At 56.3% G+C, this 57,125-nt stretch carries 52 protein-coding genes (2 of these 52 cut by a window edge); 24 read left to right on the top strand and 28 right to left on the bottom strand.

Annotation, left to right across the window (positions count from 1 at the left end; genetic code table 11):
- Both betB and betI read right to left on the bottom strand, forming a co-directional pair.
- Positions 1–1,316 carry the 5' portion of a betaine-aldehyde dehydrogenase gene (gene betB, locus BJ887_RS16265; RefSeq protein WP_121340114.1) on the bottom strand. 157 nt of this gene lie to the left of the window's left edge, so the window shows 1,316 of its 1,473 coding nt (coding positions 1–1,316); it begins with the start codon at positions 1,314–1,316; its stop codon lies off the left edge, out of view.
- A 13-nt stretch (positions 1,317–1,329) separates the two neighbouring features.
- Positions 1,330–1,917: a transcriptional regulator BetI gene (gene betI, locus BJ887_RS16260; protein WP_020885037.1), complete on the bottom strand. Its 588-nt coding sequence runs from the start codon at positions 1,915–1,917 to the stop codon at positions 1,330–1,332.
- 128 nt (positions 1,918–2,045) lie between these two features.
- On the opposite strand from betI, the gene betT reads away from it, so the two are divergent.
- A complete protein-coding gene (betT, locus tag BJ887_RS16255; RefSeq protein WP_014169058.1) occupies positions 2,046–4,079 on the top strand; it encodes a choline BCCT transporter BetT in 2,034 nt (677 codons plus the stop codon).
- A gap of 84 nt (positions 4,080–4,163) precedes the next feature.
- On the opposite strand, the gene BJ887_RS16250 is transcribed toward betT, so the two are convergent.
- The 7 genes from BJ887_RS16250 to BJ887_RS16220 form a co-directional block, all read right to left on the bottom strand.
- Positions 4,164–6,269, bottom strand: a complete 2,106-nt coding sequence (locus BJ887_RS16250) for a prolyl oligopeptidase family serine peptidase (protein ID WP_063925329.1) — start codon at positions 6,267–6,269, stop codon at positions 4,164–4,166.
- Positions 6,266–8,398: a peptidase domain-containing ABC transporter gene (locus BJ887_RS16245; RefSeq protein ID WP_063925327.1), complete on the bottom strand. Its 2,133-nt coding sequence runs from the start codon at positions 8,396–8,398 to the stop codon at positions 6,266–6,268. The genes BJ887_RS16250 and BJ887_RS16245 overlap by 4 nt, the downstream gene beginning before the upstream one ends.
- On the bottom strand, positions 8,391–9,665 hold the full coding sequence (locus BJ887_RS16240; RefSeq protein ID WP_044866907.1) for an HlyD family secretion protein: 1,275 nt from the start codon (positions 9,663–9,665) through the stop codon (positions 8,391–8,393). Before BJ887_RS16240 ends, BJ887_RS16245 begins: the two co-directional genes overlap by 8 nt.
- A gap of 149 nt (positions 9,666–9,814) precedes the next feature.
- The gene (locus tag BJ887_RS16235) at positions 9,815–10,075 is read right to left on the bottom strand and encodes a hypothetical protein (RefSeq protein ID WP_049023500.1); all 261 of its coding nucleotides are present in this window, start codon (positions 10,073–10,075) and stop codon (positions 9,815–9,817) included.
- A gap of 102 nt (positions 10,076–10,177) precedes the next feature.
- A complete protein-coding gene (locus BJ887_RS16230; RefSeq protein WP_154815901.1) occupies positions 10,178–10,348 on the bottom strand; it encodes a hypothetical protein in 171 nt (56 codons plus the stop codon).
- Positions 10,349–10,852: 504 nt separating this feature from the next.
- On the bottom strand, positions 10,853–11,515 hold the full coding sequence (gene entD / locus BJ887_RS16225; protein WP_121340113.1) for an enterobactin synthase subunit EntD: 663 nt from the start codon (positions 11,513–11,515) through the stop codon (positions 10,853–10,855).
- A gap of 121 nt (positions 11,516–11,636) precedes the next feature.
- A complete protein-coding gene (locus BJ887_RS16220) occupies positions 11,637–13,886 on the bottom strand; it encodes a TonB-dependent siderophore receptor (RefSeq protein WP_020885035.1) in 2,250 nt (749 codons plus the stop codon).
- Positions 13,887–14,137: 251 nt separating this feature from the next.
- Between BJ887_RS16220 and fes the strand changes: the two genes are divergently transcribed.
- The 3 genes from fes to entF are packed head-to-tail and all read left to right on the top strand — an operon-like array spanning position 14,138 to position 19,414.
- Positions 14,138–15,337, top strand: coding sequence for an enterochelin esterase (gene fes, locus BJ887_RS16215; protein ID WP_121340128.1), 1,200 nt, complete (start codon positions 14,138–14,140; stop codon positions 15,335–15,337).
- A gap of 10 nt (positions 15,338–15,347) precedes the next feature.
- Positions 15,348–15,560 carry an MbtH family NRPS accessory protein gene (locus BJ887_RS16210; protein ID WP_014169063.1) on the top strand — a complete coding sequence of 71 codons (213 nt, stop codon included), beginning with the start codon at positions 15,348–15,350 and terminating at the stop codon, positions 15,558–15,560.
- On the top strand, positions 15,557–19,414 hold the full coding sequence (gene entF / locus BJ887_RS16205; protein ID WP_121340112.1) for an enterobactin non-ribosomal peptide synthetase EntF: 3,858 nt from the start codon (positions 15,557–15,559) through the stop codon (positions 19,412–19,414). The genes BJ887_RS16210 and entF overlap by 4 nt, the downstream gene beginning before the upstream one ends.
- Positions 19,415–19,461: 47 nt before the next feature.
- Here entF and fepC read toward each other — a convergent pair whose 3' ends face one another.
- Genes fepC through fepD form a run of 3 tightly spaced genes read right to left on the bottom strand, consistent with a single transcriptional unit; the run spans position 19,462 to position 22,252 of the window.
- Positions 19,462–20,262, bottom strand: a complete 801-nt coding sequence (gene fepC / locus BJ887_RS16200) for an iron-enterobactin ABC transporter ATP-binding protein (RefSeq protein ID WP_121340111.1) — start codon at positions 20,260–20,262, stop codon at positions 19,462–19,464.
- Positions 20,259–21,248 carry an iron-enterobactin ABC transporter permease gene (gene fepG / locus BJ887_RS16195; protein WP_025204701.1) on the bottom strand — a complete coding sequence of 330 codons (990 nt, stop codon included), beginning with the start codon at positions 21,246–21,248 and terminating at the stop codon, positions 20,259–20,261. The genes fepC and fepG overlap by 4 nt, the downstream gene beginning before the upstream one ends.
- Entirely contained in the window at positions 21,248–22,252 is a 1,005-nt protein-coding gene (gene fepD / locus BJ887_RS16190; RefSeq protein ID WP_121340110.1) for a Fe(3+)-siderophore ABC transporter permease, read from the bottom strand. The genes fepG and fepD overlap by 1 nt, the downstream gene beginning before the upstream one ends.
- Before the next feature lie 108 nt (positions 22,253–22,360).
- Here fepD and entS point away from each other — a divergent pair, with 108 nt between their 5' ends.
- A complete protein-coding gene (gene entS / locus BJ887_RS16185) occupies positions 22,361–23,608 on the top strand; it encodes an enterobactin transporter EntS (RefSeq protein WP_014169068.1) in 1,248 nt (415 codons plus the stop codon).
- A 44-nt stretch (positions 23,609–23,652) separates the two neighbouring features.
- Here entS and fepB read toward each other — a convergent pair whose 3' ends face one another.
- The gene (gene fepB, locus BJ887_RS16180) at positions 23,653–24,612 is read right to left on the bottom strand and encodes a Fe2+-enterobactin ABC transporter substrate-binding protein (protein WP_025204698.1); all 960 of its coding nucleotides are present in this window, start codon (positions 24,610–24,612) and stop codon (positions 23,653–23,655) included.
- Positions 24,613–24,799: 187 nt separating this feature from the next.
- Here fepB and entC point away from each other — a divergent pair, with 187 nt between their 5' ends.
- The 5 genes from entC to entH are packed head-to-tail and all read left to right on the top strand — an operon-like array spanning position 24,800 to position 29,629.
- Complete coding sequence (gene entC, locus BJ887_RS16175; RefSeq protein WP_121340109.1) at positions 24,800–25,975, top strand: isochorismate synthase EntC; 1,176 nt, start codon at positions 24,800–24,802, stop codon at positions 25,973–25,975.
- Positions 25,976–25,984: 9 nt separating this feature from the next.
- Positions 25,985–27,595, top strand: coding sequence for a (2,3-dihydroxybenzoyl)adenylate synthase EntE (gene entE / locus BJ887_RS16170; RefSeq protein ID WP_121340108.1), 1,611 nt, complete (start codon positions 25,985–25,987; stop codon positions 27,593–27,595).
- A gap of 10 nt (positions 27,596–27,605) precedes the next feature.
- Positions 27,606–28,460: an isochorismatase gene (locus BJ887_RS16165; RefSeq protein WP_014169072.1), complete on the top strand. Its 855-nt coding sequence runs from the start codon at positions 27,606–27,608 to the stop codon at positions 28,458–28,460.
- Positions 28,460–29,215: a 2,3-dihydro-2,3-dihydroxybenzoate dehydrogenase EntA gene (entA, locus tag BJ887_RS16160; protein ID WP_032681442.1), complete on the top strand. Its 756-nt coding sequence runs from the start codon at positions 28,460–28,462 to the stop codon at positions 29,213–29,215. The genes BJ887_RS16165 and entA overlap by 1 nt, the downstream gene beginning before the upstream one ends.
- Positions 29,216–29,629, top strand: coding sequence for a proofreading thioesterase EntH (entH, locus tag BJ887_RS16155; RefSeq protein ID WP_014169074.1), 414 nt, complete (start codon positions 29,216–29,218; stop codon positions 29,627–29,629).
- Positions 29,630–29,676: 47 nt separating this feature from the next.
- Here the strand turns inward: entH and BJ887_RS16150 are convergent, their stop codons facing one another.
- The 3 genes from BJ887_RS16150 to BJ887_RS16140 are packed head-to-tail and all read right to left on the bottom strand — an operon-like array spanning position 29,677 to position 31,986.
- Positions 29,677–30,789 (bottom strand): M20 family metallopeptidase, encoded by a 1,113-nt coding sequence (locus BJ887_RS16150; RefSeq protein ID WP_113656466.1) that lies wholly within the window; start codon positions 30,787–30,789, stop codon positions 29,677–29,679.
- 13 nt (positions 30,790–30,802) lie between these two features.
- Positions 30,803–31,267, bottom strand: coding sequence for a YjiG family protein (locus BJ887_RS16145; RefSeq protein ID WP_014169076.1), 465 nt, complete (start codon positions 31,265–31,267; stop codon positions 30,803–30,805).
- The gene (locus BJ887_RS16140) at positions 31,264–31,986 is read right to left on the bottom strand and encodes a nucleoside recognition domain-containing protein (protein WP_020885022.1); all 723 of its coding nucleotides are present in this window, start codon (positions 31,984–31,986) and stop codon (positions 31,264–31,266) included. Before BJ887_RS16140 ends, BJ887_RS16145 begins: the two co-directional genes overlap by 4 nt.
- 281 nt (positions 31,987–32,267) lie before the next feature.
- Here BJ887_RS16140 and cstA point away from each other — a divergent pair, with 281 nt between their 5' ends.
- Together cstA and BJ887_RS16130 are read left to right on the top strand one after the other, a co-directional pair.
- Positions 32,268–34,373, top strand: coding sequence for a pyruvate/proton symporter CstA (cstA, locus tag BJ887_RS16135; RefSeq protein ID WP_014169078.1), 2,106 nt, complete (start codon positions 32,268–32,270; stop codon positions 34,371–34,373).
- Positions 34,374–34,431: 58 nt separating this feature from the next.
- The gene (locus BJ887_RS16130; protein WP_014169079.1) at positions 34,432–34,629 is read left to right on the top strand and encodes a YbdD/YjiX family protein; all 198 of its coding nucleotides are present in this window, start codon (positions 34,432–34,434) and stop codon (positions 34,627–34,629) included.
- A 53-nt stretch (positions 34,630–34,682) separates the two neighbouring features.
- Here the strand turns inward: BJ887_RS16130 and BJ887_RS16125 are convergent, their stop codons facing one another.
- Both BJ887_RS16125 and BJ887_RS16120 read right to left on the bottom strand, forming a co-directional pair.
- Positions 34,683–35,426, bottom strand: coding sequence for an SDR family NAD(P)-dependent oxidoreductase (locus tag BJ887_RS16125; RefSeq protein ID WP_014169080.1), 744 nt, complete (start codon positions 35,424–35,426; stop codon positions 34,683–34,685).
- A 57-nt stretch (positions 35,427–35,483) separates the two neighbouring features.
- Positions 35,484–36,572: an oxidoreductase gene (locus BJ887_RS16120; RefSeq protein WP_121340107.1), complete on the bottom strand. Its 1,089-nt coding sequence runs from the start codon at positions 36,570–36,572 to the stop codon at positions 35,484–35,486.
- A gap of 160 nt (positions 36,573–36,732) precedes the next feature.
- Here BJ887_RS16120 and BJ887_RS16115 point away from each other — a divergent pair, with 160 nt between their 5' ends.
- The 4 genes from BJ887_RS16115 to BJ887_RS16100 are packed head-to-tail and all read left to right on the top strand — an operon-like array spanning position 36,733 to position 41,560.
- Entirely contained in the window at positions 36,733–38,235 is a 1,503-nt protein-coding gene (locus BJ887_RS16115; protein WP_121340106.1) for a sugar ABC transporter ATP-binding protein, read from the top strand.
- Positions 38,232–39,227, top strand: coding sequence for an ABC transporter permease (locus tag BJ887_RS16110; protein WP_121340105.1), 996 nt, complete (start codon positions 38,232–38,234; stop codon positions 39,225–39,227). Before BJ887_RS16115 ends, BJ887_RS16110 begins: the two co-directional genes overlap by 4 nt.
- 30 nt (positions 39,228–39,257) lie before the next feature.
- Positions 39,258–40,322 carry a sugar ABC transporter substrate-binding protein gene (locus BJ887_RS16105; RefSeq protein WP_020885017.1) on the top strand — a complete coding sequence of 355 codons (1,065 nt, stop codon included), beginning with the start codon at positions 39,258–39,260 and terminating at the stop codon, positions 40,320–40,322.
- The gene (locus BJ887_RS16100; RefSeq protein ID WP_025204688.1) at positions 40,319–41,560 is read left to right on the top strand and encodes an LVIVD repeat-containing protein; all 1,242 of its coding nucleotides are present in this window, start codon (positions 40,319–40,321) and stop codon (positions 41,558–41,560) included. Before BJ887_RS16105 ends, BJ887_RS16100 begins: the two co-directional genes overlap by 4 nt.
- Before the next feature lie 54 nt (positions 41,561–41,614).
- Here BJ887_RS16100 and mtnK read toward each other — a convergent pair whose 3' ends face one another.
- Complete coding sequence (gene mtnK / locus BJ887_RS16095; RefSeq protein ID WP_121340104.1) at positions 41,615–42,814, bottom strand: S-methyl-5-thioribose kinase; 1,200 nt, start codon at positions 42,812–42,814, stop codon at positions 41,615–41,617.
- A 105-nt stretch (positions 42,815–42,919) separates the two neighbouring features.
- Here mtnK and mtnA point away from each other — a divergent pair, with 105 nt between their 5' ends.
- A complete protein-coding gene (gene mtnA / locus BJ887_RS16090; RefSeq protein WP_121340103.1) occupies positions 42,920–43,936 on the top strand; it encodes an S-methyl-5-thioribose-1-phosphate isomerase in 1,017 nt (338 codons plus the stop codon).
- A 43-nt stretch (positions 43,937–43,979) separates the two neighbouring features.
- Positions 43,980–44,450: an SRPBCC family protein gene (locus tag BJ887_RS16085; protein WP_121340102.1), complete on the top strand. Its 471-nt coding sequence runs from the start codon at positions 43,980–43,982 to the stop codon at positions 44,448–44,450.
- A gap of 40 nt (positions 44,451–44,490) precedes the next feature.
- Here BJ887_RS16085 and BJ887_RS16080 read toward each other — a convergent pair whose 3' ends face one another.
- The 3 genes from BJ887_RS16080 to BJ887_RS16070 are packed head-to-tail and all read right to left on the bottom strand — an operon-like array spanning position 44,491 to position 46,330.
- A complete protein-coding gene (locus BJ887_RS16080; RefSeq protein WP_014169089.1) occupies positions 44,491–45,033 on the bottom strand; it encodes an acireductone dioxygenase in 543 nt (180 codons plus the stop codon).
- On the bottom strand, positions 45,030–45,719 hold the full coding sequence (gene mtnC, locus BJ887_RS16075; protein WP_121340101.1) for an acireductone synthase: 690 nt from the start codon (positions 45,717–45,719) through the stop codon (positions 45,030–45,032). The genes BJ887_RS16080 and mtnC overlap by 4 nt, the downstream gene beginning before the upstream one ends.
- On the bottom strand, positions 45,716–46,330 hold the full coding sequence (locus tag BJ887_RS16070; RefSeq protein WP_020885012.1) for a methylthioribulose 1-phosphate dehydratase: 615 nt from the start codon (positions 46,328–46,330) through the stop codon (positions 45,716–45,718). The genes mtnC and BJ887_RS16070 overlap by 4 nt, the downstream gene beginning before the upstream one ends.
- A gap of 123 nt (positions 46,331–46,453) precedes the next feature.
- Between BJ887_RS16070 and BJ887_RS16065 the strand changes: the two genes are divergently transcribed.
- Positions 46,454–47,614, top strand: coding sequence for a pyridoxal phosphate-dependent aminotransferase (locus tag BJ887_RS16065; protein WP_121340100.1), 1,161 nt, complete (start codon positions 46,454–46,456; stop codon positions 47,612–47,614).
- Between the two features lie 154 nt (positions 47,615–47,768).
- Here BJ887_RS16065 and BJ887_RS16060 read toward each other — a convergent pair whose 3' ends face one another.
- Entirely contained in the window at positions 47,769–48,668 is a 900-nt protein-coding gene (locus BJ887_RS16060; protein WP_032677673.1) for a LysR family transcriptional regulator, read from the bottom strand.
- 639 nt (positions 48,669–49,307) lie between these two features.
- On the opposite strand from BJ887_RS16060, the gene ahpC reads away from it, so the two are divergent.
- Together ahpC and ahpF are read left to right on the top strand one after the other, a co-directional pair.
- On the top strand, positions 49,308–49,871 hold the full coding sequence (gene ahpC / locus BJ887_RS16055; RefSeq protein WP_008501015.1) for an alkyl hydroperoxide reductase subunit C: 564 nt from the start codon (positions 49,308–49,310) through the stop codon (positions 49,869–49,871).
- A gap of 175 nt (positions 49,872–50,046) precedes the next feature.
- Positions 50,047–51,612, top strand: coding sequence for an alkyl hydroperoxide reductase subunit F (gene ahpF / locus BJ887_RS16050; protein ID WP_032681429.1), 1,566 nt, complete (start codon positions 50,047–50,049; stop codon positions 51,610–51,612).
- A gap of 59 nt (positions 51,613–51,671) precedes the next feature.
- Here the strand turns inward: ahpF and uspG are convergent, their stop codons facing one another.
- Positions 51,672–52,100 carry a universal stress protein UspG gene (gene uspG, locus BJ887_RS16045; RefSeq protein WP_020885008.1) on the bottom strand — a complete coding sequence of 143 codons (429 nt, stop codon included), beginning with the start codon at positions 52,098–52,100 and terminating at the stop codon, positions 51,672–51,674.
- 180 nt (positions 52,101–52,280) lie between these two features.
- Between uspG and BJ887_RS16040 the strand changes: the two genes are divergently transcribed.
- A complete protein-coding gene (locus BJ887_RS16040) occupies positions 52,281–53,519 on the top strand; it encodes a zinc-dependent alcohol dehydrogenase (protein ID WP_047357099.1) in 1,239 nt (412 codons plus the stop codon).
- A 9-nt stretch (positions 53,520–53,528) separates the two neighbouring features.
- On the opposite strand, the gene yldA is transcribed toward BJ887_RS16040, so the two are convergent.
- Positions 53,529–53,618 carry a small membrane protein YldA gene (yldA, locus tag BJ887_RS23350; protein WP_271661446.1) on the bottom strand — a complete coding sequence of 30 codons (90 nt, stop codon included), beginning with the start codon at positions 53,616–53,618 and terminating at the stop codon, positions 53,529–53,531.
- A gap of 137 nt (positions 53,619–53,755) precedes the next feature.
- Positions 53,756–54,166 carry a nucleoside diphosphate kinase regulator gene (gene rnk / locus BJ887_RS16035; protein WP_014169101.1) on the bottom strand — a complete coding sequence of 137 codons (411 nt, stop codon included), beginning with the start codon at positions 54,164–54,166 and terminating at the stop codon, positions 53,756–53,758.
- A gap of 254 nt (positions 54,167–54,420) precedes the next feature.
- On the opposite strand from rnk, the gene BJ887_RS16030 reads away from it, so the two are divergent.
- Both BJ887_RS16030 and BJ887_RS16025 read left to right on the top strand, forming a co-directional pair.
- A complete protein-coding gene (locus BJ887_RS16030; protein ID WP_020885006.1) occupies positions 54,421–55,251 on the top strand; it encodes an alpha/beta fold hydrolase in 831 nt (276 codons plus the stop codon).
- Positions 55,252–55,340: 89 nt separating this feature from the next.
- Positions 55,341–55,958: a flavin reductase family protein gene (locus BJ887_RS16025; protein ID WP_025204679.1), complete on the top strand. Its 618-nt coding sequence runs from the start codon at positions 55,341–55,343 to the stop codon at positions 55,956–55,958.
- Here BJ887_RS16025 and rna read toward each other — a convergent pair.
- Together rna and dcuC are read right to left on the bottom strand one after the other, a co-directional pair.
- A complete protein-coding gene (rna, locus tag BJ887_RS16020) occupies positions 55,952–56,761 on the bottom strand; it encodes a ribonuclease I (protein WP_020885004.1) in 810 nt (269 codons plus the stop codon). The genes BJ887_RS16025 and rna overlap by 7 nt on opposite strands.
- Before the next feature lie 94 nt (positions 56,762–56,855).
- Positions 56,856–57,125, bottom strand: partial view of an anaerobic C4-dicarboxylate transporter DcuC gene (gene dcuC, locus BJ887_RS16015; protein WP_020885003.1) — the final stretch only. The gene runs 1,098 nt beyond the window's last position; only the last 270 of its 1,368 coding nucleotides appear in the window; its start codon lies off the right edge, out of view — the gene reads right to left on this strand; its stop codon occupies positions 56,856–56,858.

Here is a 57,125-nt window from a genome sequence, read left to right as displayed (position 1 = left end):
CAGATACCCGCTTCAAGCTGGTGGATCGCGCTGTGCGCGCGGTTCAGGTCGGCAGTCACGATGCCTGCCGCGAGACCGTAATCGGTGTCGTTGGCGCGACGAATCACCTCTTCGTCGGTTTCGTACGTGAGGATGGACATCACCGGCCCGAAGATCTCTTCGCGCACGATGGTCATCTCATCGGTGCAGTCGGTGAACACGGTGGGAGCCACCCACGCGCCGTTGTCAAAGCCTTCGCCTTTCAGCACGTCGCCACCGCACAGTACACGCGCGCCTTCTTCTTTGCCTTTGGCGATATAGCGCAGCACGTTTTCGCGGTGCGGGAAGCTCACCAGTGGGCCAAAGTTGGTGCGTTCATCGAACAGATCGCCCGCGCGAATACGTGCCACGCGCTCAACAATTTTCTGCTCAAACGTGGCTTTGAATTTCGCCGGCACGAACACGCGGGTGCCGTTGGTGCACACCTGTCCGGAACTGAAGAAGTTGGCCATCATGGCGATGTCCGCCGCGAGATCCAGGTCGGCATCGTCGAAAATAACCAGCGGGGATTTCCCGCCCAGCTCCATCGTCACCTCTTTCAGGGACGAGGCCGCCGAATTGGCCATCACTTTTTTGCCGCTGGCAACGCCGCCGGTGAAGGAGACTTTGGCGATGCCCGGGTGCTCGGTCAGGAACTGACCGGTTTCTGCGCCCACGCCCGGCAGAACGTTAAACACGCCGTCCGGCAGACCCGCTTCGGTGTAGATTTCGGCAAGCTTCAGGGCGGTGAGGGGAGTCACTTCGCTCGGCTTGAAGATCATCGCGTTACCTGCGGCCAGCGCTGGCGCGGATTTCCACAGGGCGATCTGGATCGGGTAGTTCCACGCGCCAATGCCCGCGACCACGCCCAGCGGTTCACGACGGGTGTAGACAAATGAGGTATCGCGCAGGGGGATCTGGCTGCCTTCCAGCGCCGGGATCAGCCCTGCGTAGTACTCCAGCACGTCCGCGCCGGTGACGATATCAACGGTGCTGGTTTCTGAGTACGCTTTGCCGGTGTCGAGGGTTTCCAGCTTCGCCAGCTCGTCGTTACGCTCACGAAGAATGTCTACCGCACGGCGCAGAATGCGCGAGCGCTCCATGGCGGTCATTGCCGCCCAGATTTTTTGCCCGCGCTGCGCGCTTTCTACGGCGCGATCGACATCCTCGCGCCCGGCGGCCTGAACGGTCGCCAGGACTTCACCGTTGGCCGGGTTGATGGTCTCGAAGGTGCGACCGCTGGTGGCCGATGTATAACCACCATTGATATAAAGCTGCTGTTCTGCCATTCGGGACATAAATTCTCCTCGGTTAATCGGTCGGTAAATGCTGGCTAATAAAGTGGCTGGTGAGCGACTGGGCCAGGGTTTTATCCAGCGGTTTGCCACTCAGCGCGGCGCGCAGCCACAGCCCGTCAATCAGCGCCGCGAGCCCGTAACCCGCCTCCTGCGCCTGTTCGCGCGGCAGCTCGCGGCGGAACTCATACACCAGGTTCGACAGCAGACGGCGGCTGCTCACCTGTTGCAGACGGTAGAGCATTGGCTGATGCATGCTGCTCGCCCAGAAGGCCAGCCAGGCTTTCATTGCCGCGCCGCTGATCTGGGTTTCATCAAAATTGCCGCCGACAATCGCCTGCAGACGCTGCTCAGCGCTGCCGTGCGGTAAGGCATGCAAACGGTTCAATACCGCGTCGCGCAGCTGGCCGGTGATGTCGCGCATGGTCGCTTCCAGCAGGCCATTTTTGTCCTTGAAATAGTGACTGATGATCCCCGTGGAAACGCCCGCCCGACGGGCGATCTGCGCGATGGTCGCGTCATGCATTCCCACTTCATTTATTGCTTCCAGCGTGGCGTCGATCAGTTGCCTGCGCCGGATTGGCTGCATCCCCACTTTGGGCATTTTTGCCACTCCATTCATCAGCGTTGGTTAACCATTAAAGCGGTTTTTGATTGGACGTTCAATATAAAATGTGTCTTAATTGTTGCGGTTTTGGATTTCAATAGTTACAAAAACAGTGGGGATACTGGATGACAGATCTTTCGCAAGACAGAGAAAAGGACAAAATCAATCCGGTTGTTTTTTATACATCCGCAGGACTGATTTTGTTGTTTTCCCTGATGACGATCTTCTTTAGCGATTTTTCTGCCGAGTGGATTGGGCGCACCCTTAACTGGGTGTCGAAGACCTTCGGCTGGTACTACTTGCTGGCGGCGACGCTCTATATCGTCTTCGTCGTCTGCATCGCCTGCTCGCGCTTTGGCTCGGTAAAGCTCGGGCCGGAACAGTCAAAACCCGAGTTCAGCCTGCTGAGCTGGGCCGCGATGCTGTTTGCCGCGGGCATTGGTATTGACCTGATGTTCTTCTCCGTGGCGGAACCGGTCACGCAATATATGCAGCCACCGGAAGGGGCGGGGCAGACGATGGAGGCCGCGCGACAGGCGATGGTCTGGACATTGTTCCACTACGGCTTAACCGGCTGGTCGATGTATGCCCTGATGGGTATGGCGCTCGGATACTTTAGCTATCGTTATAATTTACCCCTCACGATCCGCTCCGCGCTCTATCCGATTTTCGGTAAAAAAATTAACGGACCGATTGGACACACCGTGGATATTGCGGCGGTGATTGGCACCATCTTTGGGATCGCCACCACGCTCGGTATCGGCGTGGTGCAGCTCAACTACGGTCTGAGCGTGCTGTTTGATATCCCGGATTCCATGGCGGCCAAAGCGGCGCTGATCGCGCTGTCGGTGATTATCGCCACCATTTCAGTTACCTCCGGCGTGGACAAGGGCATTCGCGTGCTTTCTGAGCTGAACGTCGCGCTGGCGCTGGGGCTGATCCTGTTCGTGCTGTTTATGGGCGATACGTCATTCCTGCTCAATGCGTTAGTACTGAACGTGGGTGATTACGTGAACCGCTTTATGGGTATGACGCTGAACAGCTTCGCCTTTGACCGCCCGGTCGAGTGGATGAACAACTGGACGCTGTTCTTCTGGGCGTGGTGGGTCGCGTGGTCGCCGTTTGTTGGCCTGTTCCTGGCGCGTATTTCGCGTGGACGTACCATTCGTCAGTTTGTGATGGGCACGCTGATTATCCCGTTCACCTTTACGCTGCTGTGGCTGTCGGTGTTCGGCAACAGCGCGCTGCACGAGATCATTCACGGCAATGCGACGTTTGCGCAGGAAGCGATGGTGCATCCGGAGCGGGGGTTCTACAGCCTGCTGGCGCAGTATCCGGCGTTTACCTTTAGCGCCTCTGTTGCGACCATTACCGGCCTGCTGTTTTACGTCACCTCGGCGGATTCCGGCGCGCTGGTGCTGGGGAACTTTACCTCGAAGCTCAAGGACATTAACAGCGATGCTCCTAACTGGCTGCGCATCTTCTGGTCTGTCGCCATTGGCCTGCTGACCCTGGGCATGCTGATGACCAACGGTATTTCTGCCCTGCAGAACACCACGGTGATCATGGGTCTGCCGTTCAGTTTCGTGATCTTCTTCGTGATGGCCGGGCTGTATAAATCTCTCAAGGTGGAAGATTACCGCCGCGTCAGCGCCAGCCGCGATACCGCGCCACGCCCGATGGGTGCGCAGGACAGACTGAGCTGGAAAAAGCGGTTGTCACGTCTGATGAACTATCCGGGCACGCGCTACACCAAACAGATGATGGAAACGGTCTGCTTCCCGGCGATGGAAGAGGTGGCGCAGGAGCTGAAGCTGCGTGGTGCGTATGTTGAACTGAAAAACCTGCCGCCGGACGACGGTGAGACTCTGGGACACCTGGACTTGCTGGTGCATATGGGCGACGAACAAAACTTTGTCTACCAGATTTGGCCACAGCAGTATTCGGTGCCCGGGTTTACCTATCGCGCACGCAGTGGGAAATCAACGTATTACCGCCTTGAGACGTTCCTGCTGGAAGGGAGCCAGGGGAATGATCTGATGGATTACAGTAAGGAACAGGTGATTACGGACATACTTGATCAGTATGAGCGGCACCTGAACTTTATTCACCTCCATCGCGAGGCGCCGGGGAATAGCGTGATGTTCCCGGATGTTTGAGCGGGATAACTAAGTTAATAAAGCGGTATCCTGGAGCAGGGTACCGCTTTTTTTAATGGCGTGGCACATTCGTGCTGCGCAATATTAATGATTCTGAAAATGAATACCGGTTTTCCATATAAAGAAACTCACAGTGTCGACTAATTTTGAATCAGCTTCTGCGTAGGTGGCCGCATTGTGTCCTCCTTGACTGTAAGCTAATACCAGCACCGGAACATTCCACGGTTTGTTTATTGTCTGCAATCGGGCTGCGAATTTTGCTGTCTGCCAGGGGGAGACACGTTGGTCATGCAGGCCGACCGTTAACAACACCGGGGGATAGCGTTTACCTGGAACCAGATGCTGATAAGCGTCTATTTTTAACAAATTGAGCATGCCTGATTGTGTAAAAGGTGAACCCAACTCTTCAAAATTCATCTCGCCTATTGGAATTTTATCCAGTCGACTGGTATTAAGTATTCCGACGTCTATCGCCACAGCTGAAAATAGTTCTGGGCGAAGCGTCATTGCCATACCCATTATAATCCCCCCCGCGCTCTCACCACTGATCACCAATTTTGACGGTGAGGTGTAATTATTATCAACGAGATATTCAGCGCAACGAATAAAATCATTAATAGAATTTTCTTTCTTATTCGCTCTACCTCCTTCATGCCATGCTGGACCCAGTTCACCTCCTCCTCGAACATGCGCGATTGCGATGGCTCCGCCTTGTTCAAGCCAGAGCAAGCGGGAAATATCAAATTCAGGAAGAGTACTTACTCCATAAGCGCCGTAAGCTGTCAACCAGATGGGGGTGGCACCATTGTGTTCAATCCCTTTATGATGAATTAAAGTTAACGGAACGCGGACGTTATCTGCTGTGAGAACCCATATTTCTTCCGTCACATAGTCTGTAAAGGATTGTTTTACCGGTGATATTAAATTCGTATCTCTGATGCGATTATTGACCGGGTTATACTGGAAAATAGCAGGTTGCGTGAGCCAACTCTGTCGGGTGAAGAGGATATCCTTGCGGTTATTGCTGGCGAATATTGCACTCACATTTTCATCTGCTGGTGCTGGAATGAACTGGTGTTTATTCGGGTCTTCAAAAGGAATACGTACGAATTTATTGGTGCCAGAGTCATGGTATGCAATATAAAGTGAATCCCGACTGGTGGTTAGCTGGGTGAGCTCACCATTTGCCCAGCTCATCACATGCTCTCGTTTTGAAGTAGGAGTACTCAGATCGACTCTTGAGATATCATAACCTGATGATGAATTCATGTTAGCAAAATAAATCCACTTTCCAGAGCAAACAAAGGCAGAAACATTCTCATCAACATCAATGATTTTGGCCCAGTGTAATATTCCGTTGAGTGCGGGAGCGTTTTTTGCTGAAAAAAGATAGCCGCCATAACCGCTGATTGATTTCGAAAAATAAACGATGAGATATGCAGAGTCGGGGGATGCAAACAAATTAACGTTTTCACATTTCTTCTGTGTCAATTCCGGGAGAGTATGCCAGTCAAAAGTCATAACATCATTTTGGCTCCCTAAATGATGGTAGTAGACTTTTCCGCATGTTTGTCGCCCGGTATCATGAGTTGTATCGTTAAGACTGTAATAAAATGACTGGTTATCCGCTGCCCAGACAACATTAGGATAGCGAACCGCGGAAATTTCATCTTTTAATACGACACCATCCGCAACTCTGATGACATTTATTGCCGTAGTTTCAGTACCATTTTTCGATAATCCAAAAGCCACATAGTGACCGTCTGGAGATGGGCTAAAAAAATTAATCCCATATCCGACGGGAGGGGTAATAACCACTCGTTCAGGTTTTCCCTTTTGTTGCACAAAAAGCCGCAGATAAGGATGTTCAGTTGTCGATCGTAGGTAGAAACGACGATCGCCCGCATCATAGATATCAGATAGAGTTGGTTCTGTGTTAACCAGTATGCTTAGTCTTTTCGCCAGTGCATTTCGCCAGGGGAGGGTGTGTAATATTTTAACCGCCTGGTCTGAGTGATGGCTTAGCCAACGAGCTGTCTGTTGTCCGTCGGTTTCCATCCAGCGATAAGGATCTACGTTGTTGTCAACATCAGCGTTTCTCCCATGGGCATGAGTGAAAAAAACGCAGCCAAGCAAAATGACTATTATGAATAATGTCGGTTTTATACTCAGTCTTACGCGATTTTTCATTCAGAGTGCAGTCCATGCTGTTCTGTCTGTGGCATTAATCGAATCACACGCTCAACAGATGCGATGGTTGATTGTCTGTGAGCAATGATTATTCGGGTGATGTTTAGCTTTTTGATAGCCTGATTAACATACGTTTCACTCTCTTCGTCCAATGCACTGGTTGCTTCATCCATAAATAATATCCCGGGTTTACGATAAAGTGCGCGGGCAATAAAGATGCGTTGTTTCTGTCCTCCAGACAACCCCTCACCAAGTTCTCCAACTAATGTATCGTATCCCATGGGCATTTTTACAATAGCACCATGGATAAAGCTTGCGCGAGCGCACTCTTCCATCCATTCGTAATCGGCATTTTCATCGAAGCCACAAATATTTTCTCTAATAGAACCAGAAAATAACTTATCATCCTGCATTACGCACCCGATTATTTTGCGGTAATTGTTTAAACCAAGTTGTTGAATGTCATTACCATCGATCATTACTGAACCTGTCTGCGGTTCAAACAATCCACAAAGAACCCTCATAAGCGTTGTTTTACCTGCACCTGACGGGCCTGTAATTGCCACACTTTCTCCAGCTAAAACCTGGAAAGAAAGACCACGAAAGACAGCGGCCGAATGGTCATCATATCGGTAGCTTAATGCATTTATTTCTAGGGCTACAGGTTTCATCGTGTTTAATATTTCTCTATCGGGCTTTTTCTTTTCTTGAGTATTAAGTGCAATATCTGCCACACGTTCATTATGAAGGTGCATCATGCGCAACTTAGTCAGGAAATTAGTTAATGACCAAATTCTGTCGGCAAATTGTTCTCTGAATACACCGAAAGCGATGAACATCCCAATTGTTATATCGTTATCTATAATGAGTCTTGAACCCAGCCATAGCATTGCTATCTGCTCGCAAGCAGTGATAAGGGAGTTTACGCCACCAAAAAGCAAATCCATTTTGGTGATTTTTATTTCAGTGTTAATTGTGTCAATTTCCAGGTTCAGCCAGTGGATGCTTCTTCTTTCACTAAAACCTTGCATTTTAATGGTCGCTATACCGTACAACGTTTCCATGAAATAAGATCGGGTTCGGGCGTCTCTAACGAGAATTTCCTCCGATAATTCGCGGTAGGTACTGTACGTCATAAGACGGATGAGGACATATAGAGCAGTAAAACACATAACAACGCCTGTGAGCCAGCCGCCATAAAGTGCCATCATAATGACGACACCGATCAACATCGTTCCATCGATGAGTGCTCCAACGATACTACTGGTAAAGGTTTCCCGAAGAGTGTTCAACGATCCAAAGCGCGACTGAATGTCACCTAACTTGCGTCGCTCAAAATAACTCAAAGGTAGCCGCAGTAAATGTGAAAATAACCCGGATTGCCACTGAACATTGATGAGCGTAGTCATTAATAATGAAGACCATGAACGCAGTGCGCTCAATGCCAGGCGTAAGAAAGTAAAGAGTAACAGACCAATACAAATCAGTGTCAGTAAGCCCACATCTGCAGCGGGAATAGCATGATCCAGTGCAAGCTGAGTACCTATCGGGATAAGAAGATTTATGGATTCAATAATGAGCGAATAGAAAAATATTTTCGCTAGCGTACCCTTAAGACCATGTACCTTTGCTGCAAGGGCTTTGAGGCTGAAGTGGTGACTTTCTTGCTCTTCGGTAAATGTACTTCCAGGCCATACTTCGAGTGCTATGCCAGTGAAGTATTGAGACATTTCCTCGAGATTTATCGTTCTACGGCCTCTGGCAGGGTCGTGCAGGATCACTCGATTTTGTTTCACACCGACCAGAACTACAAAATGGTTAAAATCCCAATGTAAGATGCAGGGGATCTTAAGCGAGTTGAGTTCATGAAGTTCCAGGGATAAACAGCGAGATGCAAGTCCTAATTGTTCAGCAATTTCTTTCATTCCTGCCAGTGTTGTCCCACGTGCAGATAGGTTGAATTGTTGTCGCAAGGAGATGAGATTGCTATTTTTTCCATAGTGATTACAAATCATCGCAAGACATGCCAAACCGCATTCTGAGGATTCCGTTTGATGAACTAGTGGAACCCGAGAACGCAGATGAAGATCGAGTTGTCCGAGAAGCGTTTTAAAAGCACGTTTACTCATTTATCGGGCCCTCTATGCTATTTTTCATATCGTAGAAGGGGGAAAGCATCCACTGATAGATCTTCCTTTTTTCCAGAAATAAGGTGCTTTGAGCTTGCATTCCATTACCCAAGCTCAGACGTTTACCCGCGTACGCAATATTTTGTCTGTCAGGTTTGATAATAACTTTGTAGTAGGGTGCAGCTGAAGATGAGGCCACTTTAAGCGCCCCTTGATAGGTTTGCATTTCCTGTGGGGAGGCTGGGGAACGTGAGATGACAGAAATTGCTCCGCCAAACATACCGAATTTTTCAGCAGGAAAGGCTTCATAGCGGATGTTCACGCGGTCTCCAGCATTAAGATAGGGGACTGCGTCATTCGGTACCCAAATGACAAGAGAGAAATGATCGATATTGTATGGGATGATTTGTAGCAGACTGTCGCCCGGCTTGATCATCTGCCCGACGGTGACGCTAAGGGAATCTACCCTCCCGTTAGCCATGGCTCGGATAATAATAGCGCCTCCAGCATCAATACTCAGACGTTCTTTTTGCAATTCATAGCGCTGAAGTTCCATTTGATGAATCTGGTTATCAAATTCAGCGGCCTGCGTCTGAATCTGACTCTCCAGTGTTGTCACCTGCAACGCGTTTTGGTCACTCTGGGCAGACAGGTTAATCATGTTATTCTGTCGTTCGTAGTATAAGGCTATCTGATTAATCAGCTGATCCTGAGTAATAAGACCACGGGCCTGATAATGCCGGTAGTTCTCCATGTTAGTTTTCATTACATGGAGGCCTTCCTGGGCTTGGGTGATAATATCTGAGGAACGTTTGAGAGCAGCGCTATATTGTTCTTTTTGTTTTTTGAGCATCTCAAGAGTGTTTTTTTTATTTTCCTGGAGAAGAGACATGATTTGAGATATACGTGTCAGCTGGTTGTCAACATCCATACGCTGATTATCGCTGACAACACCGCTACGTGTGCTTTTACTAACATCGATCATGTAAATAGCATCACCTACTTTGAGCAGTTGACCTTCTTTGACAAATTGTTTAACTACCACCCCCTGAACACTGGCGTAAACGTTAGATGAACGAGGATAGGTGGTTATTTCTCCCACTACAGTTATTCTTCTCGTATAGGTGAACGTTAGGACGAAGGTTAGAAAAGCAATAACAAAAAAAACAGATAGCCCTGCAACCAACCAAACAGGGATCCCAGACAGTAATATGGCTCTTCCTTGCCATCTCAATTTTTTGTGATCAACCGCTTTTTGGCGATACACGCACTTTTTCCTTTTTTTAAAAGATTTCGTGATTTTGTGTGGTTCACCAGGTGACAATTTTAAGTCAATTGCACCTGGTTATTCTGCATATCCAGGGGTATCGTGTTTTTTCCTGCATATGTAATTTGCTTTGCTGCGCTTCGGTAATACTATTTCTTCGACGACTCAACCATCCCTACCGTTACGGCCATCGTGTCCACCGGGACCACCTTTACCGCCTTTGCCCCCTTTCCCTCCAGGGCCACCATTTCCACCATCACCCCCGTTCCCGCCTCGTCCCCCGTTACCGCCATTACCACCATTTCCAGAACCACAGGTTCCTCCATTACCTCCGCGGCCGCCATTACCGCCTGCGCCCCCGTTACCTCCACTTCCACCATCGCATTGCGAACCCCCAGAAATACCTTCACTCTCTGATTTCAGTAGTTCTCGCATTTTTACTCCTGATAAAATAATGCATCACGCACAACGACCCGCCATGACAAACTTACAGCGGGTCGTCGTTTTGGCTTTTAATGATGGCTATCGACGACCGCCATTATTGCCACCGCCGCAGCTTCCGCCGTTACCCCCATTACCGCCATTACCGCCGCGGCCACCATTACCGCCATTGCCGCCATTACAGGTACCACCATTACCACCACTATTGCCATTGCCGTTGCCACTGTGATTACCGTTCCCATTACCGGCACCAATACCGCCGGCCACAATACTCATTTCATTTTGATTTAATTCACGCATTAGACTTTCCTTAGTTATATGAAGTTAAAGTAAAACAGCCTTAACATAATGTTCCTGAAATAAAGAAAATGGAAATGACTTATTTCATCTTTCACGGTTTTTTTATCTTTGGGTTTTTGATCTACCTCTAAGTTTCGTTGCGTAATTCTGTTATGGAAAGCATGGTGGCGAGTTGTGGATTATGTTCTAAAATTAAATTGGTTTTATCTAACTATTAAAAGTAGTAGGAAGGGATAGATTCTCTTAACATTTGCACTCAAGGGGTGTATGTTTCCCACATCGAGATAGGTTGTGAGGTGCTATATTTTTTATACATGATCGTAGGCGTGATAAAGCTGCAAGGATATTTCTTTGTGGTTGGGTTTTATATTAATAATTGTTTTGTTTTCAGTAATGATATTTTATCAAAAGAGTAGGGTGTTGAATTTTTCGGATAAAAGTCAAAACTATTCCTGAACGACGAGTAACGTGCATACGCTTTCGTCCATAATTTGCCATACCAGGTTAAAACACAATCCCTCGTAATAACACCCTATGGGTTGGGCAAGTTTTAATACCAGCGTGTTCTCATTCAATGCACTGACCCGTGCGCATTCAAATCCCATATATTCCCTCACTACAGGGAAAAGCGCTTTAAACAGGCTCTCTTTGGCGCTGAATGCGAGCGTCAATGTAAGCGCGAAAGGCTTGCCCGACTGCAAAAGGCGTGTTTCTTCCTGTGCGTCGATGACACCTTCCTTTATTTCGTGAGCTTCGTTTTCGGAAAGAATGGCTTCCAGATCAATGCCGATTAGCGTATGCGGATAGCGCGCAACCACCGCCATCGCCTGTGTACTGCTGTGGGTAATGCTGCCAGTGATGCCTTCCGGCCAGAGGGGTTCCCCGCTGGGACCGATGCCGGGAACGGCGCGTTCGTTAAACGCTCTGAGTGCGTGGGCGGCGGCGATGCGACCGGCAAGGTGTTCGGTTTTTCGTTTTCGTCCGGCGTCGGTTAGCTGGGCCTGGTGAGGAAGCCAGAGGAGGTCGGCGTCGGTAAAGGTGGTGGGATCGAAGGTAATTTGGTGGACCGTGGTTCCGGCAAGACGAAATGTGGAGTGGGTGGTGCGCATGTTTTCTCGTCCTGACGTTGAGGAATAGAGCGGCCTGATGCCTTCACCCCGATCCTCTCCTGCCGGGAGAGGAAGACATTCAGCCCCTCTCCCGGCAGGAGAGGGGGAGACACAGCCTGTCTTAGAAGTGCGTGTTCACGCTCATAAACCAGGTTCGGCCCGGCTCATTATAGGTGTATGCACCCGCGCCGTACATATACGCACCGGTTGTGGCGTTGCCGGTGGTCTGGGCATTACCTGCGCGCCACTGGCGTTTATCAAAGACGTTATCCACGCCGCCGGTCAGGCTGACGTTTTTGGTCACGTCCCAGGTCGCACTCAGGCCAACGATGCTGTACGGGCTGACTTCGTCTTTCTCAGACCCGGTCACCGGCTGGCCTTTGTAGTTGTACTTCTTCGGCTGCTGCTTGCCGTACCAGGTGAAGGTCGACTGCAGCGACACATCCTGATGTACCTGCCAGCTCAGGGTTGAGTTCAGCGTGTACTCCGGGATGATCGACAGACGGTCGCCGGTCTCCTTGTTCTTACTTTGCAGCATATAGGTGATGTTGTTGGTCCAGTTGATCGTGTCGCTGACCGGCACGTTCAGGGAGCCTTCCAGACCTTCAACCACCGCTTTAGGTACGTTTTCCCACTGGTAAATATCGGTGGTCACTTTACTGGTGGAGGTCTGGCCGACTGGCGCATACCCCGCTTCAATCTTGTTGCGGTAGTCGTTACGGAACCAGGTCACACCCGCCAGCCAGCCGTCGTGTTTCCACTCCAGACCAATCTCTTTGTTGATGCTGGTTTCGGCTTTCAGGTCGTCATTACCCATCATGTAGCAACCCACGCCGTCGGAGCTGGCGTAGCAGCCCTGGCCTTTGCTGTACAACAGATAGTTCGGGTTGGTCTGGTACAGGCTCGGCGCTTTATAGGCGCGGGCGATACCCATCTTCAGTGTAAAGTCGTCACCCAGGCCTTGCGACAGGTTCAGGGACGGGCTCCAGTTGTTACCGACGATCGTATGGTGATCGAAGCGCAGCGCCGGGGTCAGCATGGTGCTGTCCGTCAGCTCCATGTTGTTTTCGGCGAACAGGGAGAAGATCTCCGCCGAGGTATACGGGCTACGATCGTTGCTGAGCCCCGGAATGGTCCCGCCCTGCTGGGTTTGCGAGAAGGAGGTCGAGTCCTTCATGCGCTGCTGGTTCCACTCGGTGCCCAGCGTCAGGTTCTGGTTGACGAGGAAATCAATCGGCAGGTTGATTTCGCTGTGCAGCATCACATCAGCCAGGTCGGTGTCGGTGAATTTATTGCTGTTGAACAATCCTTCCGTACCGCCTGCCAGGCCTTCGCCGAGACGCGAATTGCGGGTGTGCTCGTACTGCGCCCAGTTGCTGGTGGTGATGCCATTATCCCAGCCGCCGTTCCAGGTCACCGCAAAGTTCTGGCGATAGATACGGTTAGTCTCTTTACCGTAGTTTTTCTTCACCAGACCGCTGGAGCTGTTGTCGTTGTTGGTGTTCTGGGTATCACCCGCGTAGAGGTTGTTCTGGCGGCTGTAACCCGCTTCAAACTCCAGGGACTGCATGGGCGCGAAGTCCCAGCGGACCACGCCGTTAATGTCTTTGTTCTCGACCCCTTCACGGCCTGCAGGCAGGGTGTCGGCATAGGTACCGGTACGATCGGACTGGTGACCCTGGTTGATGTCCCACGCATCGGCCTGGGTTTTGTCGAGGTTACCAAACATGCGGAAGCTGAAGTCGCCGCCCAGCGGGCCGCTCAGGCTGAAGTTGGTGCGCTTAGTGGAACCCTCATCCTTATGTTCTGGAGCATTCAGATAGGTGTTCCAGGAGCCATGCCACTGGTTGTCGAATTTTTTGGTGATGATGTTCACCACGCCGCCTGCCGCACCGTTGCCGTAGCGAGCTGCGGCCGGGCCACGAATGACTTCAATGCGTTCAATCATCTCTGGGGGTACCCAGCCGGTGTCACCGCGGGTATCTCGCTCGCCGCGCCAGCCCAGACGGATGGAGTTGCGGCTGGTGACCGGCTTGCCGTCGATCAGGATCAGGGTGTTTTCCGGACCCATACCACGAATATCAATCTGACGGTTATTGCCGCGCTGTCCGCTGGTGGAGTTCCCGGTCAGGTTAACGCCAGGCATGGTGCGGATGATTTCGGCCACGTCACGTGCGGGCGGGTTTTTACGGATTTCATCGGCGGTGATGGTCGATACCCCTGGTGCCTGCAGGTTCTGCTCTGCGGCGGTGATCACCATGGTGTCTTCGTGCTGCGCGTTGGCGGTGTTGTCGTCTGCCAGCGCTGGCATCGCAACGCCGTAAATCCCTAAGTTGACCAGCAAGGCCAGGGAGTGAATCTTCTTATTCATTGTACGTCCTGCTTTTCGCGCCGCATCCCCGGGCTCCATTCCCGAAAGGGAGAGGAGGCGGCATGGTGTCACCCGCAGTTTGCGTAAGCAGCCCCGTCCTCGAGCGCACACAACGCGTGGCATGGTTGTTTTATGAGCGCGCTTCCCACAGCGCGGCCACTACGCTATTGCAAATGCAAATAGTTATCAATAATATTATCAATAAAATTTGTCCTGAAACAAAAAAGACTGATAAACATGAGGTTATACGGGTGACGGGGTTAAAAACGGGAAGTGAAGCCTGGTGGCAGTCGAAAAACGGACCCGAATGGACCCGCGAGAAGGGGCACTATCGCGTCACTTTCTGGTGGCGTGACCCGGCAGGAACGCAAAAAACCTCGCCGCTAAAACGCGTCTGGCTCTACATTACCGGCGTGACCGATCACCATCAAAATGCCCGTCCGCAATCCCTTGAGCGCATTCCTGATACTGACGTCTGGCAGTGGCAGGGCGCGTTCACCCCGCAATGGCGCGGCAGCTACTGTTTTATCCCCTCAGTGAACGAAGATGATTTTGCCGACGCGGTCTTCCACGGCGAGCAACCCGAACGTTTGGCGCTGCGTGAAGGCTGGCGAAAGTTGCTCCCCGCGGCAATGGCCGATCCGTTAAATCCGCAAAGCTGGCGCGGCGGACGCGGGCATCCCGTCTCGGCGCTCGAAATGCCCGAGGCCCCGGTTCAGCCCGGCTGGAACACGCCCGCAACGCCCGGCAACGCGCCCGTCTGCTTTGAATGGGAAAGCGTGCGTCTGAATAACCGCCGCCGGGTGTGGGTTTTCACCACCGGTGAAGACAGCCCGGCGCGGCCGCTTGCCGTACTGCTCGACGGCCAGTTCTGGGCCGAAAGCATGCCCGTGTGGTCTCCGCTAACCGCGCTGACAAACGCGGGCAAATTGCCGCCTGCCGTCTACGTCCTAATCGATGTGATCGACATGGCGCATCGCAATCACGAGTTGCCTTGCAACCCGGATTTCTGGCAGGCGGTGCAGGAGGAACTTCTCCCGCGGGTGAACAGCCGCACTCCGTTCAGCGACCGCGCCGACCGAACGGTAGTCGCGGGTCAAAGCTTTGGCGGCCTCTCTTCACTTTATGCCGGGCTTAACTGGCCCGAGCGCTTTGGCTGCGTATTAAGCCAGTCCGGCTCCTACTGGTGGCCGCACCGTGGCGGTCAGCAGGACGGATTGCTCATCGAACAACTTAAAGCGGGCGACCTCACCGCGCGCGGGCTGCGTATCGTTCTTGAAGCCGGGCGCAATGAGCCGCTCATCTTCCGCGCGAATCAGGCGATCTACGCCGAACTGCACCCGCAGCAACCGGTTATCTGGCGTCAGGTTGACGGCGGACACGACGCGCTTTGCTGGCGCGGTGGGCTGACGCAGGGGCTGATGACCCTCTGGCAGCCGCTTATTCACTAACGGAGTCTGTATGGAATTCAGCAACCCTTTCGATAATCCGCAGGGTCAGTTTGCGATTTTGCGTAACGACCAGGGACAGTACAGTCTGTGGCCGCAGCAGTGCCAGCTGCCGGCGGGCTGGCGCGTGGTCTGTGAAGCACAATCTCAGGAAGCCTGTCAGCAGTGGCTCGCCGACCACTGGCAAACCTTGCAACCGTCGTATTTTGCGGGAGAGAAAGCATGAACCGTCTTCCCCTTGTCGCCGCCCAGCCGGGTATCTGGATGGCGGAGCAGCTTTCCTCCCTGCCAAACGCCTGGAGCGTGGCGCACTACACCGAGCTGAAGGGCAATATTGACGCACCGCTGCTGGCAAAAGCCATTGTTGAAGGGATGAGGCAGGCCGACACCCTGCGCATGCGTTTTGTGCAAGAGAATGGCGAGGTGTGGCAGTGGGTGGATGACGCTATGTCACTGCCTGAACCGTCCGTGGTTAGCGCCGAATCCCATGACGCGGCGATGGCCCTGATGGCGGCGGATTTAAACCAGAACCTGCGCGTGGACAGCGGTCAGCCGCTGGCGTTCCATCAGTTGATTCAGGTAGGCGAAGGGCACTGGTACTGGTATCAGCGATATCATCATCTGGTGGTGGATGGCTTCAGTTTTCCGGCGATTACCCGCCAGATCGCCGCCATTTATCGCGCATGGCAAAACGGCGAGCCTACGCCCGCGTCGCCGTTTACCCCTTTCGCCGAGGTGGTGGAGGAGTGCCGGCGCTATCGCGATAGCGAAGCGTATCAGCGCGACGGGGCGTTCTGGGCGGAGCAGCGTAAGCAGCTTTCTTCCCCAGTCTCGCTGTCGTCGGCACCGCTGCCGGGCCGTGCGGTGACCACCGATATTCTGCGTCTGAAGGTGACGGCTGACCGCCGTGCCTTTACCCGGCTTGCTCAGGCGGCGGGGCCGGTTCAGCGTACCGATCTGGCGCTTGCGCTGGTGGCGCTGTGGATCGGGCGTCTGACCGGACGGCTGGACTACGCCGCCGGGTTTATCTTTATGCGCCGAATGGGATCGGCGGCCTTAACGGCAACCGGTCCGGTGCTGAACGTGCTGCCGCTGGCGGTGAACATTGCCCCGCACGAAAGCCTGCCTGCGCTGGCGCATCGTCTGGCAAATCAGCTGAAAAAAATGCGTCGCCATCAGCGTTATGACGCCGAGCAGATCGTGCGCGACAGCGGACGTGCCACGGGCGATGACGCGCTGTTTGGCCCGGTACTGAACGTCAAGGTGTTTGATTATCAGCTGGATATGGATGGCGTGGACGCCATCACCCATACGCTGGCCACTGGCCCGGTCAATGACCTTGAACTGGCGCTGTTCCCGGACGAGCAGGGCGGCCTGAGTATTGAAATCCTTGCCAATAAGCAGCGCTACGATGAAGCGACGCTAACGCGCCACGTTGCACGCCTGAACGCCATGCTGATGCAGTTTGCTGCCAACCCGGATTTGCGCTGCGGCGAAGCAGAAACCGTTTCAGAGCAGGAATACCAGCAGCTGGCGCGTATCAATGATACCGGGCTGGCGCTACCGTCAACCACGCTGGCTCAGCTGGTGGCAGACCAGGCGGGCAAAACGCCGGATGCCCCCGCGCTTGCTGATGCGCACATCGAACTGAATTACCGCCAGATGCGCGAGCAGGTGGTGGCTCTTGCGACATTACTGCGGGAACGCGGCGTTAAGCCTGGCGACAGCGTGGCGGTAGCCCTGCCGCGCTCGGTGTTTCTTACCCTGGCGCTGCACGGCATCGTGGAGGTGGGCGCCGCGTGGTTGCCGCTGGATACCGGTTACCCGGACGATCGTCTGCGCATGATGCTGGAGGACGCGAAACCGTCCCTGCTGATCGCCTCTGACGATCAGCTTTCACGCTTTAGCGATCTGCCGGTACCTGTATTTAGTTACAACACACTATTACCCCCTGCGGGCAGTGAACCGCTACGGCTGGCAAAGCCGGCGCACACGGCGTACATCATCTTTACCTCAGGCTCAACAGGGCGGCCAAAAGGCGTGATGGTAGGGCATACCGCCATCGTTAACCGCCTGATGTGGATGCAGGATCACTATCCGCTGGACGCGCATGACGTGGTGGCGCAGAAGACGCCGTGCAGTTTTGACGTCTCGGTCTGGGAGTTCTGGTGGCCCTTTATCGCCGGCGCGAAGCTGGTGATGGCCGAGCCGGATGCGCACCGCGATCCGCAGGCGATGCAGAACTTCTTCGCGCATTATGGCGTGACCACGACACACTTTGTGCCGTCGATGCTGGCGGCATTCGTTGCCTCGCTGACGCCGGAAAATGCCGACTGCTGTCAGACCCTGAAGCAGGTGTTCTGCAGCGGGGAAGCGCTGCCGACAGAACTGTGTCGGGAGTGGGAGCACCTTACTCATGTCCCGTTGCATAACCTTTATGGTCCAACGGAAGCGGCGGTGGACGTGAGCTGGTATCCGGCGTCGGGTCCGGAACTGGCGGCGGTGGCGGGCAACAGCGTGCCGATTGGCTTCCCGGTGTGGAATACGGGGCTGCGCATTCTGGATGCGATGATGCGTCCGGTGCCGTTCGGCGTGGCCGGTGACCTCTACCTTACCGGGACCCAGCTTGCGCAGGGGTATCTCGGTCGTCCGGACCTGACCGCCAGCCGCTTCATTGCCGATCCCTTTGCACCTGGCGAGCGGATGTACCGCACCGGTGACGTGGCGCGCTGGCTGGATAACGGCGCGGTGGAATATCTGGGCCGCAGTGACGATCAGCTGAAAATTCGTGGTCAGCGTATCGAACTTGGCGAAATCGATCGTGCGATGCTTTCGCTGCCTGACGTGGCGCAGGCCGTAGCGCACGCGTGCGTCTTTAATCAGGCGGCGGCAACCGGGGGCGATGCCCGACAGCTGGTAGGGTATGTCGTCTCCGGGTCCGGCTTGCCGCTGGACCGCGATGCGCTGCTGCACTCGCTTAAAGCTCAATTGCCGCCCCATATGGTGCCGGTGGTGCTGCTGCAAATCAGTGCGCTGCCGCTCTCTGCCAACGGAAAGCTTGACCGCAAGGCGCTTCCGTTGCCGGAATTGACCCGCAAGACGTCCGGGCGGGCGCCAGAAACAGACGCTGAAGTGGCCGTCGCGCAGGCATTTTCTGCCCTGCTCGGCTGTGAGGTGAACGACATCGAGGCCGATTTCTTCGCCCTCGGCGGTCATTCCCTGCTGGCGATGCGCCTGGCCGCGCAGCTCAGCCGGACGTTTGCCCGCAGGGTCACGCCGGGGCAGATTATGGTGGCCTCAACGGTCAGCATGCTCAGCGCGTTGCTGGATTCATCGATGAATGACGAACAGGCACAGCGTCTGGGCTACGAGACCCTTCTGCCGCTGCGTGAAAGCAACGGTCCGACGCTGTTCTGCTTCCATCCGGCATCCGGCTTTGCCTGGCAGTTTAGCGTGCTGGCGCGCTATCTCAGCCCGCGCTGGTCAATCACCGGCATTCAGTCGCCGCGTCCGGAAGGGCCGATGCAGCAGTGCGCTACGCTGGACGAGGTGATCGAACATCATCTGCAGACGCTGCGCGCGCAACAGCCGCAGGGGCCGTATTATCTGTTCGGCTACTCGCTTGGCGGCACGCTGGCGCAGGGCATTGCGGCCCGTCTGCGCGAGCAGGGGGACGCGGTGGCGTTTCTCGGCTTGCTGGATACCTGGCCGCCGGAAACCCAGAACTGGGCAGAGAAAGAGGCCAATGGTCTCGATCCGGACGTACTGGCAGAAATTGAACGCGAGCGTCAGGCGTTTATCGCCGCGCAGCAGGGGCAAGGCTCTGGCGAGCTCTTTAACGCCATCGAAGGGAATTACGCCGATGCCGTCCGCCTGCTGACAACGGCGCACAGTTCACGGTTCGACGGTAAAGCGACGTTGTTTGTTGCCGGGCGCACGCAAACGCTGGATCCGCAGCAGGCCTGGGCGCCGTGGGTGGGGGAACTGGAGGTTTACAGCCAGGATTGCGCCCACGTGGATATCATTTCACCGCAGGCGTTTGAGACGATAGGACCGGTGCTGAAGGCGATATTGGGGTAGCGGTTTCCCCTCACTCTCACCCTCTCTTCCAGGAGAGGGTGAGGGCATCAGACTGCACGCTTGCCCAACGGCACCACCAGCGGCGTACCGGCCACGGGATCGTCGATAATCATGCAGCGCATGCCGTAGATCTGCGCGATCAGATCCGGCGTCACAATCTCTTTTGGCGTACCCTGCGCCACAATTTCGCCGTCGCGCAACGCAATCAAATGTGTGGCATAGCGGCATGCCTGATTTAAATCATGCAGCACGGCCGCCAGCGTATAGCCCTGCGTGCGGTTCAGCTCGCTCAACAACTCCAGCAGATCGATCTGATGGCTGATATCCAGCCATGTGGTTGGCTCGTCCAGCAGCATGATGGCGGTTTCCTGCGCCAGCACCATCGCAATCCACGCCCGCTGGCGCTGCCCACCGGAGAGCGTATCCACGCTTTGCCGGGCCAGATCGGTAATGCCCGTCGCCTGCATCGCCCGCTTCACCGCCTCATCATCCTCTTTACGCCAGCGAGTAAACAGCGGCTGATGCGGATAGCGCCCACGCGAGACCAGTTCCTGCACCGTGATATCCCCAGGCGTGGTGGCGTTTTGCGCCAGCAGGCCAATACGGCGCGCCACCTCTTTGCTGGCAAAGCGCTGGATCTGCTCACCGTCGAGATACACGCAGCCCTCAACCGGCGTCATCAGGCGGCTGAGGGTGCGCAGCAGGGTCGATTTACCGCAGCCGTTCGGGCCGATAATCGCCGTAAAATGGCCATCCGGGATAGCCACCGTCAGGTCACGGGCAATGATTTTTTTGCCATAGCCGAGGGTTAAGTGTTCGCCGCGCAAGCGGGTTGTACTGTTTGTCATTTCTTGCGTGACTCCTGAACTAACAAGACGATGAGATAAATCCCGCCGAGACTGACGGTCACGACGCCTACCGGAAGTTGATAAGGCATAAATAACCGCTGGGCGCAGAGGTCAGCGGCCAGCAGTAACGCTGCGCCACACAGCGCCGCCTGGGTTAATCCCCAGCGCGCCGTGCCGCTGATGCGCCGGGCAATATGCGGTGCAACCAGCGCGATAAACGAGATCGGCCCGGCGATGGCGGTGGCGGCAGCGGTCAGTAACACCGCCACCAGCATCAGCATCAGGCGCGAGCGCTCAACGCCCACGCCCAGCGCGCAGGCGCTGTCATCGCCCATCTCCAGCAGGCGCATCCGGCGTACCAGCAACACCGCGCCAATAAACATTACGAGGATTAGCGGGGCAGCGGGCCAGGTTTTGCCCCACGTCAGGCCATTGAGTGAACCGGCATACCACAGCCCGGCAGAGAGCGCGGTGTCGAGCGAAGCCTGCAGCAAAAGCCAGGTGTTGAAAGCCATTAACATGGCGCGAATGCCGATACCGATAATGATCAGGCGGAAGGTGTCGATACCGTTGCGCCAGGCCAGCGCCCAGATAATGAGCGCGGTGACAATCCCGCCGGTCATCGCGGTGAACGTGATGGCCGTCAGGTGCTGACCAAACAGCACCATCGCCACCAGCACGCCGCTCCAGGCGCCGGTGTTCAGCCCCATTACGTCCGGGCTGCCAAGCGGGTTGCGCATCAACGACTGAAAAATGGCACCGCTGACGCCGAGCGCCGCGCCCACCAGAATCGCCATCGCCACGCGCGGCAGTCGCCACTCGGTGACCACCAGGGTGACATTGCGCGGCGCACTGCCAAGCAGCGCGTTAAAAACCTGCGCGAAATCGAGCGTGACCGCGCCGCTGCGCAGGCTCCAGACCGCCAGCATCAGAATGACGACGGCCAGCAACGACACGCTGGTGACTAAACGTCGGGACGGGGCCATCATGCGCCACCTCCGCGTTTACGTCGCACGAGGAAGATCAGCACCGGTGCACCGATAAACGCGCTTACCACCGAGACGCGCAGTTCACCAGGCACCAGCAGGCGACCCACAACATCCGCGAACAGCAGCAGGGCAGGGGTAGCAAGCAGCGTGACCGGCAGCGACCAGCGGTGATCGGCACCCACCAGCCAGCGTGCCATGTGGGGCATCATCAGGCCGATAAAAGCAATGGGGCCGACTACCGCAGTTGCGCTGCCGCACAGTACGGTGATCGCGACAAGACCCGTTAGCTGCGTACGCGCCACGCGGTTGCCGAGCGCGGTTGCGGTGTCGCTCCCGAGGCTCAGGCTGTTGAGCGCACGGCTTAAACACAGCGCGACGGCGGCGGCAATGACGACCGGGATCACCACCACTTTTAAGGTTGCCAGGGTGCGGATATCCAGCGAACCGGCCTGCCAGAAGCGCAGCTGGTCGTAAACATCCGGGTTAAGCAGGGCGATGCCGTTGGATAACCCTTCCAGCACGGCGGCGAGCGCCACGCCCGCCAGCGTCAGGCGTACCGGACTCAGCTGTCCGCCACCCTGGCTACCGGTAAACGCCACCACCAGCGATGCCGCCAGCGCGCCGCAGAAGGCCATCACCAGTTGTTCAGACGGAGAGGTAAAACCGAAGAGCGCCGCGCCAAGCACAATCGCAAAGCTGGCACCGCTGTTTACCCCAAGAATACCGGGGTCGGCCAGCGGGTTACGGGTGAGCGTTTGCATTAAGGCACCGGCAAGACCCAGCGCCCCTCCTGCCAGCAGTCCGGCAAGGGTACGGGGAAGGCGGGCATCAAGCACGATGGTGCAGTCGGCGCTCTGACAGCTGCCAGTGAACGCATCGACAATAACGGACGCGGGCAGCGGCTTCGCGCCGACCAGCAAACTGAGTGCAATCGCAAGGATTAACAGTAGCAATAACACAGGCACGGCAACGGCGCGCACCGCGGAAGAGGAAAACGACATAGCAACATCCATGATTTGATAATGATAGTGATTATCGTTATCTATCTTATTTGGCTATGTTAGCATGTGCGCCAATGGAATTGGTAGAAATACACTCAAGGCCTTGTCATGAATCAAAAATCCTGGCTGCTCAACCTCAGCCTGCTGAAGACGCACCCCGCATACCGCGCTGTCTTTATCGCCCGTTTTATCTCCATCCTCTCCCTCGGCCTGCTTGGCGTTGCCGTGCCGGTGCAGATCCAGTCCATGACCCACTCCAGCTGGCTGGTGGGGCTTTCGGTCACCTTAACCGGTGGGGCGATGTTTATCGGCCTGATGGTGGGCGGCGTGCTGGCGGACCGGTATGAGCGTAAAAAACTGATCCTGCTGGCACGCGGCACGTGCGGCGTAGGCTTTATCGGGCTGTGTCTGAACGCCATGCTGCCGGAGCCGTCACTGATTGCCATTTACGCCCTCGGTCTGTGGGACGGTTTTTTTGCGTCACTCGGCGTCACGGCGCTGCTGGCAGCCACGCCCGCGCTGGTCGGGCGCGAAAACCTGATGCAGGCGGGGGCAATCACCATGCTGACCGTGCGCCTCGGGTCGGTAATTTCACCGATGGTCGGTGGCCTGCTGCTGGCGACCGGCAACGTGGCATGGAACTATGGGCTGGCGGCGGCGGGCACCTTTATCACTACGCTCACGCTCCTGCGTTTGCCGCGTCTGCCGCCTCCGCCACAGCCGCGCGAACATCCGCTGACATCACTGATGGCCGCGATCCGTTTTCTGTTCAGCAATCCGTTGATAGGTGGCATTGCGCTGCTCGGCGGTCTGCTGACGATGGCCAGCGCCGTACGCGTGCTTTACCCGGCGCTGGCGGGCGTGTGGCAGATGAGCGCGTCGGAAATCGGCGTGCTGTACGCGGCTATTCCGCTCGGCGCGGCATGCGGCGCGTTGACCAGCGGTAACCTGGCGCAGAGTGCGCGTCCCGGGCTGATCATGCTGTTGGCTACCCTGGCGTCGTTTATTGCGATTGGTTTCTTCAGCCTGATGCCGGTATGGGCACTGGGCGTAATGTGCCTGGTGATTTTTGGCTGGCTAAGCGCCATCAGTTCATTGCTGCAGTACACCCTGATTCAGACCCAGACACCGGAAGGGATGCTGGGGCGTATCAACGGTCTGTGGACCGCACAGAACGTGACGGGCGATGCCATTGGCGCGGCTATCCTCGGCGGGCTGGGGGCGATAATGACCCCGGTGGCTTCAGCGAGCAGCAGCGGCTTTGTCCTGGCTATGCTGGGAGTGATATTGCTGGTGGTCCTGGTTGAGCTGCGTCGGTTCAGGCAGGAGGTTGTGTTGAACGACAGTGCGGCCTGACGCGTTCACACCGGCCCTCTCACCGAGAGGGCCGGGTTAGCCTCTTACCTGAACTGTGCGTCTAAACGCTGCAGTACCCGCATTGCACTGTAATAATCCAGGCGGAACGTCTCTGTTCCCAGTGCCCAGACGCGCTTGTTCTGCACGGCTGGAAGGTGCGCCAGCAGCGGATTGGCGTAAATCGCATCCACATCTTTCTGATCACCGGCAAACAGGAACAGCCCTTCGCCGTTCAGCCCGGTAGCCAGATTTTCCCCGCCTAACTGAATAATATCGTGACGTTGACCCTGGCTTTTTGAGGTGTGCAATCCGGCAGGCAGTTCAGCCAGCGTAAAGCCCAGCTGCTGTAATAACTGGCCCTGAGCGGATTCCGTCGTCCACAGGTTTGCCGAGTGTGCGGCGGCGGTGTAGACGATGGCGTTCACCGGCTGCGGCGGTAATGTCATCTGCTGTTTCACCTGGGCAAGCTGCTTATCAAACGCGGCGATGCGCTCGGCGGCCTGTTTTTCCTGACCCGTGATTGTGCCGAGCTGTTTTAGCAGCGCCTGCCAGCTTTTGTCGTCGTAGTTAATAACAAGCGTCGGCGCGATAGCTGAAAGCTGATCATACAACGCCAGCGCCGAATCCCCGCCGGTGGCGCTGATCAAAATCAGGTCCGGCATCTGGGCGGCCACCGCTTCGGCGCTCGGCTCGCCAATGTACAGACGCGCAAGCTGACGCTGTTTTGCAATATCGCCCCACTGGCGCAGGAATCCCTGCGCATCCGCCACGCGATTGTTGGGCGTGGTGGCGCCGCTGGCAATAACCGGCGCGTCAATCGCCAGCAGGGAGCCGGTCAGGGTCACGCTGGTGGAGACGATGCGCGTCGGTTTGTGCTCAAGCGTATGCACGCCGCGGCTGTCTGTCACTTGACGCGGCCAGTCGGCGGCAAGCGCTGAGGTAAGTCCTAAAACAAAAAGTCCGATGAAAAGCAGGGGATTACGGCAGACGGCAAGACATTTCACAACGTGGCATCCTGTTTCTGTTGAAGTTAATGCTTCTCATTTTCATGTCTGCGACGACGGGATGCAAGCGTTACCCGAAGAAGATGTTTGCTCTGCGGTTGACACCGAGGCGATGTGAGATTAGGTTAGCGAGCGTAAATATAAATGATAATCATTATTACTGCCTTTATCATTTTAGGAGGATGAAATGGATACGTCCCTGGCTGAGGAAGTTCAGCACACCGCCAGCACGCTGCAATCAGACAGCTTTTTCTTTATGTCGCCTTACCGCAGTTTTACCACGTCCGGCTGTTTTTCCCGCTTCTCTGAATCCGCCGTCGGGGGTGACGATCCGGCAGGACAGTTTCAGCAGAAATTAGCCCAGGCTTTCCGCAACGCAAAAGCCAGCGGCATTGCCCATCCTGTGATGGTGGGTGCCATTCCGTTTGATACCCGCAAGCCGTCGTCGCTGTTTATTCCGCAACGCTGGCAGACCTTTTCTCGCCCGGCGCGTCAGCAGTCCGCCCGCTATGTTGCTGGCTCACAGGTGCTGAAGGTGGAAAAACGCGCCGAGATCCCGCCGCAGCCGGTATTTGAAGAGATGGTCGCCCGCGTGGCTGCCCTCACCGCCACGCCGCAGGTGAATAAAGTGGTGCTGTCGCGCCTGATTGATATCGTCACCGACAAACCGATTGATAGCGGTGCGCTCATGGAGCGGCTAATAGCCCAGAACCCGGCCAGCTACAACTTCCACGTACCGCTGGAAGACGGTGGCGTGCTGCTCGGCGCAAGCCCGGAACTGCTGCTGCGTAAAGAAGGGGCGCATTTTAGCTCTCTGCCGCTGGCAGGCTCCGCGCGTCGTCAGCCGGATGACGTGCTGGATCGTGAGGCGGGCAACAAGCTGCTGGCGTCCGAAAAAGATCGTCACGAGCATGACCTGGTGACCCAGGCGATGAAAGCCATTCTCAAACCGCGCAGCCATCACCTCAGCATGCCGTCCTCCCCACAGTTGATCACCACCCCCACGCTCTGGCATCTGGCCACGCCGGTGGAAGGTGAGGCGCGTGAAAACGAAAACGCGCTGACGCTGGCCTGCCTGCTGCACCCGACGCCAGCCCTGAGCGGTTTCCCGCATCAGGCTGCTAAGGCGTTGATCGCCGGGCTGGAGCCGTTCGATCGCGAGCTGTTCGGCGGCATCGTCGGCTGGTGTGACAGTGAAGGCAATGGCGAATGGGTGGTCACCATCCGCTGCGCACGTCTGCAGCAGAATACCGTTCGTCTGTTTGCCGGCGCGGGCATTGTCCCGGCCTCTTCACCCGTGGGCGAGTGGCGTGAAACCGGCGTAAAACTCTCCACCATGCTCAATGTTTTCGGTTTGCATTAAGGAACACTCATGACCCTTCCCTTTACCCGTTGGCCCGAGGATTTTGCCCGGCGCTACCGTGAAAAAGGCTACTGGCAGGATCTGCCGCTGACCCACATCCTGACGGATCAGGAGAATAACGATGCGGTGGCGATCGTCGACGGTGACCGTCGCATAACGTACCGCGAGTTTAACCAGGCCGTGAATAACCTGGCATCGCGGCTGCAGGCGTTGGGGCTTCATCGCGGTGAAACGGCGCTGGTGCAGCTTGGCAACGTGTGCGAGTTTTACATGACCTTTTTCGCCCTGCTGCAGGTGGGCGTGGCGCCGGTCAATGCGCTCTTTAGCCATCAGCGCTCGGAGCTGAACGCCTACGCCGCGCAGATCAAACCTGCGCTGCTGATAGCCGATCGCGAGCACGCCCTGTTTGCAGGGGATGACTTCCTCAATACTTTTGTCGATGAGCACCGTTCGGTACGCGTCGTGCTGCTGCGCGGCGACAAAGGTGAACATGCGCTGGACGCGGCGATTGCGCATCCGGCAGAAAATTTCATTCCGAACCCGACTCCTGCCGACGAAGTGGCGTTCTTCCAGCTCTCGGGCGGGAGCACCGGCACGCCGAAGCTGATCCCGCGTACGCATAACGACTATGACTACAGCATCCGTCGCAGCAATGCGATCTGCGGGATTACCGCGGACACGCGTTATCTGAATGCGCTGCCAGCGGCCCATAACTACGCCATGAGCTCGCCCGGCTCGTTAGGCGTCTTTACGGCGGGGGGCTGCGTGGTGCTGGCAAACGATCCGAGCGCCACAATCTGCTTCCCGCTGATAGAAAAACATCAGATCACGGTTACCTCGCTGGTGCCCCCGGCGGTCAGCCTGTGGCTGCAGGCGATTGCCGACGGTGCAGGGAATGCTCCGCTCTCATCGCTGACGCTGCTGCAGGTCGGTGGGGCGCGCCTGTCCGCGTCGCTCGCGGCGCGTATTCCGGCAGAAATTGGCTGCCAGCTGCAGCAGGTGTTTGGTATGGCGGAAGGGCTGGTGAACTACACCGCGCTCGATGATACGCCGGAACGCATTATCAATACGCAGGGGCGCCCGATGTGCCCGGATGACGAAGTGTGGGTGGCGGACGAGCACGGTAATCCGCTCCCGCGCGGTGAAGTCGGGCGTCTGATGACCCGCGGGCCGTATACCTTCCGCGGCTATTTCAACAGTCCGGAGCACAACGCCAGCGCCTTTGATGCGGACGGCTTTTACTGCTCCGGGGATCTGATCGCCATTGACGAACAGGGCTACATCATCGTTCAGGGACGGGAGAAAGATCAGATCAACCGCGGCGGCGAAAAGATTGCCGCAGAAGAGATTGAAAACCTGCTGCTGCGCCACGACGCGGTGATCCACGCGGCCCTGGTGAGCATGGAGGACAGCCTGCTGGGTGAAAAGAGCTGCGCGTATCTGGTGGTGAAAGAGCCACTGCGTGCGGTGGAGGTGCGCCGCTTCCTGCGTGAGCAGGGCGTTGCAGAATTTAAACTGCCGGACCGCGTGGAGAGCGTTGATGCGCTTCCGTTAACGCCCGTCGGCAAAGTCGATAAGAAACAGTTGCGCCTGTGGCTAGCTGAACGCGCCCGGGGCTAAGGAACAGAGTATGGCCATTCCACAATTAACCGCTTATGCGCTGCCGACGGCCGCAGACCTGCCAGACAACAAAGTGAACTGGGCGTTTGAGCCAGAACGTGCCGCGCTGTTGATCCATGATATGCAGGAGTATTTCCTGAACTTCTGGGGCGAAAACAGCCCGATGATGGCCCAGGTGGTCGCGAATATCGCCAGACTTCGCGATTACTGCAAGCAACACAATATTCCGGTTTACTACACCGCGCAGCCGAAAGCGCAAAGCGATGAAGACCGCGCCCTGCTGAACGATATGTGGGGACCGGGGCTGACCCGCTCACCAGAGCAGCAGCGCATTGTATCTCAGCTGACGCCGGATGAAGCCGATACGGTACTGGTGAAGTGGCGCTACAGCGCGTTCCACCGCTCGCCGCTGGAGTTGATGCTGAAAGAGACGGGGCGCAACCAGCTGCTGATCACCGGGGTTTACGCCCATATTGGCTGCATGACGACCGCTACAGACGCCTTTATGCGGGATATCAAACCGTTCTTTATCGCCGATGCGCTGGCCGATTTTACCCGCGATGAGCACCTGATGTCCCTGAACTACGTCGCAGGGCGCGCCGGCCGGGTGGTCATGACGGACGACCTGCTGCCGTCTATTCCGGCCACGAAAGCGGCGCTGCGTGACATCATCCTGCCGCTGCTGGATGAATCAGATGAGCCGATGGATGACGAAAACCTGATCGACTACGGTCTGGACTCGGTGCGCATGATGGCGCTGGCCGCCCGCTGGCGCAAAGTGCACGGCGATATCGACTTTGTGATGCTGGCGAAAAATCCCACCCTCGACGCCTGGTGGGCGCTGCTCTCCCGCGAGGTGAAGTGATGGCGGGGTTCGATTTTACCGGCAAAACCGTCTGGGTAACGGGCGCGGGTAAGGGCATCGGTTACGCGACGGCGCGGGCGTTTGTTGAAGCGGGCGCGCAGGTCACCGGATTCGACCTGGCCTTCCCGGAGGAAGCGTATCCCTTTGCCACCGAAACGCTGGACATCGCGGATGCCGCACAGGTCCGCGAGGTGTGCGGGCGCGCGCTGGCAAGGCTTGAGCGTCTGGACGTGCTGGTGAACGCGGCGGGAATTCTGCGTATGGGCGCGACCGACCAGATTGCGCAGGAGGACTGGCAGCAGACCTTCGCGGTTAATGTCGGCGGGGCATTTAACCTGTTCCAGCAGACGATGGGCCAGTTCCGTCGCCAGCAAAGCGGGGCGATTGTCACCGTGGCGTCTGACGCGGCCCACACGCCGCGTATCGGCATGAGCGCCTACGGTGCGTCGAAAGCGGCGCTAAAAAGCCTGGCGCTGACCGTCGGGCTTGAGCTGGCGGGCAGTGGCGTGCGCTGTAATCTGGTGTCGCCCGGGTCAACGGATACCGATATGCAGCGCACCCTGTGGAAAAGCGACGATGCTGAGCAGCAGCGTATTCGCGGCTTTGGCGAGCAGTTCAAGCTCGGTATTCCGCTGGGCAAAATCGCCCGTCCGCAGGAGATTGCCAGCACGGTGCTGTTCCTCGCCTCCGATGCTGCCAGCCATATCACGTTGCAGGATATCGTGGTGGACGGCGGCTCCACGCTGGGGGCGTAGATGATCTGGAAACGTCACTTATCGCGTGAAGAAATGAACGCCACCAGTCTGAACTCCATGGTGGCGCATCTGGGCATCGTCTATACCCGCATCGGTGACGATACGCTTGAGGCCGAAATGCCCGTGGATGCGCGTACCCATCAACCGTTCGGTCTGCTGCACGGCGGGGCGTCGGCGGCGCTGGCGGAAACGCTGGGGTCGATGGCCGGGTTTCTGATGACCCGCGACGGACAAAGCGTGGTGGGAACGGAACTGAACGCAACGCACCATCGCGCGGTATCGCATGGGAAGGTGCGCGGAGTGTGTCAGCCGTTGCATCTTGGGCGAACCAGCCAGAGCTGGGAGATTGTGGTGTTCGACGAGCAGGGACGGCGGTGCTGTACCTGCCGGTTGAGTACCCAAATTTTGGGCTAGCGTTGCACGGTCAACATCCCTCTCCCCGTTGGGGAGAGGGATAAGGCTTACAGCATCGAAATCACCCGCTTCAACAAGCGTATTCTCGGCGCAATCGACGCTTTATCCAGCCACTCCGCCGGGCTGTGGAACCCGGCACCGATTGGCCCCAGCCCGTCCAGGGTCGGAATGCCCAGCGCGGCGGTGTGGTTGGCATCACTGCCACCACCGACCGCCTGCCAGGTAATGGCTATTCCTTCCGCCTGACCTGCCGCTTCAACCTGCTGCATCAGCGCCTGCGTGGCTTTACTCGCTGCCATCGCCGGTTTGTGGTTCACGCGCGTCAGCGAGGTCGTGACGCCCTCTAAAAAGCCTTTTTCACACAATGCCTCCAGCGCCTGCTTCACCCGGCTGTACTCATCGTTTTCCCAGAAACGCACGTCCAGCTCGGCAACGGCTTTATCGGCCACCACGTTTGCCGCGCTGCCGCCGTGGATCACGCCGACGTTGAGCGTGGTGCCACGTTCCTGGTCGGTCAGGGCATTAATGGCAATAATGCTGTTTGCCAGGGCGGTTATCGCCGAGCGGCCTTTCTCCGGTTCGTTACCCGCGTGTGCCGCCACGCCGCTGAACGTCAGGTGATAGCCTGCCATCCCTTTGCGAGCCTTCACCAGCGAACCGTCGGCGCGCGCGGCTTCGCATACCAGCACGCAGCGGGCGCGTTTTGCCAGTTCGCCAATCCATTCGTGTGAATAGACGGAGCCGGTCTCCTCGTCGGGATTCATGGCGATCGCAATGGCCAGACGATCGTGGTCGGCTGCGTCCAGCTCACGCATCGCCCACAAGATATTCAGCAGGCCGCTCTTCATATCCGATACGCCAGGGCCATAAAGACGGGTGGCGTCCTCGCTCAGCGGACGCTCGGCGACGGTGCCGGGGGCAAATACCGTATCAAGATGGCCGACCAGCAGAACGTCGAACTGTGCCGCCTGTGGCTTATTACTGACGAATACGCCCGGGCCGACCTTGTCGCCCAGATTGACCCGTTCGGTGTGCCAGCCTTCGCGCTGCCAGAGCGTTTCAATAATGCCAGCCACGGTTTCGACGCCTGCGACAGTACGGGTGCCGCAGTCCACGTTCACCAGGGTTTTCAGCTCTTCAATATAATGGTCAAGGTTCATAATAACGTCCTGTTCAGAGAATAATGCGCATCAACAGCATGGCTAAGAAGGCGTTGATGACCGAAATGGCAATCATCAGCGGAATACGTTTGGCACGGGTGCCGATCACACCCAGAATGCGGCCGAGATACTGCACCTGTGAGCCCATCAGATAGATAGCAGGTGCCAGAATCGCCAGGTGCTCGCCGGTAATAATCCCTTTATCAAACAGGCCGATCGCCACGCCGATACCGCCGCCCATCGACATCCAGCCGCCAATCAGCACGGCAGCCGCTTCACCCGGCAGGCCAAACAGGCCCATCAGCGGGGAGAAGATCATCCCCAGCCCTTTCAGTGCCCCGGTAATTTCCAGCGCCTTAATGATGATAAAAGCCATGACCACGTTGGGCAGGGTGCTGCCGGTGGCAATACTCCAGCCCTTGCGTGCGCCTTCGACAAACACATCGGTAATCACGGGATGAGATTGTGGGGCACTCATACGGTCTCTCCTTGTGTCGGTTGTTGCTCAGGGGCATCTTTGCCGATGACGGTCAGGATCAGGCGCAGCAGATTCGCGCCGACAATCTTCATGATGAACATCACGGCGATGCAGGCACCAATGGAGGTCGGCACCGCGGCCGTCCCGTCAACGGCGACCAGGGTAAAGAGGATGGCACCAGAGGAGAAAAAGTTGGTGATCATCGCCCCGGCGGAGAACTGGAACATGGCGAAAACGTCTTTCTCTTTTTCGCTAATCTGCCCTTCATCGGACAGGTTGCGGGTGAGGGATGCACCCACATCGGTGCTCTGCAGGCTGCCAATCAGCGCCAGCCCGGTGGTGCCCGGAATACCCAGCAGCGGGCGCAGCAGCGGCGTTAACAGCTTACGTGCTGCACGCAGCGCACCATAGTGCTCCAGCACGTTGATCATCCCGAGGGCAAACATCACGGCCGGAATTAAACCGAGCGCAAAGAGAAACCCGTCCATTGCGCCACTGCCGCCGGTACCGCGAAAGGCGCTGGTGGCGGTGGTCAGGGTGCCGTCTTCAAGACTGGCCTTGCTGACCACCTTGCCAAACGCACCGTTGAGGGTGGTGAAATCAAACACGCCGTACCACTCTTTTCCGCCCAGCAGGCCAGAGAAGAAAACGGCTGCGAATGCCAGCGCAACGTACGCGCCGGGCCCGACCTTGAGATCCTGAGGTACTGAACTGTTCATATCCTTTTCCTTGTATGCACGCGATTGCGCAGGGTCATTCTGGCGAGGTTTTGAGCAAAAAAAATGATACAAATCATTTCGTAAGGCGGTGTCAGGACGAAAAAGGCAAAAGTGTGACCCGTGGCGGCAGGGGTGTTTCAGCGGAAGGTGATCGGCTTAACAATGTGGTGTAAATGTCTGGTTTGACCACGCATTATTGCGTTTCAAAGTTGTTAAATTTTGAGCGTTGTTCTAGAAACAAAATGTAACATCTCACTGTTTCACAACAACGGACAACAACTATGAACAACTCAGGGAAATACCTTACGTGGGCAGGGCTCTCCGTTGTGGGAGCATTTGCCCTGGGCTATATCGCCCTCAACCGGGGGGAACAGATCAACGCGCTGTGGATCGTTGTCGCCTCGGTCTGTATTTATCTGATCGCGTACCGTTTTTATGGCCGCTATATCGCGAAGACGGTGTTAGGGGTCGACGGCACGCGCATGACGCCTGCGGTTCGTCATAACGACGGTCTGGACTATGTGCCTACCGACAAGAAAGTGCTGTTCGGTCACCATTTTGCGGCGATTGCCGGCGCGGGCCCGCTGGTGGGGCCAGTCCTGGCGGCGCAGATGGGTTACCTGCCGGGGATGATCTGGATCCTCGCGGGCGTCGTACTGGCCGGTGCGGTGCAGGACTTTATGGTGCTGTTCGTCTCCACCCGCCGCGACGGACGTTCGCTTGGTGAGCTGGTGAAAGAGGAGATGGGAGCCACGGCCGGGGTGATCGCCCTGATCGCGACCTTTATGATCATGGTGATCATCCTCGCGGTGCTGGCGATGATCGTGGTGAAAGCGCTGACCCACAGTCCGTGGGGAACCTATACCGTGGCCTTTACCATTCCGCTGGCGCTGTTTATGGGGATCTACATTCGCTACCTGCGTCCGGGACGCATTGGTGAAGTGTCGGTCATCGGCCTGGTCTTTCTGGTGTTTGCCATTATCTCCGGCGGCTGGGTGGCTGAGAGCCCGACGTGGGCGCCGTTCTTCGATTTCACCGGCGTACAGCTGACGTGGATGCTGGTAGGGTACGGATTTGTGGCGGCGGTGCTGCCGGTGTGGCTGCTGCTGGCCCCGCGCGATTACCTCTCCACCTTCCTGAAAATCGGCACGATTGTGGGGCTGGCAATCGGCATTTTGATTATGCGCCCGACGCTGACCATGCCTGCGCTGACCAAATTTATTGATGGCACCGGCCCGGTCTGGACCGGCAACCTGTTCCCGTTCCTGTTTATCACCATCGCCTGTGGCGCGGTATCTGGCTTCCACGCGCTAATTGCCTCCGGTACCACGCCGAAAATGCTCGCCAATGAGAATCAGGCCTGCCTGATTGGCTACGGCGGCATGCTGATGGAATCGTTCGTGGCGATAATGGCGCTGGTCTCGGCCTGTATTATCGACCCGGGCGTTTACTTCGCGATGAACAGCCCAATGGCGCTGCTGGCACCGGCCGGCACCGTTGACGTGGTGGCGTCTGCCGCGCAGGTGGTAAGCGGCTGGGGCTTTGCCATTACCCCTGACACGTTGACCCATATCGCCAGTGAAGTGGGCGAGCAGTCAATTATTTCCCGTGCGGGGGGCGCGCCAACGCTGGCGGTGGGCATGGCGTATATTCTGCACGGCGCGCTGGGCGGGCTGATGGACGTGTCGTTCTGGTATCACTTCGCCATTCTGTTTGAAGCGCTGTTTATTCTGACGGCGGTGGATGCAGGAACGCGTGCGGCACGCTTTATGCTGCAGGATCTGCTGGGGGTGATTTCACCGAACCTGAAACGTACCGATTCATTACCGGCGAACCTGCTGGCAACGGCGCTGTGCGTACTGGCGTGGGGATATTTCCTCCATCAGGGCGTCGTCGATCCGCTGGGGGGGATTAACACCCTGTGGCCGCTGTTTGGTATTGCCAACCAGATGCTGGCGGGCATGGCGCTGATGCTCTGTGCGGTAGTGTTGTTCAAGATGAAGCGTCAGCGTTATGCGTGGGTGGCGTTACTGCCGACCGCATGGCTGCTGATTTGTACCCTGACGGCAGGCTGGCAGAAAGCCTTCAGCCCGGACAACAAGGTGGGCTTCCTGGCTATCGCCAACAAGTTCCAGGCGATGATCGACAGCGGTAAGATCCCGGCGCAATATACGGAATCACAGCTGTCGCAGCTGGTGTTTAACAACCGTCTGGACGCCGGACTGACCATCTTCTTTATGGTGGTGGTTGTGGTGCTGGCGTTGTATTCTCTGAAGACTGCACTGGCGGCGCTGAAAGAAGACAAGCCGACGGCAAAAGAGACACCGTATGAGCCAATGCCTGAGAACCTGGAAGAGATTGTGACCCAGGCGAAAGGGGCGCATTAATCGCTCAACCTCACCCTCTCCCCGCCGGGGAGAGGGGATCAAAGACGAGACATCCACTATGTTCGACACCCTCTCCAAAGCAGGAAAATACCTGGGCCAGGCCGCCAAAATGATGATCGGCGTTCCGGATTACGACAACTATGTCGAGCATATGCGCGTCAACCACCCTGACCAGACGCCAATGACCTATGAAGCTTTCTTCCGCGACCGCCAGGACGCCCGTTACGGCGGCAAGGGCGGCGCGAAGTGCTGTTAACCCTCTTTCGGTAAACAAAGGCTGATCTGCTTTTGTTTACATTCAACATGCGATCAGGCGTTTAACCCGCCATCGACATCCAGTCCCGTGCCGGATATTTGTCCGGCGGCAGGACTGGCCAGGAAGGTGACCGCGGCGGCGATGTCTTCCGGCTGGCCGTAATGTCCCACCGCAATCATCTGGCGCTGAGATTCAGCCTGTTCTCCATCCTCCGGGTTCATATCGCTGTTTGTCGGGCCAGGATGCACAAGGTTCACGGTAATGCCGCGCGGGCCGAGATCGCGAGCCAGACCCCGGGTAAGGGAGTTGAGTGCAGATTTGGTCATCGAATAGACGGCAATACCGGGCATCGCCACACGGTTTGCCAGACAACTGCCGATGTTGATAATGCGCCCGCCGTCAGACATATGCACCAGCGCTTCCTGAATGGCGATCACCACGCCCCGGATATTGACGTTAATCAGGGCGTCAATATCCGCCAGCGTCATGGACTCCAGCGGACCGCCGCGTGCGATCCCGGCGTTGTTGACCAGAATATCCAGCCCGCCCAGGGAGCGCGCCGCATGGGTAACCGCATCCTGAATGGCCTGTGCGCTGGCGCTGTCGGCCTGAATCGCCTCGCTGTGGCGCCCAAGCGCCTTTATCTCTTCGGTGACCGCCTGGGCTTTGTCGGCGGATTTTTCATACGTAATAACCACATCGGCACCGGCGCGTGCCAGTGAAAGTGCGATGGCACGACCCAACCCACGGCTGGCGCCGGTAACCAGCGCCTTCTTACCTGTTAAATCGATCTGCATGATGACCTCGTTGCGAGAGTGATGAGAATCATCATTAGGTATAGTCGGTCGGAACGATTAACGGCTGAAGGATTCCACTTTCTCAAACGCGGCGCGCAGAACCTCAGGGGTGAGCGCGACCGGCAAATAGTGGATAGATTCCACCGGGCGCAGCGTATGGGCAATGACCTTGTCCAGCTCGTCGCGGTTGTTGATATCCACCTCCAGTTCGCGAAGCGTGGTGGGCAGGGTAAAGCGCTGATAGGCCGCCACCAGCTCGGCCAGCACGTCATCCTGGCCGAGCAGCGCACTTTGCACCAGGATGCCGTAGGCCACTTTGGTACCGTGCAGGTATTTTTCCGTTTGCGGCAAAACGGTTAAACCGTTGTGCACCGCATGCGCGGCCGCCACGCGGGTATAGCGCTCGCCCAGACCGCCCACCATTCCGCCCCCGGCAATAATGGCATCCACAACATCCCTGAACGCCTGCGTCGCTTCGCCACGCTGCTGGTCGGCCAGCGCCTCTTCGCTACGGGAAAGCAGCACGTCACGGATCGCCAGCGCGCCGTTGATCCCCAGGCGTACGGTCAAAGGCAGGTGTTCGGGTTGTGGGGCCAGGACCACCGCTTCATACCACTTCGCCAGTGTATCGCCGATGCCTGCCAGCAGGTACTCCGCTGGGGCTTTGAGGATAATGTGCGGTTCCACCAGCACCAGGAAGTTAGCATCGTCGAACACCTCAAACTGCAGCGCCTGACCGGCATCGTTATACCAGACGGAGAGCGGCGTCCAGGCGGCGCAGGTGGCGGCGATGGTGGGAATAGCCACCACCGGCACGCCGAGACGGCGCGCCACCGCTTTGGCGGTATCAAGCAGTGCGCCACCGCCGACACCAATCACCACGCTGGCGTTATTGCCAGACGCCGTCACCAGATCGGTGACGTCACGTTCACTGCAGTGCCCTTTAAAGCGCAGATGTTTTGCCCCCGGCGCGTGAAAGCTTTCCGGCAGGAAAGGGCGCGCGCCTTCAATGGCGCGTTCGCCATAAATCCACACCGCGCGGGAGAGCTGTTCCGGCGTAAAGAAATCATTCAGGTGCGCAAGGCTTCCCGGATGCGAGAAATAGTTCGCCGGGCCTGGTACGACGCGGATATCGGTGTTGCTCATGTGTTGTCCTTTTTTTAGCAAGCGCTAACCCGATGTTATGTCTGGACATCCAGATGGCTAATAATATTTCGCTTTATCTTATGCCTTTTCCGTCGTTGTCAGTCAACCGGAGCTGTGAAAAATTCGATAAATCACAATATGAAAGAAGGATTTAACGCGGATGGTTTCCAGTCGCCTTGAGATGCGCGGTATCAGCCTGGCCTTTTCCGGCTTTCAGGCGTTGTCGCGCGTGGATTTGACGTTAATGGGCGGCTCCGTGCATGCGCTGACCGGCGCAAACGGCGCGGGGAAATCGACGCTGATGGCGGTGCTGTGCGGCACTTACGATCGCTACGAAGGTGAGATCTGCATTAATAACCAGCCGGTGACGATCCGCGAGCCGCTTGATGCCAAACGGCTGGGTATCCACCTGGTGCAGCAGGAAGTGGACGTCGCGCTGATACCAGGGCTGAGCATTGCCGAAAACATCATGCTCGATCAGCTCGCACAGCCGGGGCATCGCTATCGCTGGCGCGCAATCCGCCAGCAGGCGAAACAGGCGCTGGCGCAGCTGGGTATCGCTCTGGATGTGCGACGCATCGTCGACACCTGCACGCTGGCAGAAAAGCAGCAGATTTTGCTGGCGCGGGCGCTCTCACACCACTGCCGTTTTCTGATTCTGGATGAACCGACCGCGCCGCTGGATAGCCATGAAAGCGAACGGCTTTTCGCCGTAGTGAGACGTATGCAAAAGCAGGGGATTGGCGTGGTGTTTATCTCTCACCGTATTCACGAACTGAACGCTATTTGCGACACCTTAACCGTGCTGCGCGACGGCAAGCTGATTGAATCCGGCCCGATGGCGAACCTCAGCGGTGACGCAATCGTTGAGAAGATGCTTGGCCATGAGCTTAACGATATCTATCCGCCGGCCCGTCCTGCGCACAGTGACGAGACGTTACTGCGCGTGGAAGGGCTGCACGATGACGCGCTGTTGAAAGATATCTCCCTGCACCTGCGAAAAGGCGAAATTCTGGGCATTGCCGGGCTGGCGGGAGCGGGCAAAACGGAACTCTGCAAGGCGCTGTTTGGGGCCAGCAAAAGCCGTGTTGCGCGCGGTGAGCTAAATCATCAGCCCTGGCAGCCGCGCGATCCGGCGGATTCGGTATTGCGCGGTCTGGCGCTGGTACCGGAGGAGCGGCGCAAAGAGGGCATTTTTATTGATGAACCGGTGAGCATGAACCTGGCGGTCACCGCGGATAACAGCTTCTCGCGCTGGAGCCTGTTCGGCCACCGTCAGGCGTGGCGCTGGGCGGAAGAGGTGATTGCCCGCGTCGGCGTGCGTGCGCGTGGGCCGGGGCAGGTGCTGCGTCGTCTGTCGGGGGGCAACCAGCAGAAGATTGCCATCGGCAAGTGGCTGCGCAACGACGCCAGCGTGTTGATTTTCGATGAGCCGACCAAAGGCGTCGATGTCAAAGCGAAAACCGATCTGTTCCAGTTAATTGACGGCCTGGCGCGCGAGGGCAAAGGGGTGATTTACGCCTCCGGTGAGTTCGCTGAACTGGTGGGGCTGTGCGATCGCATTTGCGTGCTGTGGGACGGACGTATCGTGGCGGAAATCGCCGGGGCCGAGGCCCACGAAGAGACACTACTTTATTATTCAACCGGAGGAACGGCGTCGTGAGCAAGGCCCTTTCAGTGACGGCGGCAGCGTCTGGTCGTCAGCAAATTTTTGATTTTCTCTACAAGTGGGGCATGTTGCTGACCGTGGTGGCGCTGGTGGCCATCTTTGGCCTGGCGTCGGACAACTTCCTCGATCCGAACAACATTATCAATATCCTGCGCTCCATTGCCATCGTGACGGTAATTGCTATCGGGGTGTCAATTTCGCTGACCATCGGCGGGTTTGACCTGTCGGTTGGTTCAACGGCATCGCTGGCTAACGCGCTGGTGGTGTCACTGTTCGTCTGGTACGGCTTCGGCACTACCGAATCGATACTGATTACCCTGGCGCTCTGTACCCTGGTTGGCCTGTTTAACGCGTTTCTGATTGTCATCCTGCGGATCCCGGACATGCTTGCCACGCTTGCCAGCCTGTTTGTTATCCAGGGCGTGGCGATGACCTACAGCTACGGCGGGTCAATTACCGAAAACATGGTACTGCCGAGCGGCGACATGGCTGAAGGGGCCATTCCGGCGGCGTTCAGCCTGCTGGGACAGGTGCCGACTATCGTGATCATCATGCTGGTGGTGACGATCCTCGCACAGCTGGGGCTGTCACTGACCACCCATGGACGACGCATGTATGCCATCGGCGGTAATCCGGAGGCGGCACGTCTCTCCGGTATTCGCACCACGCGCTACAAGGTGGCGGCCTACGTGATTGCCTCTCTGCTCGCCGGATTAGGCGGCATTTTACTGGCCTCGCGGATTGGCTCGTCACAGGTGAATGCGGGCGGCGGCTATCTGATGGATGCGGTTGCGGCGGCGTGGATTGGCTTCTCGCTCGCGGGGTCCGGAAAACCGAACGCGCTGGGTACGCTCGTCGGGGCAGTCATTCTTGGCGTGCTGTCGAACGGTCTGGTGATGCTTTCCGTACCCTATTACGCGATGGACATTATAAAAGGGCTGGTGCTCGCCGTGGCGCTGGCGATTACCTACATACAAAAACGCTAACGATTGATCACAACACAACGGGAAAACAGAATGAAAAAAATCACCCTCTCTCTGGTGGCATTAGGGTTACTGACGTCGCTGCCAGGCCTTGCGGCAACCCCCGCACCGCTTCCGCCCGCCATTGCAAATCATGACGGCCCCATCCGCATTGCGGTGATCCGTAACCTCGGCTCTGACGACAACACCACGCAGTTTGTCGCCGGTGCCATTCAGGAAGGCAAAAAGCTCGGCTTTAAGGTCAGCACCTTTTTGAGCAATGGCGACGACGCCAAATTCCAGGACTTCGTTAATCAGGCGATCAGCCAGAAATATGACGGGATTATCCTCTCTCAGGGGCGCGACCCCTATGCGACCGCGCTGGTGAAAAAAGCCGTCGATGCCGGCATTAAAGTGTCGGTGTTTGATACCGCCGTTCAGGGCGACATTCCCGGGGTAACGGTGACCCAGCAGGATGATGCTTCCCTGACCCATCTCTCCTTCGGCCAGCTGGCGAAAGATTTCAACGGTAAAGCCAACATCGTGAAGCTGTGGGTTGCTGGTTTCCCGCCGATGGAACGTCGTCAGGCAGCCTATAAAGCGCTGCAGAAGCAGTATCCGGACATTAAAGAGCTGGAGTCTATCGGTGCCGTTTCGTCTGACGTGCAGGGAGATACCGCGAATAAAGTGGGCGCTATTCTGGCGAAATACCCGAAAGGCAAAATTGACGCCATTTGGGGAACCTGGGATGCCTTCAGCCAGGGAGCCTACAAAGCCCTGAAAGAGAACGGCCGCACCGAAATCAAACTCTACAGCATCGATATCTCAAACCAGGATCTTCAGCTGATGCGCGAGCCAGGCAGCCCGTGGAAAGTGAGCGTGGCGGTGGATCCGAAGCTGATTGGTGCAACCAACGTACGTCTGATTGCCAACAAGATTGCCGGTGAAACCACACCCGCCACGTATGATTTCAAAGCGGCGGCGATCCCGCAGGCGCTGCTGACCGCACAGCCAGGCGCGGTGAACGTGGCGTCGCTGGGGAAAATCATTCCAGGCTGGGGTCAGACCGAAGATTTTATCGCCCCGTGGTTTGCGACGCTTGAAGCGAAACATCAATGAGTGTGCTTCCCACGCCTGAATACAGCCGCAATATGCGGCTGATTGGCCATAGCGACCAGGGCGGTCGCCCGGACGGCGTGCAACTGATGGTGCATCGCGGTTTCGCGTACATCGGGCATATGGTCTCGCAGGGCTTTTCCATTGTGGACGTGCGCGACCCGAAACATCCCAAACCGGCAGGCTATATGCCCGCGCCGCCCGGCACCTGGAACGTTCATCTCCAGGCGCACGACGATCTCCTGCTGGTCATTAATGCGCGAGACTTGTTCGCGGATGCCCGTTTCGCTGACGAAAAGGTCTACTACACCCGTCAGGTAGGGGAAACCGTACGCGACGTGCAGGATAAGGGCTGGAGCGCCGGGTTGCGGGTGTTTGATATCTCCACCCCTGACAAACCGCGTGAGATCGGCTTTTTATCCCTGAGCGGCATCGGCATTCACCGTATCTGGTACGTCGGCGGGCGCTGGGCGTATGTTTCGGCGCTGATCGACGGCTTTACCGACTATATTTTCCTGACGATCGATCTGGCCGACCCGAAAAAGCCTGAGGTGGCCGGGCGCTGGTGGTTGCCGGGGATGAACCAGGCCGACGGTGAGCAACCCAATTGGCCGGAAGGTAAACGCTACGCGCTGCACCACGCGATTATTGCCGGGGATACCGCTTACGGGAGCTGGCGCGACGGGGGACTGACGCTGCTGGACGTGAAGGATCGCACGCAGCCGAAGCTGATTAGCCATCGCAACTGGAGCCCGCCGTTTGGAGGTGGCACGCACACCGCGCTGCCATTGCCGGATCGTGACCTGCTGGTGGTGCTGGATGAAGCGGTGCTGGATAACCAGGAGGACGGTGAGAAGTTCATCTGGCTGTTTGATATTCGCGAGCCGTCGAACCCGGTGAGTATTTCCACTTTCCCGCAGCCGCAGGAGCGGGATTATGTGGCCAAAGGGGCGCATTTTGGTCCACACAACCTGCACGAGAACCGGCCGGGAAGCTTTGTCAGCTCAACGCTGATTTTTGCGACCTGGCAGAATGCCGGCGTGCGCGCGTTTGATATTTCCAATCCTTACCGTCCGGTTGAAACCGGTGCGCTGGTGCCGGCGGCGCCTGAGAGGATGATGGATACGCGGCCGAATCGACCGCAGGTGATCCAGTCATGCGATGTGTTTGTCGATGCGCAGGGCATTATCTACAGCACGGATTATAACGGTGGATTGTCGGTGATTGAGTATCTGGGGTAACGGCGCGCTGGTGTCTTTCTGACGGCCCTCTTCATCGGGAGAGGGCCGAGGCGTTTAACTGTACTGACGCACCCGCGCCACCAGATCTTCGGCGGTGTCGATACGGTCGGCAATCACAATCAGCGCCTTGCCAAGCGTAATCGCGTGGCGCAGGCATTCGTGGCGCATTGCTTCATCCTGAATGGTCTCGATATCCGCCACGTGCGACAGACCGACACTGCGGCGAATCAGCTCCGTGCCGCAGAATCCGATCGCGTCTTTCCATACCTTTTTCAGGAATTCAGAGGCGTAGCCCGGGGCAGCAAGTGCCGCATCGCGCGTTTTCTCACTGGCCAGGATCTGGAAGCGCTCCGCGAAGGTGTTCCACAGCGTCTGAATGTCGGTCAGACGCTGTTCACGGGCCGCGGCAGCATCGCGAATACCCAGATGCCCCGGCAGGCCGCAGAAATTGAGCAGCAGGTTGCCGATGGCGGTGCCGACGTCAAAACCGATGGGGCCGAAATAGCCGAACTCTGCGTCGATGGCTTTCAGACTGCCGTCTGCCACGAAAATCGAGCCGCTGTGAATATCGCCATGCAGCAGGGCTTCAGCGTGTGAGAAGAAGCGGTGCTTCAGCGAGGCCACGGCAATTTTTAACTGAGCGTCATCGCGCAGGGCGGCAACGTCTTTTTCCAGTTCAGCAGGGTAGTTGTTACGTTCGTGGACCTGGTACGGATCGTTGAAGAACAGATCTTCGGTGATCTCGCACATCTCCGGATTAAGGAATTTCGCGACCTGCGCTTTCTTGTCATGCGGGTGCAGGTAAAAGTCGCTGGTATGGAACAGCGTGTGCGCGAGGTATTCACCCAGCTGACGCGCCGCCTGCGGGTAGTAGGTGTTTTTGATCAGCTCCCCGCGCCAGATGGCATGGCTGGAGAGATCTTCCATCACCATCACCGCCAGTTCGGGGTCGAAGTGGTGGATTTTCACCGTGTGCTGCGGGCTGTGCTGGTAGTGTTCGACCAGCGTTTGCGCCTCCAGGCGGGCGCGATCCAGGGTCAGTGGCCAGGATTCGCCGACGCAGCGCACATACGGCAGCGCCTGCTTAACAACGATGCGGCTCACGCCCTCGGTATCGAAAATTTTGAACACCAGATTGAGGTTACCGTCGCCCACTTCCTGCGCCTCCACCAGCGATGAGGGGTCATCAAGGCCGCCGAACTGCTTTGCATACTCCACGGCATCCTGGGCGGTAAAGGTACGGTATTGCGACATTGCCTGTTCCTCACTGGTTTTGCTAATAAAGACATTTAGACGTCTATACATCTGGATTTCATCCTGACACAATGTGCTACAACAACGCAACAGGGAATTAACGACATGCAGACATTACAGACGACCAGCCTGCGAGTGGCGGAGAATCAGTTAGTTATTCTCGATCAGCAGGCGCTTCCTCAGGAGAAACGCTGGCTTGACGCCTCGACGGTAGAGGCGCTGGTCGGCCATATTCACGCCCTGCGCGTACGCGGGGCACCGCTGATTGGTCTCTCTGCAAGCCTGCTGCTGGCCCTTCTGGCGGAAAACGGCAAAAGCCGTGATGAACTGGCTGTGGCCCTGGAGACCCTGCGGGCATCCCGCCCGACGGCGGTGAACCTGATGAACAACCTCGACCGCATGAAGCTGGCTCTCTGGCAGGAGGATTTTGTGCCTGCGCTGGTGGCGGAAGCGCTGCGTCTGATTGATGAAGACAAGCAGCTGTGCGAGGCCATCGCGAATGCCGGCAGTACGCTGGTGAAACCCGGCAGCCGTCTGTTGACCCACTGCAATACCGGCGGGCTGGCGACGGCAGGGGTTGGCACCGCGCTCGGCGTGATTGCCCGCGCGCATCAGGAAGGACGCGTCAGCACTGTCTGGGTGGATGAAACCCGCCCCCTGTTGCAGGGTGGAAGACTGACCGCATGGGAACTCGGCGAACTGGGCGTGCCGTACCAGCTGATCGCCGATTCCATGGCCGCCAGCCTGATGGCAAAAGGGCTGGTTGACGCAGTGTGGGTGGGCGCAGACCGTATTGCGGCCAACGGCGACGTGGCGAATAAAATTGGCACCTATTCTCTGGCGGTTCTGGCAACGTTCCACGGTATTCCGTTCTATGTCGCCGCCCCGCATACCACGCTTGACCCGGCGTGCCCGAACGGTGAGGCAATCCCCATTGAACAACGTGCGGCCAGCGAAGTGACGGGCGTGGCCGGGAGCTTTGGCGCGGTGCAGTGGGCTCCTGAAAACGCGCAGGTCTACAACCCGGCCTTTGACGTCACGCCAGCGGCATTGATAAGCGGTTGGGTGCTGGATACGGGCATCGTCACGCCGGAAGAGGTGGCAAAAGGGAAATTCGCCTGAGGACGACTATCCTTTAAGGGGTTCCCTTTAGGAGGACAGTCACGTGACGCTTGATCCTGATACAGACTTAAAACTGGAACGCGTGGTGGATGCCCCGCGCGATCTGCTGTGGCTCTGCTGGACGACACCCGAGCACATCAAAAACTTCTTCATTCCGGTTCCGCACAAAGTGACCGAGTGTGACCTTGACCTGCGCGTTGGCGGGCGGTTTAACACGGTTTTTGAGGTAGACGGGCAACGGATGGATAACCGGGGTGTGTTTCTCGAAATCGAGCCCGGCAGGAAGCTGGTCTTTACCGACGGTTATACGGAAGGCTGGAAGCCCGCCGAAAAGCCGTTTATGACGGCCATTCTACTGCTGGATGATGTGGGGGAGGGCAAAACGCGTTATACCGCCATTGCTCGCCACCCAACGGCGGAAATCCGCGAGCAGCATGAACAGATGGGCTTCCACGAAGGGTGGGGCATTGTGCTGGACCAGCTGGTGGCATATACGAAGGGATTGAAACACTGACGTTTTTTCGCCCCCTCTCCCTGGAGGGAGAGGGGAAAAATCATGCCAGACGCGGATACGCATCCGCAATCGCATCGCCGGTGAACTGCGCAATCCACCCCTCGGGGTTATCAAAAATACGAATGGCGGTAAAGTTCGGCTCTGAGCCCATATCAAACCAGTGCGGCGTTCCGGCAGGCACGGAAATCAGGTCGTTTTTCTCACACAATACCTGACACACCTCGTCGCCAATGTGCAGGCAAAACAGCCCCGCACCCTCAACAAAGAAACGCACTTCATCTTCCCCGTGAGTATGCTCGTTCAGGAACTTTGCGCGCAGCGCCTCTTTTTGCGGGTTGTCGGCACGCAGGCTGATGACATCCCAGCTCTGATAACCTTTCTCTGCCACTAGCGTGTCGATCGCATGCTGATAAGCCGCGATAACCGCATCGGGGGCAGGATCGCGGCCTAAGTCGCGGTCTGCGGCCCAGCGTTCAAAACGAACCCCTCTGGCGTTGAGCTGTTGGGCGATGTCGGCAGCGTCGGTGCTGTGCCAGCGAGGTTGACTGGGGTCTTTATCGGAATAAATGGTCAATGCGCTCATGCAGGGATCTGCTCCGGGTTAATCTCGTCGAACTGGTGTACCTGATGGTGATGGCTTGCACCGTCATCATCGCCGCGAATCAGCTGCAGGGTGCGAAAACCTGCCTGCTCAGCGGCGTCCAGCTCCTGATGTATATCCGACAGGAACAGGATCTGCGACGGAGGGATACCCGTTTGTGCCGCAATGTTCTGGTAAGACTGGACGTCGCGCTTGGCACCGATGTGGGTATCAAAATAGCCGCTGAACAGATGAGTAATATCACCTTCGTCGCTGTAGCCAAATAACAGTTTCTGCGCCGCGACGGAGCCTGAGGAATAAACATAGAGATCAATACCCTGCGCTTTCCATTTTTCCAGCGCAGGCAGTACGTCCGGATAGAGGTGGCCGGTAAAATCGCCGTTAACGTAGCCGTCGTGCCAGATGATCCCCTGCAGCGCCTTTAACGCGGTTGACTTGCGGTCTTCATCCATAAACGTAAAAAGTGTGTCGATAAGGTCGCTTACGCTGGCGTGCGGGTGGTTAATTTCATCACGCAGGTTGTCCAGAATCGATTTGACCGGCTCGGCGTACTGCTGCGCGGACACAAAGGCCGCCAGACGCTCACGCGCGTAGGGGAACAAAACATCATGGACAAAACGGATATCGCTGGTGGTCCCTTCAATATCCGTCACAATCGCGCGAATCATACTCTCTCCCAGTGTCGTAAACGCATTTCGCATTCAAATAAGAATTCCAGTCCTTCCAGATGACGGCGGGCCTCGGCCACATCGCGTCCCCAGCAGGTTAAGCCATGACCGCGCAGAAGAAAACCATAATTAAACGGGTGCGCCTGAGCGTATTCGGCAATGCGCACGGCGAGTGCGTCGATATCCTGGTCGTTATCAAACACCGGGATGGCGACCGTATCCAGATGCGTGCTCTGCCCGGAGAGGGATTTTTGCATCTCAAAGCCGGTGATCTTCAGCTCAGGCTCTTTGACCAGCCGCGACAAGACCGTGGCATTGACGGTATGGACGTGCAGAACCGCGTTGGCTTCGGGAAACAGACGATAGATGAGCGTGTGAAGCCCGGTTTCAGCCGACGGCGTGCGGCCAGAGGGTGCACGGTTGGTCGCAATCTCCACCTGCAGAAAATCGTCGGTGGTCAGGCTGCCTTTATCTTTACCGGATTCACTGAGCCAGCACAGATGTGCATCCTGACGCACGGACATGTTGCCGCCGGTCGCAGGAGCCCAGCCTTTGGCGCCGATCCAGCGGCAGGCGTCGACCAGGTGTGTGAGTTGCAGGTTGTCGGTCATCTTCCTTTTTCCCTCTCGGTCAGGAATATTCATATTGTTTAGACGTCTAAGCGTCTTGATTGCCAAAGACTAACATCGTGTTATAGTGTCAGCAACATAAGTATTACATGCAGGCACAACACAATGAGCAATAACGCATTGATTCCTCAGAGTAAACTTCCAAGTCTTGGTACCACCATCTTTACGCAAATGAGCGCACTGGCCCAGCAGCACAACGCCATTAATCTCTCGCAAGGGTTCCCTGATTTTGATGGCCCGCGTTATTTGCAGGAACGTCTGGCGTACCACGTTGCGCAGGGGGCGAACCAGTATGCACCGATGACGGGCGTGCAGGCACTGCGGGACGCCATAGCAGACAAAACGGCTGAGCTGTATGGCTATAAGCCAGACGCTACCAGCGACATCACGGTGACGGCAGGGGCGACCGAAGCGTTGTATGCCGCAATTACCGCGCTGGTGCGCACGGGTGATGAGGTGATCTGCTTTGACCCGAGTTATGACAGCTACGCGCCGGCGGTTGAACTCTCCGGCGGCGTGGTGAAACGTATCGCGCTACAGCCACCGCATTTCCGTCCGGACTGGCAGGCGTTTGCTGCCTTGCTGAGCGACAAAACCCGTCTGGTTATTATCAATACTCCGCACAACCCGTCGGCGACCGCATGGCAGAAAGCCGATTTCGCAAAACTTTGGCAGGCGATTGCCGGGCGTGAAATTTACGTGCTGAGCGATGAAGTGTATGAGCACATCTGTTTTGCGCAGGAAGGGCATGCCAGCGTGCTGGCCCATCCGCAGCTTCGCGAGCGTGCCGTGGCGGTATCGTCATTTGGTAAAACCTATCACATGACCGGCTGGAAGGTGGGGTACTGCGTGGCTCCCGCGGCCATCAGCGCTGAGCTGCGTAAAGTGCATCAGTACCTGACGTTTGCCGTAAACACGCCGGCCCAGCTGGCCCTGGCTGATATGCTGCGCGCCGAACCGGAGCACTACCGCGACCTGCCGGCATTCTACCGTCAGCGTCGGGATCTGTTTGTGAATGCGCTAAGCCAGAGCCGTCTGGAGATTTTACCCTGCGAAGGGACCTACTTTCTGCTGGCGGACTACAGCGCGATTTCGGATCGGGATGACGTGAGTTTTTGCCAGTGGCTGACAACAGAGGTGGGCGTTGCTGCCATTCCGCTGTCCGTATTTTGCGCCGACCCGTTCCCGCATAAGCTGATCCGGCTCTGTTTTGCGAAACAGGAATCGACGCTTCTCGCGGCGGCGGAGCGGCTGAATACACTCTGAGCGTGTCATCCCTCTCGCGTTAGAATAACGGCGGTCTGCCCATAATAAGTGAGAGGAATATCAGTCAAAATAACGCGAAAGCGCGTTATAAAATATAAGTCAGGATTATGTATTAACAAAGAGAACGGGCTGTGAGCGACACAGCCCGTCACTGTTATTTTTCTGTTACTTCGTTAATAAATTTCGCGAATGCCGTACTATTCAATGCCGAACGGTTATAAATCATAAAAATGTCAAGCGAGGGAAGGGTGAACGGTGCAGTGATTTTTTTGAGTCTTAGCACTTCACTGTATTTATCAAATAAGATTTCCGGTACGTAACCAATTAAATGAGAGGCGCTTATCATAGAAATAATAGTAAATACAGAGTCACAGCGAAAACCGATTGTCTTTTCCGCATGCACTTTTTCTGCCATCGATTGGTAGGTTTTAACGCCCGGCTCATCACTGAGGAATATCGTAAACTTCTCTTCCTGAAGCTCTTCCATGGTGGCCACCTCTTTCATCCGCGGATGATCCTGGCTGCAGACCAGCAGGACGGAATAAGATGCATATGGCACACAAATCATTGAACGGTTACTAACCGGGGCCATTGAGAAAATTAAGTCTGCCTTACGGTATGCCAGCAGATCCTCTGCGGAGTCAGCGGAGAGCAGCATATCATGCAGTTCAATCTCGTAATTGTGCTCACGCATCAATAATTTAAGCGGACCCAGCAGGTTTTCGGTGGTCAGGATTTGCGGGCTGTACACCACAAAATTCTTTTTTAGCGTTGAGCCATGCATGATGTTAATCGTCTGCTCAAGCTGGTTGAGGTTTTGCTCAAGATGATGGTGCAGGTTCACGCCTACCGTGGTGGGCGTAATCCCTTTCCCGGAACGAATGAACAGGGGATCGTTGAGCTGATTACGCAACCTTTGCAGCGACTGGCTGACCGCCGAGGGCGTAATATAGAGCGTTTCTGCTGCCTTGCTGATGCTTAAGTGCTGATAAATACACTCGAAAATTACCAGCAGATTAAGATCAAATTTTTTCAGATCGTAGAGATTAGCCATGTTTCATCCTGAGTGGACTGCGTTGCGTTAACACATCACTGATAACTATAGAAGGAAGTTAATCATTTACCATCCATGCAATTAACTTACTTAATTAGAGTTGTATGTTGACTTAATATATCACGATGGCAGATTTATAAAATAGAGCTTCAATGAATATTAAGATATTTTTATCTCTAAAACTGCGAGGCTGTTTGCATTAAAATAGTCTCAATTATATATAGACAAATAATTATCATTCATTTTTATTAATCCTCGCCGGCGCGTCTTCACTCCTGCGCGATAAACCGTGTTCGATGAAACCTATCACAGTCATAGATACGATTGGCGCTCATGTGCATTGCCCTCGCGCTGTGCGGGTGTTGTAATCAAGGCGCTGTTACGGCCTTGATATGAGGTATGTAGAGCGCAACGCAACGCCAGCAATTGCTGGCACTGAAAGTTCCTGTGGAAAGTTCAGGTATCAGGGCCGCCCACCAGGGCGGCCTTTTTACTTTTGGCTTTTCGTTAATTCAGTTCATCACGTTGTCTTGTTCGGGTTGTTAGGTATGGCTGATTGATTTGATAAAGCAAACGCATTAGCCCACCCGGCGAAAGTTGGTTACCTTACATCTCAACGAAAACACGGAGGAAGTACAGATGTCTTTGATTAATACCAAAATTAAACCTTTCAAAAACCAGGCGTTCAAAAACGGTGAATTCATCGAAGTGACCGAGAAAGATACCGAAGGCCGCTGGAGCGTCTTCTTCTTCTATCCGGCTGACTTCACCTTCGTTTGCCCGACCGAACTGGGTGACGTTGCAGACCATTACGACGAACTGCAGAAGCTGGGCGTAGACGTTTACTCTGTTTCTACCGACACCCACTTCACCCACAAAGCATGGCACAGCAGCTCTGAAACCATCGCGAAAATCAAATACGCGATGATCGGCGACCCGACTGGCGCCCTGACCCGTAACTTCGACAACATGCGTGAAGATGAAGGCCTGGCTGACCGTGCTACCTTCGTTGTTGACCCGCAGGGCATTATCCAGGCAATCGAAGTTACCGCTGAAGGTATCGGCCGTGATGCTTCTGACCTCCTGCGTAAAGTGAAAGCGGCGCAGTACGTTGCTTCTCACCCAGGTGAAGTTTGCCCGGCGAAATGGAAAGAAGGCGAAGCGACTCTGGCACCGTCTTTAGACCTGGTTGGCAAAATCTAAGTTTCCCGCCGTCTTTCGCGCAGAGCATCGCCTGCTCTGACGCGACAGGCTCCGGAAATGACAGTCGTAATGGGCGCGCCCGCGCCCATTTTATTCCAGCACCATGATGCAAGTTGCATTCAGGCCGCCCGAATAAGGCAGCTTGCATGATGACGTTTTTAGAGAGGGAAGAACAATGCTCGACACCAATATGAAAACCCAGCTCAAGGCCTACCTTGAGAAACTGACCAAACCTGTTGAGCTGATTGCCACGCTGGACGACAGCGCTAAATCGGCAGAGATCAAGGAACTGCTGGCAGAGATCGCCGAACTGTCACCGAACGTGACCTTCAAAGAAGATAACGGTCTGGCGGTGCGCAAGCCTTCCTTCCTGATCACCAATCCGGGTTCTGACCAGGGGCCGCGTTTTGCCGGTTCTCCACTGGGCCACGAATTTACCTCGCTGGTGCTGGCACTGCTGTGGACCGGAGGTCATCCGTCAAAAGAGGCGCAGGCGCTGCTCGAGCAGATCCGCGACATTGACGGCGATTTTGAGTTTGAAACCTATTACTCACTCTCCTGCCATAACTGCCCGGACGTGGTGCAGGCGCTGAACCTGATGTCGGTGCTGAACCCGCGCATTAAGCATACGGCGATTGACGGCGGTACGTTCCAGAACGAAATCACCGACCGTAACGTCATGGGCGTTCCGGCGGTCTTTATGAACGGTCAGGAGTTTGGCCAGGGCCGTATGACGCTGACCGAAATCGTTGCCAAAGTGGACACGGGTGCCGAAAAACGTGCGGCAGAAGCGCTGAACAAACGTGACGCGTATGATGTTCTGATTGTCGGCTCCGGCCCGGCGGGCGCGGCGGCGGCGGTTTACTCCGCCCGTAAAGGCATTCGTACCGGCCTGATGGGCGAACGCTTCGGTGGCCAGGTGCTCGACACCGTGGATATCGAAAACTACATCTCTGTGCCGAAGACCGAAGGCCAGAAACTGGCTGGCGCACTGAAGGCGCACGTCAGCGATTATGAAGTGGATGTGATCGACAGCCAGAGCGCCAGCAAGCTGGTTCCGGCCGCGGTTGAAGGGGGGTTACACCAGATTGAAACCGCCTCCGGCGCGGTGCTGAAAGCGCGCAGCATTATCATTGCCACCGGCGCCAAATGGCGCAACATGAACGTCCCGGGTGAAGATCAGTATCGCACCAAAGGCGTCACCTACTGCCCGCACTGCGACGGCCCGCTGTTTAAAGGTAAACGCGTGGCGGTGATCGGCGGCGGTAACTCCGGTGTGGAAGCGGCGATTGACCTGGCGGGTATCGTTGAACACGTCACCCTGCTGGAGTTCGCCCCAGAAATGAAAGCGGACCAGGTGCTGCAGGACAAAGTGCGTAGCCTGAAAAACGTCGATATCGTGCTGAATGCGCAGACCACGGAAGTGAAAGGTGACGGCAGCAAAGTGACCGGTCTGGAATACCGCGACCGCGTGAGCGGTGACGTGCATAGCGTGGCACTGGCGGGGATCTTCGTACAGATTGGTCTGTTGCCAAACACCACCTGGCTGGACGGCGCGATTGAGCGCAACCGCATGGGCGAAATTATTATCGATGCGAAATGCGAAACCAGCGTGAAAGGGGTGTTCGCGGCAGGGGACTGCACCACGGTTCCGTACAAACAGATCATCATTGCCACCGGTGAAGGGGCGAAAGCGTCTCTGAGCTCGTTCGATTATCTGATTCGCACCAAAACGGCATAAAAAGAAAGCAAGACTACACCTGCAACAGCAAGAGGCCACCGAAAGGTGGCCTCTTTTTTTTACCTGACGACCATCACCGGAATGTGGGTGTGGCGGATCACGCTCGACGCGTTAGAGCCCAGCAGGTGGGTGGTAATGGAAGGATTACGGGAACCGATCACCACGACGTCTGCTTTCAGTTCATTGGCCAGTTCATTAACGGCATCCCGCACGCTGCCGAACCTGACGTGAGTTTTGATCCGTGAAGGGTCGATGCTGAAATGCCCGACCATGGTTTGTAGACGATTTTCAGCTTCGTGCTGAAGATGCTCTTCGAAGCGACGTACATCGGCGGCAAAGCGGTGCAGACTCAGGCTGGCGGAACCCGGTAACACGTGTAAAAGATGGATGATCCCGTCCTGCTGCGCCAGGAACTCCGCGTGGCGTACGGCCTTGTCGCTCAGCTCCATCTCGAAAACATCAACCGGCATAATGATTGTCTGATACATACCCGTTTCTCCTTGTTTATAAACGCTGAATTCATTCAACCACAAAATATGAATGGTTTCTGTAAGCGCGGCGCCACTTTTTGATCTCGCCAGGAAAAATCTCAAAAGATCCGTCATCACGGGCAAGTCTTCTGGGGTAGCTACCCTTTATACACTGTCCTGGATCCTTTCGGAGGTTGCATGAAAGCACTCACGTATCACGGCCCACATCATGTTCGCGTCGAGAATGTCCCCGATCCCATCATTGAACAGCCAGACGATATTATTCTGCGGGTCACGGCTACGGCGATTTGCGGGTCCGATCTGCATCTCTATCGCGGCAAAATCCCGAAGGTGCAACACGGCGATATTTTTGGTCATGAATTTATGGGGGAAATCGTTGAGTGCGGCAGGGAGGTGAAGAATTTACAGAAGGGCGATCGCGTGGTTATCCCGTTTGTGATTGCCTGCGGTGACTGTTTCTTCTGCCGTCTGCAGCAATACGCGGCCTGCGAGACGACCAACGCCGGGCAGGGCGCCGCGCTGAACAAAAAGCAAATTCCCGCGCCAGCCGCGCTGTTTGGCTATAGCCATCTTTACGGCGGCGTGCCGGGAGGCCAGGCGGAATATGTTCGCGTACCGAAGGGGAACGTTGGGCCGTTCAAGGTGCCGCCGCTGTTGTCCGATGACAAAGCGCTGTTCCTGTCAGATATTTTACCCACCGCCTGGCAGGCGGCAAAAAATGCGCAGATCGAGAAAGGATCGAGCGTGGCCGTGTTCGGCGCCGGGCCGGTGGGGTTGCTGACCATTGCCTGCGCGCGGTTGCTCGGGGCGGAACAGATCTTCGTCATTGACCACCACCCGTATCGCCTGCGATTCGCTCAGGCGCGCTACGGCGCAATCCCTGTCAACTTTGATGATGATAGCGATGCCGCCGAAAAAATCATTGAGCAAACTGCCGGCCAGCGTGGTGTCGATGCGGTGATTGATGCCGTCGGGTTCGAAGCCAAAGGCAGCACCACGGAAACAATCCTCAGCAACCTTAAAATTGAAGGCAGCAGCGGCAAAGCGCTGCGTCAGTGTATCGCGGCTGTCCGGCGCGGCGGCGTTGTCAGCGTCCCTGGCGTTTACGCCGGGTTTATTCACGGCTTCCTGTTTGGCGATGCCTTCGATAAAGGGCTGAGTTTCAGGATGGGGCAGACACACGTCCACGCCTGGCTGGGCGAGTTGCTGCCGCTTATCGAAAAAGGGCTGCTTACGCCGGAGGAGATTGTGACCCACTATCTGCCGCTGGCGGATGCGGAACGCGCCTACAAGATTTTCGAAAAACGGGAGGAGGAGTGCCGCAAGGTCATTCTGGTGCCGGGGGCGGAAACGCCTGACGCGGCGGCACAGCAGGTGAAAGGCCTGGTCAATGCTTTCCCTGGTGGGGTGGTGTGAGATTATCGCTTACCGATGACGCTCAAGATAAAGCACCGCCATGACGATGATCGCCAGAATAATGAGAAAAATAAGTGTGATAACCACTATCTCACTCATGACCGTCCCCGCGGCACCCAAACAGATTAAGCGTGGGTTAAGGGGTTTTCGGGCGATATAGGATAATCGGGTGAATTTGCGGAAAGAGGATGCGGGTGCATCCTCTGTGCAACGCGGGAGCGTTTGTTCAGATGGGGTTAACGCAGGTAGTCGCCCGCGGCTTCTGGCTGGTAGAGCAGCTCCAGCACTTCCAGATGCGCCGCAGCACCGCCCGGCAACGCCCAGTTGATAGTGTCTCCCGTACGCAGACCAAGAAGCGCGGCACCCACAGGAGCAAGGACCGAAAGCTGTGCACTGCTGTCGGTCATCTGCGCCGGGTAGACCAGCGTTCGGGTCAGCTCTTCACCGGTGGCCAGGTTACGGAATTTAACCCGGCTGTTCATGGTGACCACGTCGTGCGGCATGGATTCAGGCGTGCACATCTGCGCCCGGTCAAGCTCTTCATTCAGGGCGTCAGCCACCGGAAGCGAAGCGAATTCTGCTTTTTCCAGCAGTCTGTCAATACGTTCTGCGTCAAGCTCATTGATGATAATGGTGGGTCTGGACATTTTTTACTCCATGTCGTTAATGCTGCGTGTAACGCAGAAACCAATCCAAAAGAAAACCCTCGCCGTCTGGCAGCGAGGGTTTAACTCTTCTGATGATACTGGCTGAGCGCACAACTTTGAAGTGATACAGGTCACATTCATGGGTCATATGAATTTTCGGTGAAAAACGTGCTCCCTTGCCAATTTGCATTATTCTTTTTAAGCGCCCCCTGCGGGCGACTATCCGCATTCAGTGTTTCTTCTCAGGAGATCTCATGAGCGATTACGACAAAATTACGTTGAAAGACGGCAGTTATTTATATTTTAAAGACTGGGGAAGCGGGCAACCCGTGGTGTTTAGCCACGGCTGGCCGCTGACGGCGGATGCCTTTGAAGACCAAATGTTATACCTGGGATCAAAAGGATTTCGCGTAATTGCACATGACCGCCGCGGACATGGCCGCTCAGCGCAGCCGTGGGATGGGCACAATATGGATCAGTACGCCGACGACCTGGCTGAGCTGACGGCGCGTCTGAATCTGAAAGACGCTGTTCACGTGGGGCATTCAACCGGCGGTGGCGAAGTGGCGCGCTATATTGGTCGCCATGGTACGGATCGCGTGGCGAAAGCGGTACTTATTGGTGCCGTGACACCGATTATGATCAAAACCGATTTCAACCCGAACGGTGTGCCGAAAGAGGTGTTTGATGGTATTCGGGAAGGCGTGATTAACGATCGCGCAGCTTTCTTCTATGCGCTGACCGAGGCGTTTTATGGCTATAACCGCCCGGGGGCGAAAGAGTCCAAAGCGGTGCGGGAGAGCTTCGTTGAGCAGGGGCTTCAGGGGTCGATCAAGGCGCTGTATGACTGCGTAAAAGCGTTCTCTGAAACCGATCTGCGTGAAGATCTGAAAAAGATGACTATCCCGACGCTGGTGATCCACGGCGACGACGACCAGATAGTCCCGATCGAGACCTGTGGTCGGGTGGCTGCAGAGATCCTGCCGAACGCTGAACTGAAGGTCTATGCCGGGGGTTCTCACGGCATATGCACCACGCATAAGCACCAGATCAATGACGATTTGCTGAAATTTATTCAGTCTTAATTCCTGGCGGATTGCGTTACGCTGAGTGTCCTGATCCAGGGTACTGAGCGAAACGCAATTCGTGTCTGCCCCACCATTAAGAGAGCACTATGTATTTCTATCAACCTTCTCTGGGACACGGCCTGCCGCATGACCCACTGAACGCGATTATTGGCCCACGCCCGATTGGCTGGATCTCCTCGTGCGACAACGCCGGTCAGCTGAATCTCGCGCCGTATAGCTTCTTTAACTGCTTTAACTATCGTCCGCCCATCATCGGTTTTTCCAGCAACGGCTGGAAAGACAGCGTGCGTAATATTACCGAAACCGGCGAGTTTGTCTGGAACCTGGCGACGCGCGATCTGGCTGAAGCGATGAATGCGACCTCGGCGATGCTTCCCCACGATGAAAATGAATTTACCTTTGCGGGATTAACGCCAGCGGCCAGCCAGCTGGTGAACGCCCCGCGGGTGGCAGAAAGCCCGGTTAACTTTGAGTGTCGCCTGTCGCAGTGTATTCAGCTTACCGGGGCCGACGGCACACCGGTTGATACCTGGCTGGTGCTCGGCGAAGTGGTGGGTATTCACATCGCCGAAACGTTGCTGGAAGAGGGGATTTATCAGACGGCGAAAGCGCAGCCCATCCTGCGTGCGGGTGGGCCGACGGCTTACTATGGCATCAGTGACGAGCACCGGTTTGACATGACCCGACCGATCGTCAATCAGTGACCGGCTTTATCAATGACGAATTGTTTTCCGCAGTTACCCGGGTGTGGCTGCGGAGCAAATGAGGTTGCAGAAAGCGGGTTATTAATGGTGTCTGCCTTCAGTGAGATCTGCATTTCGGTCAGGTAGGACGGGTTGCCATTACAGGTAAGTTTGAACGCTTTGACATTCTCCTTGCCCCAGCCCTTGGCCACGGCGCTGTCAAAATCGCTGCGGCTTACGGTTTTTCCATAGTTATCGGCGAGGAACTTGCCGACCGCGCTGTTTTTTATCTCCTGATTCATGCGCACCATTGTGCCGAAATACGCGTCAGGATCAAAACCAAAGCATACGCCGTGTTTGGCATATTCGTAGCGTTCCAGGCAGGAGTTACCGCCAGCACCTGGCATAACGCTGTTCAGCTTCGCAGCACCTGAAAGCGACAGTCCGGTTTCGGCGGCAGCGCATTTGCGGCTGGCCTTCACCTCCGGCATGTTCGGGATTGGACGGGTCGCGCAGCCAAAACGCATCCAGCGACGTTCATCCACACCCCGTGCGGCAACAGATTTTGGCAGCCCCGGCCATAATCCGTGCACGGTCAGAAAATCGGTTTTGTTATCACTCTCTTTTTGTAAACGGCACTCTTCGGGCTCGTTGCGGTTACGGTCGGCCATGCTCTGGCAGAACCCGGTTTGCCAGGAAAGAGCCAGAACGTAGCGATCGAAATCGCCATACTGCGTTGCCTTGAGTGGGTCGGCCTGTGCGGAGAATACACAGAGTGCCAGCGCGATTGCGCCAGACGGAATAACGATATCCTTCCTGAACATGTGATTTCCTGATCGAATGAGCATGAATAATTTCTGGAAATTATTAAAGCACAAAAAGCGCCCGCAGGCGCTTTCTGGATATCAGGAATTTAGCTTAAGCTGCGCCGGGTACCAGCACCTGCGTGGCAATAATCACGATAATCAGCCCCACAATCACGGGGACGGAGGTGCGTTTGATCACTTCGAAAGGCGAGATTTTTGCCATCCCGGCAACGGCTACGACTACTCCCGATACCGGCGAAATGGTGCGACCGAGGTTTGACGCCTGCAGCATGGGGATGGAGAGATAGGCCGGGTTAATGCCTGAGGAGTGAGCCAGTTTCGGGATCATCTCAACGAAGGCGTAGAACGGCGCGTTACCTGA

The sequence above is a fragment of the Enterobacter sp. WPR_3_1 genome (genome assembly GCF_003635055.1).
Classification (GTDB): Bacteria; Pseudomonadota; Gammaproteobacteria; order Enterobacterales; family Enterobacteriaceae; genus Enterobacter; species Enterobacter ludwigii.
This window is presented reverse-complemented; position numbering and strand designations above follow the sequence as displayed.

What these genes read in the sequence shown, in the direction of transcription:
- betI (WP_020885037.1), bottom strand. Translation starts at nt 1,917, where the DNA reads ATGCCCAAAGTGGGGATGCAGCCAATCCGGCGCAGGCAACTGATCGAC.
- betT (WP_014169058.1), top strand. Translation starts at nt 2,046, where the DNA reads ATGACAGATCTTTCGCAAGACAGAGAAAAGGACAAAATCAATCCGGTT.
- BJ887_RS16250 (WP_063925329.1), bottom strand. Translation starts at nt 6,269, where the DNA reads ATGAAAAATCGCGTAAGACTGAGTATAAAACCGACATTATTCATAATA.
- BJ887_RS16245 (WP_063925327.1), bottom strand. Translation starts at nt 8,398, where the DNA reads ATGAGTAAACGTGCTTTTAAAACGCTTCTCGGACAACTCGATCTTCAT.
- BJ887_RS16230 (WP_154815901.1), bottom strand. Translation starts at nt 10,348, where the DNA reads ATGGGAACGGTAATCACAGTGGCAACGGCAATGGCAATAGTGGTGGTA.
- entD (WP_121340113.1), bottom strand. Translation starts at nt 11,515, where the DNA reads ATGCGCACCACCCACTCCACATTTCGTCTTGCCGGAACCACGGTCCAC.
- BJ887_RS16220 (WP_020885035.1), bottom strand. Translation starts at nt 13,886, where the DNA reads ATGAATAAGAAGATTCACTCCCTGGCCTTGCTGGTCAACTTAGGGATT.
- BJ887_RS16210 (WP_014169063.1), top strand. Translation starts at nt 15,348, where the DNA reads ATGGAATTCAGCAACCCTTTCGATAATCCGCAGGGTCAGTTTGCGATT.
- entF (WP_121340112.1), top strand. Translation starts at nt 15,557, where the DNA reads ATGAACCGTCTTCCCCTTGTCGCCGCCCAGCCGGGTATCTGGATGGCG.
- fepC (WP_121340111.1), bottom strand. Translation starts at nt 20,262, where the DNA reads ATGACAAACAGTACAACCCGCTTGCGCGGCGAACACTTAACCCTCGGC.
- fepG (WP_025204701.1), bottom strand. Translation starts at nt 21,248, where the DNA reads ATGGCCCCGTCCCGACGTTTAGTCACCAGCGTGTCGTTGCTGGCCGTC.
- fepD (WP_121340110.1), bottom strand. Translation starts at nt 22,252, where the DNA reads ATGTCGTTTTCCTCTTCCGCGGTGCGCGCCGTTGCCGTGCCTGTGTTA.
- entS (WP_014169068.1), top strand. Translation starts at nt 22,361, where the DNA reads ATGAATCAAAAATCCTGGCTGCTCAACCTCAGCCTGCTGAAGACGCAC.
- entC (WP_121340109.1), top strand. Translation starts at nt 24,800, where the DNA reads ATGGATACGTCCCTGGCTGAGGAAGTTCAGCACACCGCCAGCACGCTG.
- entE (WP_121340108.1), top strand. Translation starts at nt 25,985, where the DNA reads ATGACCCTTCCCTTTACCCGTTGGCCCGAGGATTTTGCCCGGCGCTAC.
- BJ887_RS16165 (WP_014169072.1), top strand. Translation starts at nt 27,606, where the DNA reads ATGGCCATTCCACAATTAACCGCTTATGCGCTGCCGACGGCCGCAGAC.
- entA (WP_032681442.1), top strand. Translation starts at nt 28,460, where the DNA reads ATGGCGGGGTTCGATTTTACCGGCAAAACCGTCTGGGTAACGGGCGCG.
- entH (WP_014169074.1), top strand. Translation starts at nt 29,216, where the DNA reads ATGATCTGGAAACGTCACTTATCGCGTGAAGAAATGAACGCCACCAGT.
- BJ887_RS16150 (WP_113656466.1), bottom strand. Translation starts at nt 30,789, where the DNA reads ATGAACCTTGACCATTATATTGAAGAGCTGAAAACCCTGGTGAACGTG.
- BJ887_RS16145 (WP_014169076.1), bottom strand. Translation starts at nt 31,267, where the DNA reads ATGAGTGCCCCACAATCTCATCCCGTGATTACCGATGTGTTTGTCGAA.
- BJ887_RS16140 (WP_020885022.1), bottom strand. Translation starts at nt 31,986, where the DNA reads ATGAACAGTTCAGTACCTCAGGATCTCAAGGTCGGGCCCGGCGCGTAC.
- cstA (WP_014169078.1), top strand. Translation starts at nt 32,268, where the DNA reads ATGAACAACTCAGGGAAATACCTTACGTGGGCAGGGCTCTCCGTTGTG.
- BJ887_RS16130 (WP_014169079.1), top strand. Translation starts at nt 34,432, where the DNA reads ATGTTCGACACCCTCTCCAAAGCAGGAAAATACCTGGGCCAGGCCGCC.
- BJ887_RS16125 (WP_014169080.1), bottom strand. Translation starts at nt 35,426, where the DNA reads ATGCAGATCGATTTAACAGGTAAGAAGGCGCTGGTTACCGGCGCCAGC.
- BJ887_RS16120 (WP_121340107.1), bottom strand. Translation starts at nt 36,572, where the DNA reads ATGAGCAACACCGATATCCGCGTCGTACCAGGCCCGGCGAACTATTTC.
- BJ887_RS16115 (WP_121340106.1), top strand. Translation starts at nt 36,733, where the DNA reads ATGGTTTCCAGTCGCCTTGAGATGCGCGGTATCAGCCTGGCCTTTTCC.
- BJ887_RS16105 (WP_020885017.1), top strand. Translation starts at nt 39,258, where the DNA reads ATGAAAAAAATCACCCTCTCTCTGGTGGCATTAGGGTTACTGACGTCG.
- BJ887_RS16100 (WP_025204688.1), top strand. Translation starts at nt 40,319, where the DNA reads ATGAGTGTGCTTCCCACGCCTGAATACAGCCGCAATATGCGGCTGATT.
- mtnK (WP_121340104.1), bottom strand. Translation starts at nt 42,814, where the DNA reads ATGTCGCAATACCGTACCTTTACCGCCCAGGATGCCGTGGAGTATGCA.
- mtnA (WP_121340103.1), top strand. Translation starts at nt 42,920, where the DNA reads ATGCAGACATTACAGACGACCAGCCTGCGAGTGGCGGAGAATCAGTTA.
- BJ887_RS16080 (WP_014169089.1), bottom strand. Translation starts at nt 45,033, where the DNA reads ATGAGCGCATTGACCATTTATTCCGATAAAGACCCCAGTCAACCTCGC.
- mtnC (WP_121340101.1), bottom strand. Translation starts at nt 45,719, where the DNA reads ATGATTCGCGCGATTGTGACGGATATTGAAGGGACCACCAGCGATATC.
- BJ887_RS16070 (WP_020885012.1), bottom strand. Translation starts at nt 46,330, where the DNA reads ATGACCGACAACCTGCAACTCACACACCTGGTCGACGCCTGCCGCTGG.
- BJ887_RS16065 (WP_121340100.1), top strand. Translation starts at nt 46,454, where the DNA reads ATGAGCAATAACGCATTGATTCCTCAGAGTAAACTTCCAAGTCTTGGT.
- BJ887_RS16060 (WP_032677673.1), bottom strand. Translation starts at nt 48,668, where the DNA reads ATGGCTAATCTCTACGATCTGAAAAAATTTGATCTTAATCTGCTGGTA.
- ahpC (WP_008501015.1), top strand. Translation starts at nt 49,308, where the DNA reads ATGTCTTTGATTAATACCAAAATTAAACCTTTCAAAAACCAGGCGTTC.
- ahpF (WP_032681429.1), top strand. Translation starts at nt 50,047, where the DNA reads ATGCTCGACACCAATATGAAAACCCAGCTCAAGGCCTACCTTGAGAAA.
- uspG (WP_020885008.1), bottom strand. Translation starts at nt 52,100, where the DNA reads ATGTATCAGACAATCATTATGCCGGTTGATGTTTTCGAGATGGAGCTG.
- BJ887_RS16040 (WP_047357099.1), top strand. Translation starts at nt 52,281, where the DNA reads ATGAAAGCACTCACGTATCACGGCCCACATCATGTTCGCGTCGAGAAT.
- yldA (WP_271661446.1), bottom strand. Translation starts at nt 53,618, where the DNA reads ATGAGTGAGATAGTGGTTATCACACTTATTTTTCTCATTATTCTGGCG.
- rnk (WP_014169101.1), bottom strand. Translation starts at nt 54,166, where the DNA reads ATGTCCAGACCCACCATTATCATCAATGAGCTTGACGCAGAACGTATT.
- BJ887_RS16030 (WP_020885006.1), top strand. Translation starts at nt 54,421, where the DNA reads ATGAGCGATTACGACAAAATTACGTTGAAAGACGGCAGTTATTTATAT.
- BJ887_RS16025 (WP_025204679.1), top strand. Translation starts at nt 55,341, where the DNA reads ATGTATTTCTATCAACCTTCTCTGGGACACGGCCTGCCGCATGACCCA.
- rna (WP_020885004.1), bottom strand. Translation starts at nt 56,761, where the DNA reads ATGTTCAGGAAGGATATCGTTATTCCGTCTGGCGCAATCGCGCTGGCA.